Origin of the sequence: Streptomyces sp. NPDC046465, assembly GCF_040646035.1 — a bacterium.
In the GTDB taxonomy this organism is placed as follows: Bacteria; Actinomycetota; Actinomycetes; order Streptomycetales; family Streptomycetaceae; genus Streptomyces.
This window is the reverse complement of record NZ_JBEYZK010000039.1, coordinates 1-41,439: the sequence shown is the minus strand read 5'-3', so window position 1 is coordinate 41,439 and position 41,439 is coordinate 1. Positions and strand designations below refer to the sequence as shown.

The window sequence follows — 41,439 nt, the reverse complement described above, 5'->3', positions numbered from 1 at the left end:
CCGTGCGCGGGCGGCGCCGCCTACTCCCCGGCCCTGACCGACTTCGTGTTCATGGTCCGCGAGACCTCGCAGATGTTCATCACCGGGCCCGACGTCGTCAAGGCCGTCACCGGCGAGGAGATCACCCAGAACGGGCTCGGCGGCGCCGACACCCACGCCTCGGCCTCCGGGGTGTGCCACTTCGCCTACGACGACGAGGAGACCTGCATCGGCGAGGTCCGCTACCTGCTGTCCATGCTGCCCTCCAACAACCGCGAACTGCCCCCGCGCGTCCGCGGCGAGGATTCCACCGACCGGCTGTGCCCGGCCCTGCTGGACGTGGTGCCGGCCGACGGCAACCGCTCGTACAACATCCGCGAGGTGATCGAGGAGATCGTCGACGACGGCGAGTACCTGGAGGTGCACGCCGCCTGGGCGCCCAACCTGGTGTGCGCGCTGGCCCGCCTCGACGGCGCCACGGTGGGCATCCTGGCCAACCAGCCCGCCGCCATGGCCGGGGTGCTGGACATCCGGGCCAGCGAGAAGGGCGCCCGCTTCGTGCAGTTCTGCGACGCGTTCAACATTCCGCTGGTCACCCTCGTGGACGTGCCCGGCTTCCTGCCCGGCGTCGACCAGGAGCACGAGGGCATCATCCGGCGCGGCGCGAAGCTCCTGTACGCGTACTGCAACGCCACCGTGCCGCGGATCTCGGTGGTGCTGCGCAAGGCCTACGGCGGCGCCTACATCGTCATGGACTCCCGTTCCATCGGCGCCGACATCGCCCTGGCCTGGCCCACCAACGAGATCGCCGTGATGGGCGCCGAGGGCGCCGCCAACGTCGTCTTCCGCCGCGAGATCAACGCGGCCGACGATCCCGAGGCGATGCGCGCGCAGAAGATCGAGGAGTACAGGCGCGAGCTCGTCCACCCCTACTACGCCGCCGAACGCGGCCTGGTCGACGACGTCATCGACCCCACCGGCACCCGCGCGGCCCTGATCAGCGCCCTGTCCATGCTCGAGGCCAAGGACGCGGGCCTGCCCCGCCGCAAGCACGGCAACCCGCCGCAGTAGCCGCAGCAGCGGACGCGACACAGGTGAGGACAACACAGGTGAGGACAAGGCAGTGAGGACAAGGCAGTGACATCGATCCTGAACGCCACACCCGGCCCCAGTGACGCACCCGCACCGCTGGTGCGCGTCGAGCGGGGCGATCCCACCCCCGAGGAGCTCGCCGCGCTGATCGCGGTGCTGCAGCTGCGCCTGGCCGCGCAGGAGGAGGAGCGGGCGCAGGCGCGGTGGGCCCCGGCCCGCTGGTACCGGGCCCAGCCCACCGCCTTCGAGCCGCGCGCCTGGCGCAGCAGCGCCTTCCGGCGGGCCGCCTGAGTATTCCCCCTTCCCACCCCCTGGAGCACCGGGGCACCCCCCTGTCCGGCGTTCACGGGCCTCGCGCCCGCCGGAGAAAGGACCGACCATGTCCCTGCTGGAGGACGACGCCACCGTGGCGGCGCTGCGCGATCAGCTGCGACTGCTCAACGACCGCCTGGAGGTGGCCCAGTTGTGTGACCGCTACGTCATGCACCTGGACAAGGACCGCTCCCACGACGCCTGGCTGGACTCGGTGTTCACCGACGACGTGCATCTGACCTTCCCCTTCGGCGAGTTCAGGGGCATCGAGGGGCTGGCGGGGTTCCAGGAGATGGCGCGCACGACGTTCGCCCGCACCCATCACCTGTGCGCCAACCACGTCGTGGAGGTGGAGGGGGACACCGCGCGGGTGCGCTCGCACCTGATGGCCGTGCACGTCACGGACGGGGACGAGCCGGCCGGGCACTTCGACATCGGCGGGCATCTGGAGGCGGAGACGGTGCGCACCGCGCGCGGCTGGCGCATCCGCCGCTTCGTGTTCGACCTGGTGTGGCAGTCCGGGCAGCCGCCGGTGGCCAAGACGGGCAGCTGACAGCGGAGCAAGGGCAGCGGTGGTGCGGCGGGGTGCCGCACCACCGGGGTGCCGGCCGGCCGGCCGGTGCCCGTACGCGGAAGGGTGAGTGAATGTCCACTACGGCACACGGCTACCCCACCCGCGCCCGCCTCCTGGACGCCGCGGAGCACCTGCTGCGCGAGCGGGGGCTGGCCGGGGCCACCACGAAGGCCATCGCCGCCGACGCGCAGTGCTCCGAGGCCGCCCTCTACAAGCACTTCACCGGCAAGGTGGACCTGCTCGGCGCGCTGCTGCGCGAGCGGCTGCCGGCGGCCGGGGCGCTGCTCTCCCAGCCGGTGCGCGAGGAGGACGCCGAGGCGTGCTGTGTGCGCCTGGTGCGCCAACTGGTCTGGTTCTACGAGCAGTCCATGCCGCTGATCGGCGCGCTGTTCGCCGACCACGCGCTGCTGGCCGGGCTGCGCCCGCTGCCCTATGGGACCGCCGCGGCCCCCGACGAGCTCCTCGAGGCGGTGGTGCGCCACCTGCGCGCGCTGCGTGAGCGCGGCGGTATCCGCGCGGAGGCGGACGTGGGGGCGGCGGCCGCGCTGCTGCTGGGGGTCTGCTTCCAGCGCGCCACGCTCACCCACGTGGCCCCGGAGGGCTGGCCGTGGTCCACCGAGGAGTTCACCGCCGCGGTGGGCCGGGCCGTCGCGGCCTCGCTGGCCGTGCGTCCCGGCCCGGCGCGCCAAAGCCGGCACGACACCGACGCCGATCACGCCGCACACGCCGCCCCTTGCAAGGAGTTGGAATGAAACACAGCCCCCTGGCCACCGTCTCGCGCTTCGCGAGCCTGATCTTCCTGGGGATCTTCACCGGGTTCCTCGTCGCCGTCCTGGTCCTGGAGACCTCGCTGCGCGACTACGACGGCACGGTGTACGCGCAGGTGCGCCAGGTCGAGCTGGACGCCCTGGACACCCTGGCCTCCGCCACCCTGATCCCGGCGATCCTCACCACCGTCCTGCTGATCGTCACGCTGCGCCGCTCCCGCGACCGGCAGCTGTGGCTGCCGGTGGCGGCGCTCGCCCTGATGCTGGTGGTCCTGGTGGTGACGCTGACCGTCAACCTGCCCATCAACGGTGACCAGAACGACTGGAACGTGGCGGCGCCGCCCTCGGACTGGGCCGACGTGCGCGACAAGTGGCAGGGCGCGCACGTGGTGCGGGTCGTCGCGGCCCTGGGCGCGTTCGCCCTGCTGATCGTCGCCGCCCTGACCCGCACGGCGGCCTCCGCGCTGCCCCGGCCCACCTCCCACCCCCTCTCCGCCGGCCGCCGGTAACCGGTCACCGGTCACCGGGCCGCAGTCCCTCCGCACCCCTTTTCCCGGGGAGCGGGGGGACTTTTGCGTGCCGTCCCAGCAGTCCCAGCAGTCCCAGCAGTCCCAGTAATCCGAGCAGTCCGGGTAACCGCATCGAAAGGACACCGCAGATGACCGCGTACGTGATAGCCGAAGCCCAGCTGACCGGCGACCCGCAGGAGGTGGCGGCCTACAGCGCGCAGCTGGTCTCCACCCTGGAGCCGCACGGCGGCCGCTACCTGGTGCGCGGGGCGCCCAGCCAGATCCTGGAGGGCGAGAGCCAGGCCTTCACCGGGGTGATCGAGTTCCCCTCCGCCGAGGCCGCCCGGCGCTGGTACGACTCGCCCGCCTACCGGGCGATCGCGCCGTTGCGGGTGCGCAACACCCGGGGCCGGATCCTCGTCTTCGACGGGGTGGCGGCCGAGCCGGATCCGGCCTGAGCCCGCGCTCCGCGCAAACGACGGGGGCGCGAAGACAGGCTCTCAGGCCGAGCGGGTGGGGCGGCGGGCGGCGAGGGCCCCCTGCAGGCGCCGGCGGTGCAGTTCGCCGGTGGCGGCGCGGGGCAGGCCGCCCATGAGTTCCAGGCGGGCGGGCAGGTGCGCGGGCGGCACGCCCTGGCCCAGGAGGTGATCGCGCAGTTCGAGCAGGGTGGGCGGGTCCCCGTCGGGGACCACGGCGGCGCAGGCCAGTTCGCCGTGCTGGGGGTCGGTGCAGGCCACCACGGCGGCCTCGGCGACCCGGGGGTGGGCCAGGAGGCGTTCCTCGATCTCGGTGACGGGGACGAGGAAGACGCCGCCGACCTCCTCGGTGCGAAGCCGCGGCTGGCCGCTCTCGTCCAGGTCCACCGGGTCGCCGGGGCAGGGGCGGCCCTGCGGCCCCCAGGTCGGGCTGAGCCGGCCGCTCTCGCGCCGCCACACCGCCGTCGGGGAGGACGGCCCGCGCGGGGTCCGCCGCTCCAGGCCCCCGGCGGCCGTCGTGGGGCGGGGCCGGGGCTGGGGCCGGGTGCGCAGCGGTGCGCCCAGGAGCTGGTGGACCTGCTGGGACAGGGCGGCGGGGGTGCCAGCGGGATCGGAGGTGAGGGCCAGGGCCAGCTGGGCCCGCGGGCGCGGGCGGCGGTGCTGGGCGGCGGCGAGCTCGGCCCACTGGGCGGGCGTGGCGTAGGCCTGGCGTACCCCGGCGGCGGCCATCAGGTCCAGGGCGGCCTCGGGGTCGAAGAGGTCCTGGAGCACGACGGTGGAGCCGCGGGTGAGCGGGCCGAGCACCGCGTGCAGCAGGGAGGGCAGGGTGGCCAGGGGCAGGGCGGAGAAGCCGGCGCCGGCCTGGTCGGGGGCCGGGGGCAGGCTCGCGTGCAGGGAGTTGGGGGTGTGCAGGGCCATGCTGTGGGCGGCGTGCAGGCCCAGCGAGGTGACGGCCAGGCAGATCCGGTCGGCCGGGTCGGGGGGCAGGGGCAGTCCCGCGGCGGGCCGGTGGCGTTCGTGGGGGGTGCGCAGGAAGTGCTGGGCGAAGTCGACGGCGCCGGGGTCCACCGTGTCGCCGAGCACGGCCCGGTGGCGCAGCCAGGGCAGGCCGGGGGCCAGGCCGGCGAGGATGCGGGCGGGGGCGACGCCCTCCCACCGGTCGGGCACGACGCACAGCCGGGGCTGGGCGGCGCCCAGGACGGCGGCCAGGTCGTGGGCGCCGTAGCCGGGCATGAGGGGGACGGCCACGGCGCCGATGCGCAGGCAGGCCAGGAACAGGGCGCAGGTCTCCCAGCGGTTGGGCAGCTGGAAGGCGACCGGGTCCGCGGGGCGGACGCCCAGGGCGTCCAGGGCGAGGGCGAACCGGTCGGTGCAGGCGGCGAGTTGGCCGTAGGTCAGGCGGGTGACGCGGCTGGGGGCGGGGCGGTGGGCGCGGTGGGAGACGATCGCGGTGCGGTGCGGGTGCCGGGCCGCGCCGCGGTAGAGGTCGTGCAGCACGGTCTCGGTGCGCCACCGGCCCTGCTGCTGGAAGAGGCGGGTGACCTCGGCGGGCGGGCGCAGGGCGCCGAGCTGGGGGGCGAGGGGGGCCGGGGGCTGCGGGGGGCGGCGGGCGCCGGGGGGCGGGGCGTGGGGGGTGCGGTGGGCGGCCGTCATCACTGCCTCCTGCCGACGGCCCAGGCGACCTGGACGCGTGAGTTGCAGCCCAGTTTGCGCATCACGTGGCGGACGTGGTTGACCACGGTCCATTCGGCGATGTCCAGCTGGTGGGCGATCTGGCGGTTGGTCATGCCGTCGGCGACCAGGAGGGCGACCTGCAGCTGGCGCGGGGTCAGGGCGCCGGCCTCGCCGCGCTCTTCGGCGCGGCCGGGTTCGGCGACGGCCAGGGCTTCGGCGGCCATCGCCTCCGGGCGCAGCCGCAGGCCTTCCGCCCAGGCGGTGGCGAAGACCGTGCGGCCCAGCTGGCGGCGGAGTTCGGCGGCGGCGTCCCGCAGCTGGTCGCGGTCCGCGCCGTCGGGGCCCGCCCCGGTGCGGGCGCGCAGGGACTGGGCGGCGGCGAGCAGGCGGGCGGCGCGCTGGGGCTGGCCCGCGGTGCGCAGCAGCAGCAGCGCGAAGGTGTCCAGGACGGCGGGCAGTTCGGTGCGTTCGTCGATCGACTCGTACAGGCCGATGCTCTCGCGCAGCGCGGCGCGGGCGCCGCTCTCGTCGCTCTCGTGCAGGCAGAGCCGGGCGGTGACGCACAGGGTGCGGGCCAGATCGCGGATGGCGCCGTTCTGGCGCTGGATGCGGTCGGCCCGCTCCAGCAGGGCGCGGGCCGGTGCGCTGTCGCCGTCGGCGAGCAGGACTTCGGCCAGGGCGGTGGCGGCCTCGGCGGATCCGGCGGTGTCGCCCTGCACGTTGAGGGTGGTGCGGGCGGCCGAGAGCAGGGACTGTCCCGCGGCGCGGTCGCCGCAGCGGAAGAGGGCGTAGCCGCGGCGGGCGGCGGCCAGGGCGCCGGCGCCGGGGTCGCGCAGCCGCTTGCAGGCCTCGACGGCGCGGCGGTGGCGGTGGGCGGCGCCGTCGTGGTCGCCCAGGGCCGCGGCCAGGAGGCCCGCGCCGGTGCTCAGGCGGGCGCGGGCCCGCAGCCGTTCCTCGTCCTCCTCGCCGTCCTCGCCCCGCAGGGCCCGTTCGGTGGAGTCGAACCAGCGCAGGCCTTCGGTGAGTTCGCCGCGGATGAGCCAGGGGCGGAGGCAGGCGGTGACCAGGGCGGCGCGCTCCAGCAGGGCGGTGGGGCGGGCGCGCTCGGGCCGTGCGCCGCGGTGGGGGCGTGCGCCGGGCGTGCGGTGCGGGCTCTGCGGGGCCGGGGCGTCGGTGAGGTGGTGCAGGGCGGCCAGCACGTTGGCGTGTTCGGCGGCCGCGGCGCGCAGCCAGCGCTGCTGCTCGGAGCCGTGGAAGCGGCCCTCCAGGGTGTGCAGCAGCTTCTGGTAGAAGCGGGCGTGGGCCTGGCGGGCCGCGGTGGCCTGGGCGGGTCCTGCCGCGTCCAGGAGGGCCAGGCCCCAGGCGCGCAGGGGGCGCGACATGGTCAGCCGGCTGTCGGTGCGCGGATTCTCCTGCAGGGTGAGCAGGTTGCGGTCCAGCAGGGCCTCCAGGGCCACGGCGGTCTGGGCCGCGCCCAGCGGCGAGACCTTCTCGGCGGTGGCCAGGGTCAGGCCGCCCTGGAAGAGGGCGAGGCGGGCGAGCAGCGCGCGCTGGTCCTGGCTCAGGCTGCGGCAGCTCCAGTCAGCGATGGCCAGGGTGGAGCGCTGGCGCGGCGGGACGTCGACGGGTCCGGGCAGGTGGCTGTCGCCGCCGCGCCGCAGCCAGGCCCGCAGTTCCTGCGGCGGGTACAGGCGCAGGCGGCGGGCGGCCAGTTCCAGGACGAGCGGGACGCCTTCGAGGAGGTTGCAGATGTCGACGACGGCCTCGACGTTCTCCGCGGTGAGCGCGAAGCGGGGGTTCGCCGCGTGGGCGCGGCAGATGAAGAGCCGCACCGCGGGGTTGTCCTGGACGTCGGCGACGTCGGGGTCCAGGAGCGGTCCCGGGACGGGCAGCGGGGGGACGGGCACGACCCGTTCGCCGTAGAGGCGCAGGACCTCCTGGCCGGTGGCCAGGACGGTGAGCGCGGGGGCGGCGGCGAGGTGGCCGGCGAGGGCGGGGGCCAGGTCGGCGGCGAGGTGTTCGACGCCGTCCAGCAGGAGCAGGGTGCGCCCGCGCGCGCCGCGTACGACCTCATCGATGTGGGTGAGGGCGCTCTCCAGGCCGGGGCCGGCGGGCAGGTCCAGGGGGTGGATGCCGCCGGGGAACAGGTCGGCGACGCTGCGGGCGGCCTCGGCGGCCAGCCGGCTCTTGCCCACGCCGCCGGTCCCGGTCAGGGTGATCAGGCGGGCGGTGGGGTCCTGGAGTCTGCCCTGGACGCCGACCAGGTCCAGTTCCCGGCCCACCAGTTCGGCCGTCGGCTGTGACGTCTGCAGATCCGTCGACATGTTCCCCCTCATGACTGAACGGCACCGCGCCGGGCCACGCTCCGGCCCCCCGCGGCGTGCGCCCGGAAGCTACGGACTGTGACTTAAGGCGCCCTGAAGCCGCCGCCCGCAGGTGGCCCGTGCGGTGCGCGGTTCCCTACGCATCCGGCGGCCCGGCCCCGTGCTCGGGGGCGGGCTCGGGGGCGGGCTCGCCCGCCCGCCGGGACCCGGGGCGCACCGCGGTGCCCGGCGGCTGCCCGCCCGGGTGCCGTGACTGTCCGTGGAGGGGGCGGGCGGCGGTGCGGCACGGGGCGAGGTGGGCGACGATGCCGGTGACCGTGGGGTGGTCCCAGACCAGGGTCGGGTCGACGATCAGGTTCTTCTCCTCCTCCAGATCGCCGCAGAGGCTGAGCGCCCACACCGAGTCCATGCCGTACTGGGCGAGCGGGGTGTCGTGGTCGATGGAGCTCTCCGGGCGGGCCAGATAGATCGCGAGTCGGGCGGTGAGCCACCCGCGCAGTTCGGTGGCGTACGCCGTCTGCCCGGAGATACGGGTCGTCATGGCCAGGCTCCTCGGACGGGCTGCCGGTCGGGGGTTCGGACAGAGTCGGCAGCGCGGCTAAAGCGGCACTTGTGGTGAGCGCGCGGGGGCGGCCGCGGGGGCCGGCGCGTGCCGGTCGCCTACGGGGTGCGCGGTGGCGGGGCGGCTCCGGCGGTCAGCGCTGTCCCACGCGCTGCCGGCCGATCCGGCGGGAGGCGCTGAGCAGCGGCACCGCGTAGGCCCGCATGCGGTCCTGATAGGTGGTCACCGCCTGCTCCAGGCAGGAGTTGCGGGTCAGGGCGGCGGATACCGCCTCGGTCAGCTCGCCCGCGTCGCGCAGTGCGGTGTTCGCGCCCATGGCAAGGACGGGGCTCATCGCGTGGATCGCGTCGCCCAGGAGGGTGAGGCCGGGGGCGGTCCACGCCCCGGCCGGAGCCGCGGTGGCGATACGCAGCGGGAAGAGTGAGGCGGTGTCCCAGTGCTCGAGCGCGCGGTGGAGGCCGGGGTGCCAGTCCGGCCCGATCAGGCCGGCGGCCACCCGGCGCAGGCCCGCCGGGCCGAGCCGGCGCGGCTCGGCGAACGGGGGCAGGCGCGGGTGGCCGGCCGGTGCGCCGACCATGCAGGCGAGGTAGTCGGCGACCGGTGACAGCCGCACCGGCGGCGCGGGCGCCGCCGGGCTCGCCCGGTCCGGCCGGTTCTGGAAGATCACCGGCCCGAGGCCCACATGGGCGTGCCCGGTCCGGTGGCAACGGTGGATATGGCCTCGCGCATCCACGCGGGCAGCGCGGTGTGCGGGGTCCACGGGATCCTGCCGTAGATCAGCCGCAGGCCCGTGTCCTGGACGCGGGCCCGCGGCAGCAGTTGGCGTCGTACGGCCGAGCCGACCCCGTCCGCTCCGATGAGGAGGTCGGCGGTGTCGCGGTGGCCGTCGGCGAAACGCACCGCGGTCCGGCCCCCGGGCTCTCGTCGGTAGGCGGTGAACTCCTTGTCGAAACGCACCGTGTCGGCCGGGCCGGTGAGCAGGATCTCCCGCAGGGTGGCCCGGTTGAACGGGTAGGCCTGGGTCTGCGGCGAGTGGCTCTGCGCCCTGCGGGCGTGCTCGGCGGCGGGGCGCAGCGCCTGGTCCACGACTCTGGGGGGCGGCAACGGGGTGCCGGCCGTGGCCAGGCACAGCCGGAACAGCTCCGCGGGCAGGCACTGCCGCAGGCCGCTCAGCCCCGGCGGGTCCAGCTGGATCCGGTATCCCTGGGGGCGGGCGTCCGCGGCGGGATCCCGCTCGTACACGGCGACGTCGGCGCCCAGTCGGCGCAGGCCGTGCGCGCAGGCCGGCCCGCTCAGCCCCGCCCCGATGATGACTGCACGAAAACTCAAACGGTCCACTGCCTTCGCTACGACAACGAAGGAGCACTGGATCCGCGAGGGATGTCACGCGCCGGGGCGCGTGCTGCCGGGAAACACCATTGCGGGGCAGGTTTTTCGTGCGTCCTGCTTACTTGAGCGGTTGAATATACCGGACCGGCCGGACCGGCCACGAGGCCGTGAACGGGCCGGCCCGCCCCACCCCGGGATGCCCCGGCGGGACCCCTGTCCGCGGCGGGGCCACCCCATCGATACGGGCCGGGCCGGGCCGGGTTGGGCCGGTCCCCGTAGGAGTAGGGGGGTGAGCCTCATGACGTCACGTCCTGCCCCCGCCCCGGCGTCCCTGTGGACCGCGCAGGTGGGGCTCGCGGACGACGGGGAGGGCGGGGCGGGCGGCCTGCGCTCGGTGCTGCGTGCCGCGCTCGGTGACGTGTGCGGGCCGTGTCCGGCGCTGGGGGACGGGGTGCCGGTGGTGCGGGCGGGGGCCCATGTCGTCGATCCGCCGTTCTACGGGGACGGCGACATCGGTCATGCCGCGGTGTGCGCCACCGTCAACGAGCTGGCGGCGGCCGGTGCGGTGCCGCTGGGTCTTTCGGTGTCGGCGGTCGTGGAGGCGGGGCTTGCGCTGGAGCGGGTGCGGCAGGTGGCCGGCTCCGTGCGGGCGGCGGCGCGGGCGGCCGGGGTGGTCGTCGTGGACGTCGACGCGCGGGTGGTGCGGGCGGGCGAGGCCGACCAGATCTATCTGCACACCGCGGGGATCGGCCTGGTCCGCTCCCCCGCGCCCGGGGCGGCGGCCCGGGCGGGCGACCGCCTGGTGGTCAGCGCCCGGCTCGGCGGGTTCGGCGCCCATGTCCTTTCGGTGCGGGACCGGTTGGGCCACGAGAGCGTGGTCTCGGGCGGGTGCGTGCCGCTGAGCGGGCTGCTCGGGCGGGTGCGGGAGGCGATGCCGGCGGGGGCGGTGCGCGCGGTGCGGTCGGTGGGCCGCGGCGGGCTCGCGGCCGTGCTGCGGTCGTACGCGCAGGAGACGGGCCTGGGGCTGCGGGTGCGGGAGGCGGCGCTGCCGGTGCAGTACGAGGCGCGGGTCGCCCTGGACATGCTGGGGGTCGATCCCCTGGACGCGGCGACCGCCGGCTGTGTGTGCGTGGTGGTGGCCGCCGACGCCGTCGACGCGCTGCTGGCCGTGTTGCGCGCCCATCCGTGCGGGCGTGAGGCCGCCGTGGTCGGTGAGGTGGCGGGGCCGGGGGCCGACCCGGTCCTCGTGGTGCCCGCCGACGGCCGGCCCGCGGCGCCGGCCGCCCGGCGGGAGGCGCCCGCCCGGCTGGCCTGAGCGGTGGGGCCGGGGGCGCGCGGCAGCCCGGCGGCCGGGCCGGGCCGGGCCGCGTGTTCCGGCCATCGCGCGCGGGCCGGCGGCCGCCGGTGGACGGCTGGGGTGCGGGCCGTTGACAGGGCGCGATGCCCGGCGGGGGGTGGGCCGCGGCCCGTCCGGGCGGGGCCCTGGGCCCGGCCCCGGGGGGCCGCTCGCGGGCCCGCGCCGGGAGCAGCGTCCACGGGTGTGCCAGGGGGTGCCGGCGCCGCCGTGCGGGCGCCGTGGGCGCGCCGCGGACGGAACGGTGCGGTGGGCCCGGCGCGGGCCGCGGGGCGGGGCGGGGGGCCGCGGTGAAGGCGCTGGTCATGCCGGACGCGGTGCGGTATCCGTTATTCCGCGGCCCGACCGGAACGGCACGCTATCCGGAATGCTTTCCGCCGGACCCGTACGGGAAATCCCGGCAACTGCCCGCTATCGGGGTCCGGGCACCACAAGCGGACGTCAATTGATCACCCCGCCGCGGCGAATATCCGAGAAGAACACGCTATTCCGGCGGGCGGATTACCGGCCCGTCCGGCAAGGCCCCCACCCCGCCACGCATTCGCGCCGGACCCCCGCAGCACGCACTTGAGAACCACTGGATTCTGGCTCGATTCGTTCTGGCGCGGGCCGCGGAAAGGGAAAAGGCGCAGGGCCGCACCCCGGGGCAGCGCCCGCGGGCCCGCGGGCGGGCGCCCGGGCGGGCGCCTCCCGCCGGGGGCGGGAGCCGGAGGGGGCGAATCCGCAAAGAGGCAGGCCACCGGGGATCCCGGTGGCCTGCCCATTCAACTTTCCGTCACATCGGCCCGGGTCATCCCCAGCCGTCGTCCTCGGGCCCGGAGCGGTGCGGCGTCTCCCGCGACGCCGCCACGGTGAGGGCGCCGCCGGACGCACGGCCGGCCCCCGCCGCCGGCGCCCCCAATACGCCGGTGGCAACGAGCGTCCCAACAACCTCTCTCCGCATGCCGGAAATCCTCATCACTATCCCCCAGTCGGTGTTGAGTTGTTCGCCGCCAGTCTGCCCACTCCGGCTAATCTCGGCTAAGAGTCGGCCAGTGGCGTAAAGTTGCATGGCAACTAATTCTCTTTCCGTCGGGGGCGGTTGCAGCGATGTCTGAAAGTTCCCCAACTGACCCATCTGACCCCTGTTTTCATGAATTGGATGAACAGGCCATCGCGGCCTACCGCGCCGCGGTCCGGGCGGGCAAGTACGCACCCCAGGCCATCGCCGCCACCCTCGGGCTGAGCCCGCAGGAGGCGGCGCGCATCGCCCGTACGCTGCTGGACCTGCGGCTGCTGCACCCCGTGCCCGGGGACCGGGACACCCTGGCACCGGCGAGCCCGGACTCCGCGGCCGCGGACCTGGTCGGCCCCGCCGAACAGCGGATCAGGGAGCTGCAGCAGTCGGTCTCCAGCACGCGCAACAGCCTGCTGTCGCTGCTGCCGGTGTACTTCGAAAGCCGTAGAAGCCGCAATCGCATGGAGGCCTTCGACGTCATCACCAACATCAGCGTCCTGGAAGTCATGATCGAGGACTACGGGGCGCGCTGCCAGGCGCAGGCGCTGACCGTCCAGCCCGGCGGCCCCCGCCCCCCGCACCTGCTGCAGGGCGCCCGCCGGCGCACCCTGGAGCGCCTGGCCCGCGGCATCCGCGTCGAGCACCTCTACCAGCACACCGTGCGCAACGACCCCGCCTCCACGGCCTACATACGCGAGGTGACCGCGGCCGGCGCGGAGGTGCGCACCACCGACCAGCTGATCGACCGGATGATCATCTACGACCGGGAGATCGTGTTCCTGCCCGAGCAGGGCGAGCTGGACCGCCGCCCGGGCGCCATCGTCGTCCGCGAGCCGACCCTGGTGGCCTTCCTGTGCAAGCTCTACGACCAGCAGTGGGCCCAGGGCACCGTCTTCGAGCCGGACGCGGAGGACAGCACCGCGATCACCGACGACGTGCAGCGCTCCATCATCAAGCTGATGGCGCAGGGCTACAAGGACGAGATGGTCGCCCGCCGCCTCGGCATGTCCGTGCGCACCTGCCGGCGCCACATCGCCGAGATCATGGAGGACCTGGACGCCACCAGCCGCTTCCAGGCCGGGGTGAACGTCGCCCTGTCGGGGGCGCTGGACGAGGCCGTCGGCCGGGCGCCCCGGGGCGAGGCGCAGCGGGCCGCGGCGGCTCCGGGGGACGGGGAGACTTGATGCCGTACAGCTTGCTGCCAGCTGATCTTCCTGGCTCCGTCCGGCGCCCGGGGGCGAGGCTGTCGCCAGGGCACGGGCACCGCACGGGCCGGCCGGCGCGGCGCCGCGGGGCGCGAAGGGGGTGAGCGCGTGGGCGGCGACGAGGGTCTGCCGGTGGGCGCACCGGCGCCGCAGGGCGGCGGCATGCTGCGCCTGGTGCACCGGCCGCGGTCGTGGGAGCCGGTGGGCCCGGCCGGTCTTTCCGGCGGCGAGGCGGAGTTCGTCCTGACCGGCGAACTGCCGCACCCCCACCCGGGGTCCGGCGAGGGGCCGCGCTTTTACGATCTGCAGGCGAGCGCCGAGATGGTCCGGGAGATCGGCGAGTTCCTCGGCCAGAGCCACTTCGGGGTGCCGGCCAACCGCACCGGCATCTTCTACCGCTTCACCGTCGCCGCCCCCGACATCTCCGCCTGGCGGGCGCAGGGGGCCCGTGCGGCGCTGCTGACCACGCTGTTGCGGGTGCGCCCGGACAAGGTCATCGACGGGGTGCCGCGCGCCCTGGAGTTCCGTACCGAGCTGCGGATCGACGACGTGCCCTGCGGCGCGGGCACCGCCAACGTGGTGTTCCTGCCGCCCGCGGTCCACCGCAACCACCGGGTGCTCAGCCGGGCCGCGGTGCGGGCCGCGCCGGCCGGGGCGGCGGGCCCGCGGCAGGCGGTGGACCCCGCCGAGGTGGGGCGCACCGCGCCGGGCCACGTGCTGGTGCACGGGCCGTCCGGGCCCGCCCACGGCCGGCTTTCGGTGGGGGTGGCCGTCCCGCCCGGCTGGCCCCTGCCGCCGGTCACCGAGCACGGTCATGTGCCCGCGGCCCTGCAGTTGGAGGCGCTGCGCCAGACGGCGCTGCTGACGGTGGGGCGGGTGCACCGGTTCGCCGCCGAGCGCTGCGCCCTGTCCTCGCTGGAGGTGCACTTCCGCGGCTATGTGGAGCCCGGGGCGGCGCTGCGGTGCGCGGCGGTGGCCGGGGGGTGCGGCCGGGACGACGGGGGCCGCCGGCAGGCGCCGGTCACCCTGACGCTGGCGCAGGCGGGGCGGGCCGTCCTGGAGGCGGTCGCCACGGTCACCGAGGACTTCTGAGAGCTGGTCCTTGCCCCCCCCGTCCGTCCGCGGGCCGGGCGGGCTAGCCGGTGCCTGGACCCCCCGGCGGCCGCCCGGGGGGCGGTCCCTGCGGGTCGTCCAGGCGCAGGTCCAGGTCCAGGGTCAGGTGCGCGGGCGGCGGGGGCGGCGCGCTCAGGTCGTGGGTGAACCACTGCTCGCCGCGGGCGGCCGCCGCGGCGCTGGGCGGGCGCCGCGCGCGAAAGCCCAGGCCCGGATAGAGGGCGCGGGCCCGGCCGTTGGCGGCCGTGGCCCGGTAACAGGCGTGCACGGCGGGCAGGCCGCGGCGGGCCGCGGCGGCCAGGAGCGCCGCGACGATGCCTTCCTCGATGCCGCGGGCCAGGACCCGGCGGCTGAGCAGGAACGTCTCGAGGTGGAGTCCGTCGGCCGCCCGGCGGATGACGAGCGCGCCCACCAGGCGGTCGTCGCCGGACCGGTCGCGGACGCGCACGGCGAGCGTCTGGTGGGCGGACCCGGCGGCCAGCTCCGTCAGCCGGCGCCGGCTCAGCCGCCGGCCGGTGAGGTTGAACTGGTCGGTGTGCAGGGAGAGCCGGGCCAGGCGGGCGTAGTCGCGCGCGGGGGCGGTGGCCAGGGTGACGTGCACGGCGAGGTCGTGCGGGGGCTCCTCGTAGGAACATCTGCGCCGTTCGCCCGCGCGGTGCTCGGCGGCACGGCGCTCGGCGGCACGGCGCTCGGCGGCACGGCGCGGGGAGGCGCGCCGCGCGCTCTCACCCGGGCGGCGGGCGGGCTGCTCCCACTCGCTCTTCGCCGGTGACGGTGGCAGTGGCAGTGGCGGTGGCGAAGCGGTGAACCAGCTGTCCTGCAGCAGTCGTTCGGCGTGCAGCGCCGGGTCGCCGCCCAGCGGCAGGACGGTGACGCCGGGCAGGGCGCGCCCCCTCTCGCCGGGGCCGGCCAGGACCAGGTCGCCGACGCCGAGGCCCAGCCGCTCGGCGATCCCCCGCACCCCGGCGGAGCCGTCCTCGCGCGGCGCCGGGTGCGGGCGGGCGGGCAGCCCGTCGCCCGCCGGCGCAGGACCGTCCTGGCCGCTGCCGGTGGTGGTGGCCAGGAGGACGCCCTGGGCGGCCAGTTGGCGCAGCACCGCCTGCAGCTCGGCCCGGGAGGCGGCCTTGCGCGGTCCGTGGCCCGCGCCGCCGCCGGGCCCCCCGCTCCCCGGGGGATCGTCGAGGTCCAGGACCAGGCACTTCTTGGTCAGGCCGCGGCGCGCGCGCAGCAGGTGGCCGGCCTCGCGGGCATAGGCGGCCAGCAGCGCGTCGGTGAAGGGCGCGGCGCGGGCGTCCCGGGCCGCGCCCGTCTCGGCGATGAGCGGGTCCAGGTCCACGGCGGTGACCTGGGGGCAGGCGGCGGCAAGGCGCAGCAGTCCGGCGTTGAAGTCGCGCCAGATCGCCGACAGTTGGGTGCGCCGGGTCTCGTCGAGGAGCTGGTGGGTGTGGCGGCGCAGCAGGGGCAGGGTGTTCAGGACCAGGGTGCCGGGCTCGCGCTCCGCGTGGGCGGCGGCCAGCGCCTGCAGCCGGGCGGCCAGCCGGGTGCAGGCCAGCTCGGCGTCGGTGACGTCCCAGGGTGCAGCCAGCTCGTCGAAGACGGCGCCCGCGTCCAGCAGACACAGCGTCAGATCGGGGCGGGCGTGGGCCAGTTGGCTGCCGGGGTCGCTCAGGTCGCGCCAGTGGGCGCCGCGCTCGCCGGTGACCAGGCGCAGCAGGATGCCGTGCCGGGCGAGTTCGGCGGTGAGCGGGGGGGTGAGCCGGGCCGTGGCGGCGGGTCCGGTGAGCGCGATCGTGGCCAGGGGGGCGGCCGGGTGCCGGGCGAGGACCTCGGCCGGGTCCACGGCCGCCAGGATCCCTCCGCAGGCCAGCAGTTCTTCCAGGCCCCCGGCACGGTCGCGGCCCGCGGCGTCGTCGGCCTCGGCGAGCAACGACGCCACCGCGGGCCAGTCGGCGGCCAGCCGCCCTTCCTGGTGCAGGGCGCGCAGCCGTTGCGCGGGCGAGGGCCGCGGCGGTGTGTTCATGGACCGGTGTCTCCTTCGGTGATCTCCCCGCACCCCGGCCACGGGGGCGCCGTCGGTACGGGGGCCGTGGCGGGCGGGGCGAGGGGGGCGGGCGGCGCCACGGGCGGGGCGAGGGCGACGTACGACACGAGAGAGGCGAGCCGCACCACAGGCAGGACGAGGGCGACGTACGACACGAGAGAGGCGAGCCGCACCACAGGCAGGACGAGGGCGACGTACGACACGAGAGAGGCGAGCCGCACCACAGGCGGGGCGAGGGCGACGTACGACACGAGAGAGGCGAGCCGCACCACAGGCGGGGCGAGGGCGACGTACGACACGAGAGAGGCGAGCCGCACCACGGGCGGGGCCGGGTGTCGGCCGCCGTGCCCGGGTGCGGCGGCCGGTGTTCGCCGAAGGCGTTTCTCCGGCGCGGGTGCGGGGTGCCGAGGGGGGTGCGGTGCTCGTGGCGTGCCGTCTGACCGCGGTGGCCGCGGTACGGCGCCGGGCGCACCTGGACCCGGGCCGAGATGCGCGCCGCACGGGCCGGGTAGCGGGCCGGGGCGCCGTGTTCGCGGCGCGGCGCCGGGCCCGCCAGGACGCAGACCGAGATGCGCGCCGCACGGGCCGGGTAGCGGGCCGGGGCGTGGTGCGCGCGGTGCGGCGCCGCACCGCGGTGCTCGCGGCGCGAAGCCGGGCCCACCGGGCTGCGGGCCGGGGCGTGGTGCGCGCGGCGCGGCGCCCGGCGCCGGGGTCCGCCCCGTGCCGTGCCGCGCCCGCGAGCGGAGGGCCGGCGCGGCGGCTTGGCTGGTCAGCATCGGCTCCCTCGGGGCGCGGTGGGACGACGGCGCCGGCAGGAGGCATACGGTGCCGACGCTCGCACCCTGCCCAGTACGGCTAAAGCGCGGCTTGTGGTGGTTCTGTGTGTGCGCTGTGCCGCCCCGGCCCGCGCGGGGGCCGTCCGGGGCAGGGGGCCGGGCCGGGGCGGGCAGGGGCGGCGGCGTCCGATGTCAGGGGGTGCGGTCCGCCTAGCGTGGGTCCTCGCCGTACGCCCGGGGGCCGGGGGCGCGTGCCGCCGGGCCGGGCGTCCTGCGCGGAGCCGAGGGGCGGGGGCCGGATGCGATTTCGGGTGCTGGGACCACTGGAGGTGCGCGCCGCGGCCGACGGGCCGCAGGTGACGCCGCGCGCGGCCAAGCTCCGCAGCGTGCTGGCGACCCTGCTCGTACGGTCCAACGAGGTGGTCTCGGTGGACACGCTCGTCGATGAGCTGTGGGGCGAGGACCCGCCGCGCACCGCGATGACCACCCTGCAGGTCTACATCTCGCAGCTGCGCAAGCTGCTGCTGCGCGTGGCGCCGGAGTTCGGCCGGCAGGCGCTGCTGACCCGCGCCCCGGGCTATCTGCTGCAGGTGGCGCCCGACCAGCTGGACCTGGTCGTCTTTGAGGAGCTGCACGAGCGCGGGCGCGAGGCGCTGGACCGGGGCGAGCACGCGGCCGCCGCCGAGCTGCAGCGCCGGGCGCTGGCGCTGTGGCGCGGCCCGCTGCTGCCCGACACCGCCCACGGCCAGCTGCTGGCCACCGTGGCCGTGCGCCTGGGCGAGGTGCGCATCGCCGCGCTGGAACAGCGGATGCGGGCGGAGCTGCAGCTGGGCCACCACAAGGAACTGGTGGGGGAACTGCAGGCGCTGGCCGCGGAGTTGCCGCTGCACGAGGAGTTCCACGCGCACCTCATGGTGGCCCTGTACCGGGCCGGGCGGCAGGCGGAGGCACTGCGCGCGTTCAGCTCCCTGCGCCGCACCCTGGTCCAGGAGCTGGCCATCGAGCCCGGGCTGCGGCTGCAGCGCCTGCAGCACCGCATCCTGACCGGCGACCGGAGCCTGCTGCGCCCGGGCGCCCCGGGCCGCTCCGGCACCGCGGCGGGCCCGGACCGGGCCACGGCCGGCGCGGCCGGCCGTTCGCCGGCCGCGGCGGCCGCGGGCGTCGAGCACCTGCCCGCCGCCGATGCCCGCTTCACCGGCCGGGCGGCGGAGCTGGCGCGGATCGCCGCGTGGCTGGGCCGGACCGGCGGCGGCTGCCTGCAGATCACCGGGCCCGCCGGTGCGGGCAAGACCGCGCTGGCCGTCGCCGCCGCCCACCGGGCCGCCGCGGCCTTCCCCGACGGGCGGGTGCTGGTGGGGCTGCGCGGCGGCGACGGGCGGCCGCTGGATCCCACCCAGGTCCTCATCCAGCTCCTGAGCGCCCTGGGCGCGCCCGGCCCCGCGCCCCGCTCGGCCGGGGAAGTGCGCGCGCACCTGCGGGAGCTGACGCAGGGCCGGCGGATGCTGCTGGTCCTGGACGACGCCGCCGACGCCGCCCAGCTGCGGGCGCTGCTGCCGCTCCTTGGCCCGTGCGCGGTCCTGGTCACCGGCCGGCCCGCCCTGGAGGGCCTGGAGGGCCCCGCCCTGGCGCTGGACGCGCTCGCCCCGCAGGACGCCCGCCGGCTGCTGGCCGCCGCCCGCCCTCCCGGCGACGGCCAGGACCCCGGGCGGCCCGCGCGGGCCGGTGACGGGCCCGATGACGGGCCCGACGAGGGGGCCGACGAGGGGGCCGACGAGGGGGCCGGGGCCGGGGCGGACGAACTGGCCGAGCTGTGCGGCCGCTTCCCCGGCCCGCTGCGCGCCCTGGCCGCCCACCTCGCCGCACACCCCCACCGCTCCCCCGCCCAGCTGGCCGCCCTGCTGCGCCCGGAGGCCACCCGCCTGCGGGAACTGCGGGCGCTGGACGAGGCCTGCCACCGGCAGCTGAGCGGGCTCTACGACGCGGCGCCCGAGGCCGACCTGCGCGCGGCCCGCCTGCTGAGCCTGCTGCCCGCCGGGCCCGTCACCGGCGAGGAGGCCGCCACCGCCCTGGGCGTCCGGCCCGAGGCCGCCGCGCACACCCTGAACTCCCTGGTGGCCGCAGGCCTGTTGGGGCCCTGCCCGGACGGGGCCGGCCACCGCTTCCCCGTCCTGGTCCGGCTGCTCGCCGCCGAGCGGCGCACCGCCGAGGGGCCGACCGCGGCCGTGCGCGCGGCGCTGGCCCGCCTGTGCGCCGCCGCCGGCCGGTCCCTGGCCGCGCAGCACACCGGCCGCGGCGCGCACCTGCCCCCGCTGGACTGGTTCGCCCGCCGCCAGGACGCGCTGGTCACCCTGGCCGGCCAGGCCCACGCGGCAGGCCTGTGGGCCCAGACCCTGCAGCTGGCCGACGCCATGACCCCCTTTCTGGAGATCTCGGCCGCCTGGGAGGCCTGGCAGCACACCCACACCCTGGCCCTGGACGCCGCCGGACGCCTCGGCGAGCGCACGGCGACGGTACGGATGCTGCGCTCGCTCGGCGATCTGGCCTGGCAGCGCCACCGCCCGGCGGCCGCCCACGACTTCTACCGGCGCGCCCTGCGGGCCGCGGAGAGCGGCGCGGGCGCCCCCGAACGCGGGCGCGTCCTGGCGGGCCTGGCCGACCTGCACCTGGAGGCGGGCGCCCCGGGCGCCGCCGCCCGCCTGGTCCTGCCCACCCTGCGAGAAGCCCCCGAGGACGTCCGCGGCTGCTACGAGGCCCGCCGCATCCTGGCCCTGCACGCGCTGCGGACCACCGGCAGCGCCGCGGCCCGCCCCCACTTCCAGCAGTGCCTGACGCTCGCGGGCGTCCTGGGCAACCGCCACCTGGAGGCCTACGCCCGGCGCTGGCTGGACCGGCTGCGCGAGGACGGCACCGGCCACCCCGCCTGGGCCGAGATCCGCCCGGGCATCTGGTGCGGGCGCACCGCACCCCGCACCGCTCCGGCGGCCGCCGGAGCGTGAACGGGCGGGCGGTCACGGCGTGTCGTCGTACTCCAGGTCCAGGGGCAGTTCGCTGCGCCGGCTGATGCCCAGCTTGCGGTAGATCTTGGTCAGGTGCTGCTCGACGGTGCTGGTGGTGACGTACAGCCGCGCCGCGATCTCCCGGTTGGTGTGGCCGAACGCGGCGAGCCCGGCCACCCGCTGCTCGGGTCCGGTGAGCTGCCCGGCCCGGAGCGCGCCCGTACCGGCGGGGTGCTTGGCGGGCAGGCCGGTGCGGCCCGGCAGGACGCGCTCGCACAGCGCCTGCGCCCCGCAGTCGGCGGCCAGTTGCCAGGCCCGGTGCGCCAGCATCCCCGCCCGGCTGCCCTCCCCGGTCAGCTGCAGGGCGCCGGCCAGGTCGGCCAGGGCGCGGGCGTGCTCGAGGCGGTCGCCGCAGCGCCGCAGCTCCTCCAGGGCGCGGGCCAGCAGCCGGGGCCGCTCGGCGGCGGGTGCCAGGGCGGCGCGCAGCCGCAGGCCGGTGCCGTGCGGCCGGGCGTCGCGCCCGGTGGGCCGGGCCGCCTGGTCGGCGATCAGGCGTGCGGCGCGGGCGTGCTCGCCCAGGTGCAGCAGGGCGGCGGCGGCGTCGGTGCGCCAGGGGAGGTGGCGCGGGTGGTCCAGGGCCCAGCGCCCGGCCAGCCGGCCGGCGTCCAGGAACTCCGCGAGGGCGGCGGCGGGCTGCTGGGTGGCCAGGTAGTAGTGGCCGCGGGCGCGCAGCACCTCCAGCGCGTGGACGCTGTCGAACAGGGCGTCGGGCACGGGCAGTTCGAGGCGGCGGGCCGCCTCGTCGTAGTGGCCCGCGGCCGTGCAGGCGGTGATCTCGACGGCCACCAGGGCGGGCAGCAGGAGCCCGCCGCGGTCCTCCACGGCGGCGGTGGCCGCGGCGGCCGCCTGGCGGGCGCCGCGCAGGTCGCCCAGGCGCAGCAGGGCCTGGGCGTGCAGCAGGCCCAGGGCGGCGAACCAGCCGGGCGTGCGGTGGCGGTCCGCCTCGGCCTGCAGTTTCTGGCACCACACGACGGCCCGCTCGCCGTGGCCTGCGTGGACGAGGGTGCGGATCTCGCGCAGGACGAGGTCGAAGGTGGCGTGGGTGAGCGGGGTGTCCTTCAGGACGCGTTCGACGGCCGTCTCGTCCTGGCCCGCGGGGGCGGCCGGCCACAGGGCGGCGGTGGCCGCGCGCAGTTCGGCGCGCACCCCCCCGGGCGGGCCCGGGACGGCGGAGGCGGCGGGGGCGGCGGAGGCGGGGGCGGCGGCGGGGGGTGGGGTGAGCAGGCCGCGCAGCGGGTCCTCGCCCCGCTCGCCCGCCGCGCGCCGGCGCGCGGCGTGTTCCAGGGCCGCCCCGGCCTGCTCGATGCGGCCCTGGGTGAGCAGGATCCGGCCCAGCAGGGCGGCCGGTGCGCAGCCCAACTCGCCGCGGGCCAGCGCCCGCAGGGGTTCGGTGAGCAGCTCCTCGGCCTGGGCGGGGTCGGTGCGGCGCACGAGGGCGGCGAGCTGCAGCGTGAGGGGCCAGAGCCGGGGGCCGGGCGGGCTCAGGCGCACCGCCAGGCGCAGGCAGTCGACGGCCAGGGCGCCGTCGTCCTCAAGCAGCGCCTGGCGGGCGGCCTCCGCCAGGACCGGCGGCGCCCAGTGGCCTGCCCCGGGCGGCTCCGGGGCGGGCGCGGGCGCCGGGGGGTGGCCGGGGGGGTGGGCCAGCAGCAGGCGGCGGGCGGTGGCCGCCGCCCCGGCCCCGCCCGCGTGCAGCGCCCGCGCGGCCCGCACGTACAGGGCGGCCAGGTCGCCGGGGGCCGCCGCGGCCAGGACCGAGGCCGCGACGGCCGGATGCCGCAGCCGCCAGCCCGCCACCAGCCCCACGGCGTCCAGGACGTCGCGGGCGTGCGCGGCCGTGCGCGCGGTGATGCCGGCCACCGCGGCGACGCGTTCGGCGCTCGCGTCCTGCCCAAGCACCGCGAGGGCCTCGGCGAGTTGGCGGGCCGGTGCGCCGCTGCGCCGCAGGCAGGCGGTGACCGCCTGCAGGAACGGCCCGTCCGGGGCCGGCCGCGGCCCCGGTCCGGTCCCCGGCGGCGGCTGCTCCTCGCGCAGGGCCCTGCACAGCAGCGGATTGCCGCCGGTGAGGTCGTACAGGCGGGCGGGGGGCAGGTCGCGGGCCGTGCCGTCGTCCGGCCGGGCGGCCCGGGCGGCGGCGCCGGGGCTCAGGCGGCCCACCCGGATCCGGCGGAAGGCCTCGTGGCGCAGGAAGGGGGCGCCGGGTGCGGGCGCGTGCGGCGGGCGCACGCCGAGGACCTGGCCCAGGGCGAGCAGCACCGGCACGTCTGCAAGGCTCCGGCTCAGGTGCGCCAGGTGGCCCAGGGAGTGGGGGTCGCAGTCCTGCAGGTCGTCCACGCACACCACGACGGGCGCCCGCGCGGCCAGGGCGCCCAGCGCCGCGGCCCATTCCTGCGGGGAGCAGGCGGAGGTCACCGGGTGCGGCAGGGCGCCGGCCGGCAGGGCGTGCAGGAGACGGCGCAGGACGCCGCCGGCCGGGGCGTCCAAGGGCGGGGCGTCCAAGGGCGGGGCGTCCAAGGGCGGTGGGGCGGCCGGGCCCGCCTCGCAGTGCAGGACGTACGCGCCGTGGCCGGCGGCGTGCCGGGCCAGGCGGCGCAGCAGCCGGGTGGTGCCGCAGCCGGCCGCGCCCTCGACGAGCACGACCGCCGTATCCCCGGCGGTGCAGCGCTGCCACGCCCCCCGCAGCCGGTCCCACTCCGCCTCACGTTCGAGAAACAGCATCCCGCCTCCCCCACCTGTGGTGTCAGTTTCGGGGGGCCGGGGCGTTCCTGGGCGCCCGGGCGGCGGTCACAAGCTGCGCGGCAGCAACTTCCCGGCCAGCCGCGCACAGGACGTACGGGGCGAGCGGGGCGGGCGGGGCGGGTCAGTCGGGGGCCATGGGCAGGACGGCGGTGGCGCTGAGGCCGCCGGAGGCCGCCGGGGCCAGGCTGAGCCGGCCGCCGGAGGCGGTGAGCAGGGACGCGGCGATGGACAGGCCCAGGCCGGTGCCCATCCGGCCGGCCGCGGTGGCGCCGCGCCAGAAGGGGCTGCGGGCGCGGGCGATCTCCTCGCCCGTCATGCCCGGCCCCTCGTCGGTGACCGCGACGTGCACGCGGCGCTCGGTGACGTGCACGGTGCAGGTGACGGTGGTGCCGGGCGGGCCGGCCTGCAGCGCGTTGTCGAGCAGGACGTCCAGGGTGTGTTCCAGGGCGCCGTGCACCTGCAGGGCGGTGGCGGCGGTGCCGCCCAGGTCCAGGCCCACGCCCCGGGCGTCGGCGAGCACGCTCCACGCCTCCAGGCGGGCGGCGGCCACGTCCAGGGCCTCGACCGGCTCGGGGGCGGGGTCGGGGTGGCGGGCCGCGCCCCAGGCCAGGATCTGGCTCAGCAGGGCGGCCAGGCGCTCCACCTCCCCCAGTACGGCGGGCAGTTCGGCGATGTCGGGCCGCTGGTCCTGCAGCATCTGCAGGCGCAGCCGGATCGAGGCCAGCGGGCCGCGGACCTGGTGGGCGGCGGCCGAGGCGAGGTCGTAGGCGACGGCGGTCACCGGCGGTGCCCCGCACCGCGTGCCGCCGCCCGGGCCGCGGCGGGCGGGATGGGCGGGGCGGGCCAGGGGCCGGGCAGGCGCCCGTGCGGGCCGGGCCGGGCGGGCTGTGGGGCGCAGGCCCCGCGCACTGCGTCGTCGTCGACGGCCCCTACGTTCATCGCGCTCACGCCCCTCAGGAGGAATCCGTACGTGGCACCGACAGGCCTGCGCGGTCCGCGCCCGGGCGTGCTGAGCGCCGCCGTCCCGCCGGCCGCAGGAGCGGGCCGCGGTGCTGCCGGGTGTCTGCGTGGCACCGGGCGGCCTGCCGCGGCCGCTGGTCAAGGCTCCGGCCGGGGGAACCGGGGTGGTGGTGCCCGGGTCGGGTGCTGCTGTCAGCATCGGCGGTTCTCTGCCAGCGCAGGTGCACGGCTGTGTCAGGTGCGGTGCACCGGTGCGGCAACTCTGCGCAGCGCCGCAGGGGCCCGGCGCCCCGGGGAAGGGCCCGGACCCGGGCCCGTAATTGAACGTTCTCTGCGGGCGCTTGAGGATTCTCTGTACGTGCGATGACCGGGAGCTGGCACGGTGTTTCCTACGGTGGCCGACGTCCCGTAACCGTCTTTGAGGTCCGTTTCGCTTGGGAGGCGATCCATGGTCCAGGCGTCGGCCGATGTGCTCAGTGCCCGCCCGTTACCGGGCCGGGAGGCGCTCCTGCCCGCTCTCGTCCCCGAGACGGGCGCCGCCGGAGCGCCCGCCCCCCGCTGGCGCGTCCTGATCGTGGACGCGTGTGCCGAGGACGCCCAGCCGCTGGCCGATGCCCTGCGTCGGCACGGGCACCACGTCGAGCAGGCGCGCGACGGCGGGGCCGCGCTCGAGGCCTGCGGCGCGCTGGACGTCGATGTGGCGCTGCTCGATCTCGACCTGCCCGACGTCGACGGCCTGCAGGTGTGCCGGCGGCTGCGGGCCTCGGGGCGCACCGCGGTCCTCGCGCTGACCGCCCGCGGCGGCGAACTGGACGTGGTCCTTGGCCTGCAGGCCGGCGCCGACGACTACCTGGTCAAGCCCTGCGGGCTGCGCGAGCTGCTGGCCCGGATGGAGGCGGTGATGCGCCGCATGCGGCCCCGCCCGCTCTCCCCCGTCCTGTCGATCGGGGCGCTGCGCATCGACGCGGCGCTGCGGGAGGTGCGCCTGGGCGGGCGCAGCATCGCCGTGACCCGCAAGGAGTTCGACCTGCTGCACCTGCTGGCCACCCAGCCCGAGACGGTCGTCACGCGCGATGAGCTGATGCGGGAGGTGTGGGCGGGCTCCTGGTCCCGGCGCACCGTCGACACCCATGTGAGCAGCCTGCGCGCCAAGCTCGGCTCGCGCGACTGGATCGTCACGGTGCACGGGGTGGGCTTCCGTATCGGCCAGGGCTGAATCGGCCGGGGCTGCATCGGCCAGGGCTGCATCGGCCAGGGCTGCATCGGCCGGGGCTGCATCGGTCAGGGCTGAGGGCCGGTCTCCGCACCCTGGGCTCACCGCTTCTTGCGGGAGTTCATGTACCAGGCGGCGGCGACGGCGAGGACGACGAGCACGATGAGGATCTTCATGGTCTTCAGCTCCCCTCGATCGCCCGGGACATGCCTGCCGCGCCCCCCCGAGACCCGCATGGGGTGTTTTGTCCCCGGCGGCCAGGGCACCCGGGGCTCCGCGTGGGCGGGGCGCCCGGGCACCGGGCTTCCGGTGGTGGGGCGCGCCGCTCGCGCGGAGGGTAGGGACAGGCACCAGAAAGGCGGCGGCAGATGCAGGACACTCCCGGGAAGCAGGGCCCGCAGGACCCCACCACCAAAGGGCCGCGGCCGCCGTTTCCCCAGCAGGAGCAGGAGCCGCCGGGCTGGAGCGGCCCCCTGGACCCGCCGCCCGACCACGGCGAGGACTCCTACCGCGGCTCCGGGCTGCTGCGCGAGCGGGTCGCGGTGCTCACCGGCGGTGATTCCGGCATCGGGCGGGCGGTGGCCATCGCGCTGGCCCGGGAGGGCGCGGACGTCCTGTTCACCCATCTGCCCGCCGAGGCCGGGGAGGCGCGGGAGACCGCCCGCTGGGTGGCGGAGGCCGGGCGCCGGGCGATCCCGGTGCCCTGCGACATCCGGGAGGAGGAGCAGTGCCGCGCGCTCGTGGAGCGGGCGGTGGCCGAGTTCGGGCGGATCGACCTGCTGGTCAACAACGCCGCCTACCAGATGTCCCAGCCCAAGGGCATCCAGGACATCTCCACCGAGCAGTTCGACCGGGTGATGCGCACCAACCTGTACGGCATGTTCTGGCTGTGCAAGATGGCGGTGCCGCACATGCCGCGCGGCGGTTCGATCATCAACACCACGTCGGTGCAGGCCTACAAGCCCAGTCCGCACCTGCTGGACTACGCCATGACCAAGGGCGCCATCGTGACCTTCACCCAGGGGCTGGCGCAGATGCTGGTGGAGAGCGGGATCCGCGTCAACGCGGTCGCGCCGGGCCCGGTGTGGACGCCGCTGATCCCCGCGACGCTGCCGGACACCGCGGAGTTCGGCGCGCAGTCGCCGATGGGCCGGCCCGCGCAGCCCGCGGAGATGGCGCCGTCCTATGTCTTCCTCGCCTCGGAGCACGCCAGTTTCATCACGGCCGGGATCGTGAACGCCACGGGCGGCACCCCGCTGCCCTGAGCGCGCGGCGGGCCGGGCGGCTGCTCACCGGCCGGGCGGCTGCTCACCGGCCGGGCGGCTGCCACTCGATCATGAGGATGGTGGCGTCGTCCCGCAGCCGGTCGGTCTGCGCGTCCAGGATCGAGTGGATGAGCCGGCGCAGGGTCTCCGCCGCCACCTCCCCGGCGCTGGAGGCGCGGGTGACGAAGTCGGCGAACCGCTCCAGGCCGAACTCCGTGCCGTCCGGGAGCCGTGCCTCGGTCATGCCGTCGGTGTAGAGCAGGACGCGGTCGCCGGGTTCCAGGACCGTCTCGTGCACCTGGCGCTCCCCGCTGCGGAAGTCGGCGGAGAAGCCCATGGGCGGGTCGGGTTCGCCTTCCAGCGCGCCCTCGACGAGCCGGTTGCCGCGGATCAGCAGCGGCGGCGGGTGGCCGCAGTTGCTCCAGCGCAGCGCCCCGCTGGTGAGATCGAGGCGGGTGAGCACGCCCGTGCAGAACTGGTCGGGCAGCCACTCCCCCAGCGCCGTGTCCACCTCGTCCATGAGTTCGGGCAGGTCCGCGCCGGTGCGCCGGCCGTTGCGGCAGGCGGCCAGGGCGACCGCCGTGGTGAGGCCGGAGAGCAGGTTGTGGCCCATCGCGTCGACGATGGTGGCGTGCAGGTCCGTCCGGGTGAGGCAGTGGTCGAAGGCGTCGCCGCCGATCTCGTAGGCGGGCTCGAGCACGGCGGTGGAGACCACATGGGCGTTGCCGATGGTGCGCGGCGGCAGGAAGGCCCGCAGCATCTCCGCCGGCAGGCGCATGGGTTCGGCCCGGGTGCGCTGGACGAGGTTGTCCTTGTACGCGCGCTTGGAAGTGATCATCATCGCGAGCAGGGCGGCCAGCGCTCTGCCGCGGCGCAGCAGGGTGGCGTCCAGGAAGGGGGCGTGGACGGCGACCACGCCCAGGCGTTCGGCGCCGTCCAGCAGGGGCAGCCAGGCGGTCATGCCTCCGATGGGGGATTCCTCCACGCGCAGGGAGAGGGTGCGGTAGGCCCAGCCGGCCAGCGAGCCGTCCATGGCCGGCCCCGTGCCCTCCTCATCGCTGAGCGGGACGAGCCGGAGCTGCTGGAGGTCGGCGAGGTAGACGACCGCCTGGGGCACGCCCAGGGCCGTCGCGCACCGGGCGACGGCGGTGGCCAGGTCCAGCACGGCGCTGTCGGGGTCCGCGAGGAACTCCTCGAGTCCGCTGGGCGGCTGCGCTGACGGCACCTCTTCATCCCTTCCGCGGCGGGGCGGGGCGACACGTGCAGTCTCACACCGCCCCGCCGGGTCCGCGCGGGCGCCGGGGGCCCTCCGCCCGGGGGGGGGCGTGCCCGTGTCGCCGATCGGGCGCGGGTGGTCCACGGTGATCAGTACGAGTTGTCCTGCCCTGCGCGGGTACCTGCACCCCAGCCCCGGACACCCGCCGGCACGGGCCGGCAATCTTCCGGGGCCCGGCGGTCGAGAGGAGACATCGATGAGTGAGCAGGTACCGGCGTCCCCCGGCGCGGACGGCAGCACGCCGGTCCCCCGGGACCCGCCCGACCAGCAGGCCGACGGCGGGGCGGACCCCTGGGAGCCGCAGGAGAACACCGGGGGCGACGGCGCCGGGAGCGACGACGTGCCCGACACCGACGAGGCCGGCACCGGCCGGCGCGGCACCGCCGGCGCCGCGCCGGAGGCGGACAGCCCCTCTCCGGCGCCGGCTCCGGAGGAGCCCTCGGGGTGAGGCCGGCGAGCCCGGCCGGCCGGGCCGGTCTTCGGCCCGGCGTGACGACGCGATGGAAAGGAACGACGGTGAGCGGTGCGGGAGAACCCTCGGCGCAGGTCACGGTGGAACTGAGCGGTGCGGCGGACGACGCGGGCGGCGTCTTTACCGTGCTGGGGGCGGCGTTCGCCTCCGACCGGGACGCCGGTGCGGCGCCGCGGCCCGGCCCGGCCGACGGGCCGACCGTCTGGAGCGGCGTCTTCGACACCGCCCGTCCGGCGGGCGGCGGGCCGGGCGCGGCGCCGTCGCTGAGCGGCCCGGTGACCGCCACCGTGCAGGGCGGCTATGTGGCGGTCGACCGGCTGGTCACGGTGCTCTCGGCGGCCTTCACCGTCGCCGAGGAGGGCTCCGCCTCGGGCGACCAGGAAAAGGATGTGACGCTGCGCCTGGAGAGCCGCTGACGTCAAGGGTGCGGGCCCGGCCGGTGCGCCGGGCCCGCGCCCGCGCCCGCGCCCGCGGCGGGGGCGGGGGCGGGGGCGGTTTTCAGGACCGGTGGTCGCCCGGGATGCGCTCCAGCAGGCCGCGCAGGTCGTCGGCGTGCTCCTCCTCCTGGGCCAGGAGTTCCTCGAAGACCCGGCGGGTGGTGGGGTCGCCCTCCCCCAGCCACTGGGCGATCTCGGTGTAGACGGCCACGGCGACGCGTTCGGCGACCAGGTCCTCCTTGATCATCTCGATCAGGTCGGTGCTGGCGTCGTACTCCGCGTGGGAGCGGGAGGTGAGCGTGTCGGGGTTGAAGTCGGGCTCGCCGCCCAGCTGCACGATCCGCTGCGCCAGCTTGTCGGCGTGCTCCTGCTCCTCCTGGGCGTGCTCCAGGAACTCCGCGGCCACCGGCTCGGAGTAGAGGCCGGAGGCGGTGTAGTAGTGCCGCTTGTAGCGCAGCGTGCAGACGATCTCCGTGGCGAGGGCCTCGTTGAGCACGCCCAGGACGCGCTCCAGGTCCGCCCCGTAGGCGTCGGTGACCGGGCCCTTCTCGATCTGCTGGCGGGCCCGCTCGCGGATGGTCTTGATGTCGGTCAGGAACTCGGCCATGACAACTGCTCTCTGCTCGGTGCACGGGACAGCGGGCGGACCGTCCGGCGCCCGCCGACCTTGAACGTACCCATTTCGCCACATTCATCCCATGGGGGTGTTCCGGCGCGCGGCGCGGGCGGGCGGGCCCTGCGGCGGGGCGGGACGTCCGGCACGGGCCCTGGCCGCCCGTCAGTGGCCCATCAGTGGCCCGTCAGTGGCCCATCGCCGCGCCGCCGTCCACCGGCAGGACGGCGCCGGTGATGTACCCGGCCTGGGGCGAGGCGAGGAAGGCGATGGCGGCGGCGGTCTCCTCGGGGGCGGCCAGGCGGCCCAGCGGGATCTGGGCCAGCATGCCCGCGCGCTGCTCGTCGCTGAGGGTCTTGAGCATGTCGGTGTCGGTGAGGCCGGGCATGACGACGTTGAAGGTGATGCCGCGGGAGCCGAGTTCGCGGGCCATGGAGCGGGCGAAGCCGACCCCCCGGCTCCCGCCCGGCGCCGGGCACGTGATGCCGCGGCCGGGGGCGGTCAGGGGGGTGCGGTCAGGGGGTGCGCAGGAAGGCCTGCACGCCGCGGGAGACGCCGTCGTCGCCCAGCAGGTCGTTGTGGGCCAGGCAGCCGGCCGCGTGGTTGGCCGCCCCCGTCAGTGCCACGCTGGTGTCGGGGTTGATGACCTCGTCGCAGTTCGACCACCACGTCGCGTAGGCCACCGGGCCCGGGGTCTCGTCGCCCGCGGCGAGCCGGTCGGCGACGTAGGAGCCCGGGGTCATGTCCCGGCAGGCCTGCGACCACGCGGCGCAGGCCCAGGCGGTCGTGGTGCCGTGGTTGGGCCCGGCCAGGGAGGCCCAGTGGGCGACGGCGGGCGCGCCGCCGCCGTACTTCACGTACCAGCGGGTGACGAGGCTGCCGAAGGAGTGCGCCACCAAATCGACGCGGTCGGCGCCGGTGCGGGCGCGCACCTGCTCGACGTAGGCGGCCAGTTGGCCCGCGAGGACCTCGTTGACGGAGCGGCTGGTGTCGTAGCCCCAGGAGAAGAGCTCGCTCTCGTCGTATCCGGCGGCGGTGAGGTCCTGGCGCAGGGAGCCCCAGACGCCGGGGTCGGCGTTGTAGCCGTGCACGAGGATGACCGGCCGGTGCGCGGCGGCGGCCGGGTCCGGTGCGGCCGCGGCGGGCGCCGCGAGCGCCAGGACGGCGAGCGCGCACAGGCAGGCCGCCGGGCGGGCCGCGCGGCGGGCCGTCCTGCGGGCCCTGGTGAGCATCGGCATGGGGCCTCCTCGGGGCGGACACGGCGGTGCGCCGTCACCCGCGGGTGGCCGGGCGCAGGGGTGATTGTGGGGGCGGGTGCCGCAGATGAGAAGGGGCCGGGGCCGGTGTGGCAGAGCCGGTGTCATGTCCCCGGCCGGGCGGGCGTCGCCTGGCCGGGGTATGACACCGGCTCTCAGCCGGGGCCGGTCAGTGCGGTCGCGCAGCGGGCGCAGTAGCGGGCGTCGCGGTCGGTGGCCAGGCGGCCGCAGTGCGGGCAGACCCGCTCCAGCAGGCAGACCGGTTCGCCGGCGCGGTCGGGGCCGGTGGCCCCGGGGCGGCGGTGGGCGGTGGTCCAGGTCAGTCCCCGCTCCCCCGCGCGCAGGGTGTGCGGGGTGTGCGCGGGCAGCCAGGCCAGGGCGCCCGGGGCGAGGGCCAGCACCGCATCGGGCAGGCGGAGTTCGCCGTCGCCGGCCAGCACGGTGAGCAGCGTCCCGCAGGCGGTCGCGGTGGGCTCGCCGAGGTCCGCGCCGGGGGCCAGGCGCACGACGGAGGCATCCAGGTCGCGCCCGGCGCCGGCCGCCAGCGACCACACGAGGCTGATCTGCCCGGGCCGGCCGGCCAGGGTCTGCTCCGGAGCGGCGAACACGGGGGCGGCGGGCGCCGGGGCGGCGGATTCCGGGGCGGCAGGCACCGGGGCAGCAGGCGCCAGGTCGGCGGACCCCCGGGCAGCGGGCTCCGGGGCAGTACGCGCCGGAGCGGCGGGCACCGGACCGGCAGACTCCGGGGCACCAGACATCGGACCCGCGGACACCGGAGCCGCGAACTCCGGGGCACCAGGCACCAGGTCGGCAGGCCCCCGGGCAGCAGACACCGGGGCAGTACGCACCGGACCGGCAGACTCCGGGGCACCAGACACCGGACCGGCAGACACCGGACCCACGGACACCGGGGCCGCGGGCTCCGGGGCCGCGGGCTCCGGGGCCGCGGGCTCCGGGGCACCAAACACCGGACCGGCAGACACCGGAGCCGCGGACTCCGGGGCAGCGGACACCAGGTCGGCAGGCCCCCGGGCAGCAGACGCCGGGGCAGTACGCGCCGGAGCGGCGGGCGCCGGGGCGGCGGATTCCGGGGCGGCAGGCGCCGGACCGGGGTGGGTCTGGTCGGGGGTGGCCGGGTCGTTCACGGAGGGGGCTCCTCGGCGGGCGCGGGGCGGGGCAAGGGTCCTCGTCCAGTGTGCGCCGGGCCGGGAGGACCGGGGCGGCGGGCCGGGCAGGCCGGGGCGGCGGGCCGGGAGGACCGGGGCTGCGGGGCGGGGCGGGCGGTGGTCGGCGCGGAAGCCGCCAATCCGGTCAAAGGCGCCCGGACCAGGCCCGAGTGAGCCTCAAGCCGCCCCTGCTGGACTGCGGCTGGCACCGCACGGCCAGAGGCTGCCGCGCGCCTCCTCAAGGGGGCGCGGCGGACCGGCGGGTGCCCCGTTCTCATCCCCGTACTTGACTTATTTAGGAGGGCCACCATGGTCACCCGACGCCGTCTGCTCGGCACCGGACTCGCCGCCGCGGGCGTAGGGCTCACCGGGGCGTCATTCACTCCCCTGCTCGCCGTGGACGACGCCAAGGCCAGCCCGTCCACAGCGGCCACCCCCGAGGTGTTCGCCGTTGCCATGCCCAGAATGCCGGTGCTCAGACCCACCTTCCGCACCCTGACCACCGATCACTACGACGTCACCATGCGCCCGGCCCGCAAGGAGATCCTGCCGGGCATCCAGACCGACCTGCTGACCTACGACGGGAACTTCCCCGGCGCGACCATCAAGGCGCGCTCCGGCCGCCAGGTGGTCGTGCGCCAGCACAACGCTCTGGACGTGGCCACCTCGGTCCACCTGCACGGCGCCTCGGTGACCCAGACCAACGACGGTGACCCGATGGACACCCTCGCCCCGGGCGGCGAGCGTCTTTACACCTATCCCAACAAGCAGCCGCACGCCTCGCTCTGGTACCACGACCACGCCCACCACCGGGAGGCGGAGAACGTCTACCGCGGGATGCACGGCAGCTACCTGCTCACCGACAGCATCGAGGACCGGCTGCCGCTGCCCAAGGGCGAGTACGACGTGGAGATCGGCATCCGCGACGCGAACTTCGACGCGGCGGGCCAGCTCGTCTACATCATGGACGACCTGCAGCGCACCACGCTGCTGACCAACGGCGTGCCCTACCCCTACTTCAAGGTCGCCGCCCGCAAGTACCGGCTGCGCTTTGCGAACATGGCCAACCAGCGCTTCCTGGGCCTGCAGCTGGCGGACGGCAGCGACATCATCCAGATCGGCTCGGACGGCGGGCTGCTGCCGCGCCCGCACACCACCAAGTCGTTCGTGCTCACCCCGGGCGAGCGCGCCGACGTCGTCATCGACTTCTCCCGCTACGCGGTGGGCGACACGGTGGTGCTGGAGAACAACGTCATCTTCAACGGCACCGCGGAGCAGGTCGGGCGGGTGATGCGCTTCGACGTGGTGCGCACCGCCGAGGACCCCAGTTCCGTGCCCGAGGTGCTGCGTGCGCTGCCGCCGCTGCCCACGCCCACCAACGAGCGCGCCATCGAGATGCACATGGAGGAGGGCGTCGAGCACCCCAAGGCGTTCCTGGACGGCAAGGTCTACGACGGCTCGCGGGTGGACTCCAGCATCCGCTTCGGCGCCAGTGAGGTCTGGTCGATCACCAACACCAACACCCGGGTGCCGCACAACTTCCACATGCACCTGGTGCAGTTCCGGGTGATCGAGCGCGGCGGGAAGCCGCCGGCGCCCGGGGAGTCGGGGCTCAAGGACACGGTGATGGTCCTGGCGGGCGAGACGGTCAAGGTCCAGGCGACCTTCGACACCTACCGGGGCTCCTACCCCTACCACTGCCACATGCTCGACCACTCGGCCATGGGCATGATGGCCACCATGAAGATCAGCTGATCCCCTCCCGCCGCGGGGCCCCGGGCCGGGGCCCCGCGGCGGGTCCGGCGCCGGGCGCTGGCCGAACTAGCCGAACTGGCCGACCCGGTAGTCCCCGGCGGGCTGTTCGACCAGGACGTTCAGGCGGTTGAAGGCGTTGATGACGGCGATGATGGACAGCAGCGCGGCCAGCTGGTCCTCGTCGTAGTGCTTGGCGGCATCCGCCCAGGCCGCGTCGCTGACGCCGCCCGCCGCGTCGGCGATGCGGGTGCCCTGCTCGGTCAGCTCCAGCGCGGCGCGCTCGGCGTCGGTGAAGACGGTGGCCTCCCGCCAGGCCGCGACCAGGTGGAGGCGGACCGCGTTCTCCCCGGCGTGCGTGGCCTCCTTGGTGTGCATGTCCACGCAGAAGCCGCAGCCGTTGATCTGGCTGGCGCGCAGCCGCACCAGTTCCGCGGTCGCCGCCGGCAGTGACGTGCCCGCGGCCACCTTGCCCGCCGAGGCCAGGTGCTTCAGGAACCTGGCCGAGACCGGGTTGTCGAAGAGGTTCAAGCGAGCGTCCATGTCGGGCTCCTCTGCCGTGCTGGTGGTTACACAGTTCAGACGACATAGCCCGGCAAGATGTGACAGCACCCCATGTGACCTGCCTTGTCCGGCTCCCGGCCGGTGCGGGTCAGCCGGTGGTCCAGGGGCGCAGCTTCTCGGGGTTGCGCACCGCCCACAGGTGCTTGATCCGCTCGCCGGCGAAGTCGAAGGCAAGGACCGAGACGGTGACGCCGTCCTGCTGGACGATCAGACCGGGCTCGCCGTTGACGGTGCGCTCCAGGATGCGCAGGCCGGGCACCTTGCCGGTGATGGTGACCAGGTAGCGGGCGATCTGGTCGCCGCCTCCGGTGGGGGGCGCGGCGTTGACCAGGCCGCCGCCGTCGGCCAGGCCGGTGGCGTCGGGGTCGAGCAGGCCGATCAGGGCGGCGATGTCCTTGGCCTCCCAGGCCTGCTTGAAGTTCCGGACGATGTCGGCGCGCTGGGCGGTGGCGGTGGCCGGGGCCTGCTGGGCGCTGCGGATGCGGCGGCGGGCGGAGGAGGCCAGCTGGCGGCAGGCGGCCGGGCTGCGGCCGACGCTTTCGGCCACTTCGGCGAAGGAGTAGCGAAAGACGTCGTGGAGGATGAACGCGACGCGTTCGGCCGGGGTCATCGAGTCCAGGACGACCAGGAAGGCCATGTTGACCGACTCGTCCAGGGTGATGCGGTCGGCCGGGTCGGCGGCGGTGCCGGTGCGGGCGCCGGCCCACTCGGAGTGGGCGGGCAGCGGCTCGGGGATCCACTCGCCCACGTAGCGTTCGCGCCGGGCGCGGGCGGAGCCCAGCAGGTCCAGGCAGATGCGGCTGGCCACCGTCGTCAGCCAGCCGCCGGGCGAGGTGACGGCCTCGCGCTGGGCGGGGGCCATGGCGTACCAGCGGGCGTAGGCCTCCTGGACGACGTCCTCGGCGTCGGCCAGGGAGCCGAGGAACCGGTACGCGAGGTTGATCAGCTGACGCCGCTCGCTCAGGACCGCGCTCAGGCCCGCCTGCAGCTGGTCGTCTTCCGGCTCGGTCTGCGTCCTCATCGCTCGGGTGCTCCCTTTGCTCCCTTGGCCGAAACTGCTGTCATCGGTACGACGAGACAGCCCCCGCGAATGTGAGGCCGGCCTGCCCGCTTCGTGGCGCTGTGTTCCGGATGGGGCGGGAGGGTGCGTCCCCTTCTGTCGGGATTCCAGCGCTCTCCTAGGCGTATCCCATAGTCATGTGGCATGAGCAAACACAAAGCCATCGTGGAGCGGTACCGCGACGGGGTCCTCAGCGGCGACCACGAGCTGGTCCTGTCCCTGGTGACCGACGACGTCGTGTGGGAGAGCCTGGGCCAGACCCGGGTGCAGGGCAAGGAGGCCCTGCGGGGCATCGTGGAGAACAAGGAGGGCCAGGCCGCCAAGGACGTCGTGCGGCGGCCGGACATCACCGTGGACCGGCTGATCGAGGAGGGGGACACGGTGGTCGCCACCGGCCGCGCCGCCCTCGCCCTGCCCAACGGCGCGAAGGCGGAGTTCCTCTTCTGCGACGTGTTCACCTTCGCCGGGGAGGCGATCAGCCACCTGGAGAGCTACAAGGTCCCCCTGGGCGGGCCGCCGCCGCGCGGCTAGAGCGGCTCGAGCCGGGTGCGCACGGTCCCGGGGCGGTGGCGGGGCCGTGCGCGTGGCCGGAAAGCGCGTCCGCGCGGGCGCAGGGGTTCAGCCGGCCGTCCAGGGGCGCAGCTTCTCGGGGTTGCGCACCGCCCAGATGTGCGTGATCCGGTCGCCGACGAAGTCGAAGGCCAGGACCGAGACGGTGACGCCGTCCTGCTGGGCCACCAGGCCGGGCTGGCCGTTGACGGTGCGCTCCAGGAGGGTGAGGTCCGGGGCCCGGCCTGCGACGTCGGCGAAGACGCGGGCGATCTGCTCGCCGCCGGTGACGGGCTGCAGCTGGGCGCTGACCAGGCCGCCGCCGTCGGCGATGGTGGTGGCGTCGGGGTCGAGCAGGCCGATCAGGGCGTCGATGTCCTTGGCCTCCCAGGCCTGCTTGAAGTCCCGTACCACGTCGGCGCGCTGGGCGGTGGCGGGGGCCGGGGCCTGCTGGGCGTGGGTGCGGCGGCGGGCGGAGGAGGCCAGCTGGCGGCAGGCCGCCGGGCTGCGGCCGACGATCTCGGCGATCTCGGCGAAGGAGTAGTGGAAGACGTCGTGGAGGATGAACGCGACGCGTTCGGCCGGGGTCATCGAGTCCAGGACGACCAGGAAGGCCATGTTGACCGACTCGTCCAGGGTGATGCGGTCGGCCGGGTCGCCGGCGGCGCCGGGGGGCCCGCCGGGCCACTCCATGCGGTCGGGCAGCGGCTCGGGGATCCACTCCCCCACGTAGCGTTCGCGCCGGGCGCGGGCCGAGCCCAGCAGGTCCAGGCAGATGCGGCTGGCGACCCGGGTCAGCCAGCCGCCGGGCGAGGCGACGGCGTCCCGGCGCTGTTCGGACATGGCATACCAGCGGGTGTAGGTCTCCTGGACGACGTCCTCGGCGTCGGCCAGGGAGCCGAGGAACCGGTAGGCGAGGTTGATCAGTTGGCGCCGCTCGCTCAGGACGGCGCTCAGTGCGGGGTCGAGCCGGCTGTCCTGCGGCTCCCGGTGCATGCTCATGGTGTCGCCAACTCCCTTGGCCGCGCCCTGGCTTGAGCAGTTCGATGAGGCATCGCACTGAAGGTGGCGCTCGTCACCTCACATTACAACGGGCTGTGTCGTCGTACTGCTGGAGATCGAATTCCCGCCGGACCCCTCCCCCGGTCGTCCGGATCGGTAATCCCCGCTCTCCCGCCCCGGCTTCGGGCTGTGAAGTCGCTTGTCACCTGTCAGGAGAATTGCCGTGCACCTCACTTCGATCCGCGGGTCACCAGCAGGCGTTCGGACGCGGCCTTTGCGAGCGGCGGCACCGCGGTGCGCGGGCGGGCCGGGCCGGTGGGCCGCCGGCGGCTGAAAAGGCCGCGAAGGCCCCGGTTCGCAGGGGTGCCGGCCGGGCCGCCGAGGCCGGCGGCGCCCCGCGGACCGGGCCGCGGACCGGGTCCGTGTGCCGGCCACCGGTCGCCGTCCCGGGCGTTTTTCTCTTTCTTTACCGACTTTTACCACCGGGTGTCCGGCTCTCCCCGAAGGGAGCGGCCGGATCCCGCGGCACCACCCGATAGACACGCAAAGGAAAAGGAAACAGTTGTGGAACCTGTGAACGTTGCAATCATCTACTACAGCGCCACCGGCAACGTGCACACCCTGGCCCAGGCCGTGGCCGAGGGCGCGGAGAAGTCGGGCGCGAACGTGCGGCTGCGCAGGGTCGCCGAGACCGCCCCGCAGGCGGCGATCAGCGCCAACCCGGCCTGGGTGGCGCACCGGGAGGCCACCGCCGGCCTCGACGAGGCCACCCACGACGACCTGGCCTGGGCCGATGCGGTGCTGTTCGGCACGCCCAGCCGGTTCGGGAATCCCGCCAGCCAGCTGCGGGCGTTCATCGACACCACCGGGCCGCTCTGGTTCGCCGGGAAGATCGCGGGCAAGGTGTTCTCCGCGTTCACCGCCAGCAACACCGCCCACGGCGGGCAGGAGTCGACGATCCTGGCGCTGTCCAACACCTTCTACCACTGGGGCGGCATCATCGTGCCGCCCGGCTACACCGACCCCATCCAGTTCCAGTCCGGCAACCCGTATGGCACCTCGCACGTGGCCGGGGACGGCGCGCCGGGCGAGGTCGCCCTGCAGGCCGCCCGCCACCAGGCCCGGCGCGTGGTGGACACCGCCGCCGCCCTCAAGGCCGGCCGCGCCGCCGTGTGAACGGGCGCGGCGCGGTGCGCGCCGCCGCATGCGGATGAGGGGCCGCCGGCCGGACGGGCCGGCGGCCCCTCATGCCTGACGGGGCGTCAGTGTGCCGTGTTTCGGTGGCGGTTCAGGGCTGGAGGCGGGTGGGCTGCCAGCCGGTGGGGGTGCGGTCGTAGCGCAGGCGTTCGTGGAGGCGGTCGGTGCCGTTGGCCCAGAACTCCACGCTGTCGGGGCGCAGGCGGTAGCCGACGAAGGCTTGGGGGCAGGGCAGCGGGCGCTTGAGGGCGGCCAGTTCGGCGGCCCGGGTGCGCAGTTCCTCGACATGGGCGAGGTCGCGCAGGGGTTCGCTCTGGGCGGCGACGCTGGACATGGGGTGGGTGAAGATCGCGCGGGCCGCCCAGAGGGCTTGGGACTCGGCGCGGGTGAGCTGTTCGACGGGGCCGGCCAGGGTGATCTGCTGGCTGGTCTCGCGCCAGTACAGCACGCCCGAGGCGTACGGGTTGGCGGCCAGTTCGCGGCCCTTCTGGCTGCCGGTGTGGGTGATGAAGAGCAGGCCGGCGGCGGTGATCTGGTTGACGGCCACGATGCGGGAGGAGGGCCGGCCGCGGGGGTCGGCGGTGGCCAGGGCCAGCGCGCGGGGCTCGCGCACGCCCTGCTCGGTCGCCGTCTGGAGCCAGGCGGCCAGCAGCTGCATCGGTTCGGCGGGCGGGGTGCGGAACTGGGGGAAGTCCACGTCCAGGGTGCCCGTCAGCGTCTCCGAGCGCCGCGGCGCGGCGCCGGTGGGCGCGCCCGGCGCGGCCGGTGTCCCGTTGTGCTGGGCCAGGTCAGACATGGTGGTTGCGTCCTTCGCTTCGTGCCGGTGCCGGGGGCGTGCGGGCGGGCGGGGGCCGGGCCGGCGCTCGGGGGAGGGCGCCGGCCCGGTGCGGGGGGGGCGGGTCAGGCCGGGTCGGGGGTGCGGGCCGGGGCGAGGAGTCCGGCCAGGGTGGTGCCCACGATGCGGGGGCCCTCGCGGGTGAGGACGGATTCGGGGTGGAACTGCAGGGAGGCGAAGCCCGGCCCGCGCAGGGCGTGGACCTCTCCGGTGGCCGGGTCCCGGCTGACCTGGACCCGCTCGCCCTCGGGCAGGCCCGGCACGCCGCGGGGGCGGACGTCCTCCGCGTGGCTGAGCAGGGCGAAGGTGTTGTAGTAGCCGACGTGTTCGGGGGCGCCGAACAGGTCGATCTCCTTCTGCACGCCCTGGTTGGGCACGTCCCTGCGGCGCAGCGGCAGGCCGAGCTGGAGGCCCAGGACCTGGTGGCTGAGGCAGACCGCCAAAAACGGCCGCTGTTCGCGCAGCAGGGTGGCCACGGCGGTGTGCAGGTGGCGCATCTTGGGGTGGGCCACCTCCTGGGGGTCGCCGGGGCCCGGCCCCATGACGATGAGGTCGTGGCCCTCGAAGGTGTAGTCCTGGTCGTAGCGGCGCAGGGTGACCTCCAGGCCCAGGGAGCGCAGCTGCTGGTCGATCATCGAGGTGAAGGTGTCCTCGGCGTCGACCACCAGGACCCGGCGGCCGGCCAGTTCGGGTCGGGCGGCGGTGCGGGCCCGGGTGTCGGAGAGCCAGAAGCCGGCGATGGTGTCGTTGCGGCCCTCCAGGGCGCGGCGCACCCGGGGGTGGTCGGCGAAGCGTTCGGTGGTGTCGCCGTTGAGGGCGGCGACCAGGCCGGCGGCCTTGGCGCGGGTCTCGGCGGCCTCGGAGGCCGGGTCGGAGTGGCGCACGATGGTGGCGCCGACGCCGATGGCCAGGCGGCCCTGGTGGGTGATGTCGGCGGTGCGGATGAGGATCGCGGAGTCCATCGCCCGCTCGCCGTGCTCGTCGCGGCCGATCAGGGCGGCGGCGCCGCTGTAGTAGCCGCGGCCGCCGGGTTCGTACTGGTGGATGATGCGGCAGGCGCTCTCCAGGGGGCTGCCGGTGACGGTGGGGGCGAACATCGTCTCGCGCAGGATGTCGCGCACGTCGCGGTCGGTGCGGCCCTCGATGAAGTACTCGGTGTGGGCGACGCGGGCCATTTCCTTGAGGTAGGGGCCCACCACCTGGCCGCCGCCGTCGCAGATGCGGGCCATCATCTTGAGTTCCTCGTCGAGCACCATGTACAGCTCGTCGGTCTCCTTGCGGTCGCCGAGGAACTCCAGGACGCCCTCCAGCGTGGAGCCGGCCGGCGGGTAGCGGTAGGTGCCGCTGATGGGGTTCATCACGGCGGTGCCGCGCTGCAGGCTGACGTGGCGTTCGGGGGAGGCGCCGACCAGGACGCGGCTGCCGGTGTGGATCAGGAAGGTCCAGTGGGCGCCGCTCTCGCGTTCCAGGAGGCGGCGGAAGAGGGCCGGGGCGCTGGCGGGGCCGTAGTCGGTGATGTCGGCGACGAAGGTGCGCTTGATGACGAAGTTGGCGCCCTCCCCCGTGCCGATCATCTCCTTGGCGATGCGGCGTACGACGTCTTGGTAGGCGGCGTCGTCCACGTCGAAGTCGCCGCCGGAGAGCGGGGTCGGCACGTCGGGGATGCGGGCCAGCGCTTCGGCCAGGGGCAGTTGCTGCTGGCCGGTGACGGTCATCGCCACCAGCGGGGTGCCGTCGTCGGCGCAGGCGAAGCCCCGCTCGCTCAGCTGCCGGTAGGGCATGACGACCAGGACCTCGTGGCGGGCGCCGGCGTTCGCAGGGCCCGGGTCGGGCAGCGGGATGTCGGCGAGGGTGGCGGGCAGGGACACCGCGCCGGTCAGGACCTCCACCGCGTCCGGCCCGGTCGTGGTGGGCCGGTGCAGCAGCGCGAAGGCCGGGGCCTGCCCGCTCAGGGCCTGGTGCAGGAGGTCGCCCGCCGGGTGGGGGGCGGGACGCGGCGGCATCGGTGTCATGTGAACAGCCCCTTGACGGTGGTGACCTGGGCGCAGCGCTCGGCGGCGTAGGTGAGGGCCGAGCGGTGGTAGTCCTGGGAGAAGTCGGCCGTGGCGTCGGCGACGAAGAACGGCTGGATGTCGTGGGTGAAGGCGTCGACGGCGGTGGCCAGCACCCCGACGTGGGCGTAGATGCCGCACAGGATGAGCTGGTCGCGGCCCGCGGCGCGCATCCGCTGGAGCAGGTCGGTCTTGAAGAAGGCGCTGTAGCGCCACTTGGTGAGCAGCCAGTCCTGCTCGGTGGGGGCGAGCGCGTCGACGACCTGGCGGTCCTCGGGGGCGGGGCGCATGCCCGGGCCCCAGAAGTCCTTGAGCAGCCCGCGCTGTGCGTCGCTCATGCCGCCGGGCTGGGCGGTGTAGGCGACCGGGATGCCGAGGCCGGCGCACCGGTCGCGCAGCTGGGCCGCGTTGTCGACGAGGTCCTGGCGCAGGCCGGCGGGGAAGGGCTTGAGGAAGTACCGCTGCATGTCATGGACAAGGAGGACCGCCCGGTCGGCGTCGGCGGTCCAGGACACGGCGGCCGCGGGCAGGTCGCCCTCGGCGGGCAGGGGGTAGGGGCTGATGGGGGGTATGCCGGTCATGGTTCCAGTCCTCGGCTTGGTGCGTGGCTGCGGGTGTGCGGGCGGGACATGGGGGGCGCTCAGGCGGGCCAGGCGGAGACGGTGGTCAGGGCCTGGGCGGGGTTGAGGCGGGGGTCGCAGCACGAGGTGTAGCGCTCGCCCACGGTGTGCAGGCCGGCTTCGGTGGCGGCGCATTCGGTGACGTCGTCGGGGGTGGTCTCCAGGTGCAGTCCGCCGGCCACGCCGCCGGCGGCGCGGACGGCCTCGACGAAGCCGGTGATCTCGCGGGAGACGGTGTCCACCAGGCGGGTCTTGTAGCCGCCGGGGGCGGTGAC

General features: G+C 75.9%; 38 protein-coding genes and 1 pseudogene. 17 read left to right on the top strand and 22 right to left on the bottom strand.

All coding sequences use genetic code 11. The features are described 5' to 3' along the window. The 6 genes from ABZ953_RS37095 to ABZ953_RS37070 all read left to right on the top strand — a co-directional run. A partial coding sequence (locus ABZ953_RS37095) for a carboxyl transferase domain-containing protein (RefSeq protein ID WP_361733529.1) occupies positions 1 to 1,050 on the top strand: 1,050 nt, incomplete at its 5' end. Positions 1,051 to 1,116: 66 nt separating this feature from the next. Then, on the top strand, positions 1,117 to 1,362 hold the full coding sequence (locus ABZ953_RS37090; RefSeq protein WP_361733527.1) for an acyl-CoA carboxylase subunit epsilon: 246 nt from the start codon (positions 1,117 to 1,119) through the stop codon (positions 1,360 to 1,362). An 88-nt stretch (positions 1,363 to 1,450) separates the two neighbouring features. Beyond that, the gene (locus ABZ953_RS37085; protein WP_361733525.1) at positions 1,451 to 1,936 is read left to right on the top strand and encodes a nuclear transport factor 2 family protein; all 486 of its coding nucleotides are present in this window, start codon (positions 1,451 to 1,453) and stop codon (positions 1,934 to 1,936) included. A 92-nt stretch (positions 1,937 to 2,028) separates the two neighbouring features. Further along, entirely contained in the window at positions 2,029 to 2,709 is a 681-nt protein-coding gene (locus ABZ953_RS37080) for a TetR/AcrR family transcriptional regulator (RefSeq protein WP_361733523.1), read from the top strand. Then, positions 2,706 to 3,233 carry an anthrone oxygenase family protein gene (locus ABZ953_RS37075; RefSeq protein ID WP_361733521.1) on the top strand — a complete coding sequence of 176 codons (528 nt, stop codon included), beginning with the start codon at positions 2,706 to 2,708 and terminating at the stop codon, positions 3,231 to 3,233. The genes ABZ953_RS37080 and ABZ953_RS37075 overlap by 4 nt, the downstream gene beginning before the upstream one ends. Before the next feature lie 149 nt (positions 3,234 to 3,382). Beyond that, positions 3,383 to 3,691 (top strand): DUF1330 domain-containing protein, encoded by a 309-nt coding sequence (locus ABZ953_RS37070; protein ID WP_361733519.1) that lies wholly within the window; start codon positions 3,383 to 3,385, stop codon positions 3,689 to 3,691. Between the two features lie 42 nt (positions 3,692 to 3,733). On the opposite strand, the gene ABZ953_RS37065 is transcribed toward ABZ953_RS37070, so the two are convergent. From ABZ953_RS37065 to ABZ953_RS37045, 5 genes are all read right to left on the bottom strand, one after another. After that, a complete protein-coding gene (locus ABZ953_RS37065; RefSeq protein WP_361733517.1) occupies positions 3,734 to 5,362 on the bottom strand; it encodes an AMP-binding protein in 1,629 nt (542 codons plus the stop codon). Further along, positions 5,362 to 7,707 carry a LuxR C-terminal-related transcriptional regulator gene (locus ABZ953_RS37060; RefSeq protein ID WP_361733515.1) on the bottom strand — a complete coding sequence of 782 codons (2,346 nt, stop codon included), beginning with the start codon at positions 7,705 to 7,707 and terminating at the stop codon, positions 5,362 to 5,364. Before ABZ953_RS37060 ends, ABZ953_RS37065 begins: the two co-directional genes overlap by 1 nt. A 136-nt stretch (positions 7,708 to 7,843) precedes the next feature. After that, complete coding sequence (locus ABZ953_RS37055; protein ID WP_361733514.1) at positions 7,844 to 8,248, bottom strand: phosphopantetheine-binding protein; 405 nt, start codon at positions 8,246 to 8,248, stop codon at positions 7,844 to 7,846. A gap of 154 nt (positions 8,249 to 8,402) precedes the next feature. Then, entirely contained in the window at positions 8,403 to 8,936 is a 534-nt protein-coding gene (locus tag ABZ953_RS37050) for an FAD-dependent monooxygenase (RefSeq protein ID WP_361733512.1), read from the bottom strand. Next, a complete protein-coding gene (locus ABZ953_RS37045) occupies positions 8,933 to 9,598 on the bottom strand; it encodes an NAD(P)-binding protein (RefSeq protein ID WP_361733510.1) in 666 nt (221 codons plus the stop codon). The genes ABZ953_RS37050 and ABZ953_RS37045 overlap by 4 nt, the downstream gene beginning before the upstream one ends. A 298-nt stretch (positions 9,599 to 9,896) precedes the next feature. On the opposite strand from ABZ953_RS37045, the gene ABZ953_RS37040 reads away from it, so the two are divergent. From ABZ953_RS37040 to ABZ953_RS37030, 3 genes are all read left to right on the top strand, one after another. After that, positions 9,897 to 10,913, top strand: coding sequence for an AIR synthase-related protein (locus ABZ953_RS37040; protein WP_361733508.1), 1,017 nt, complete (start codon positions 9,897 to 9,899; stop codon positions 10,911 to 10,913). Positions 10,914 to 12,089: 1,176 nt separating this feature from the next. Next, complete coding sequence (locus tag ABZ953_RS37035; RefSeq protein ID WP_361733506.1) at positions 12,090 to 13,133, top strand: helix-turn-helix transcriptional regulator; 1,044 nt, start codon at positions 12,090 to 12,092, stop codon at positions 13,131 to 13,133. Positions 13,134 to 13,262: 129 nt separating this feature from the next. Continuing rightward, entirely contained in the window at positions 13,263 to 14,246 is a 984-nt protein-coding gene (locus ABZ953_RS37030) for an AfsA-related hotdog domain-containing protein (RefSeq protein WP_361733504.1), read from the top strand. A 43-nt stretch (positions 14,247 to 14,289) separates the two neighbouring features. Here ABZ953_RS37030 and ABZ953_RS37025 read toward each other — a convergent pair whose 3' ends face one another. Both ABZ953_RS37025 and ABZ953_RS37020 read right to left on the bottom strand, forming a co-directional pair. Then, positions 14,290 to 16,287: a methoxymalonyl-ACP biosynthesis protein FkbH gene (locus ABZ953_RS37025; RefSeq protein WP_361733502.1), complete on the bottom strand. Its 1,998-nt coding sequence runs from the start codon at positions 16,285 to 16,287 to the stop codon at positions 14,290 to 14,292. After that, positions 16,284 to 16,625, bottom strand: coding sequence for a hypothetical protein (locus ABZ953_RS37020; protein WP_361733501.1), 342 nt, complete (start codon positions 16,623 to 16,625; stop codon positions 16,284 to 16,286). Before ABZ953_RS37020 ends, ABZ953_RS37025 begins: the two co-directional genes overlap by 4 nt. A 758-nt stretch (positions 16,626 to 17,383) precedes the next feature. Here ABZ953_RS37020 and ABZ953_RS37015 point away from each other — a divergent pair. Continuing rightward, the gene (locus ABZ953_RS37015) at positions 17,384 to 20,080 is read left to right on the top strand and encodes an AfsR/SARP family transcriptional regulator (protein ID WP_361733499.1); all 2,697 of its coding nucleotides are present in this window, start codon (positions 17,384 to 17,386) and stop codon (positions 20,078 to 20,080) included. A 12-nt stretch (positions 20,081 to 20,092) separates the two neighbouring features. On the opposite strand, the gene ABZ953_RS37010 is transcribed toward ABZ953_RS37015, so the two are convergent. Further along, positions 20,093 to 22,855, bottom strand: coding sequence for an AAA family ATPase (locus ABZ953_RS37010; protein ID WP_361733497.1), 2,763 nt, complete (start codon positions 22,853 to 22,855; stop codon positions 20,093 to 20,095). 142 nt (positions 22,856 to 22,997) lie between these two features. Further along, positions 22,998 to 23,657, bottom strand: coding sequence for a HAMP domain-containing sensor histidine kinase (locus ABZ953_RS37005; protein ID WP_361733495.1), 660 nt, complete (start codon positions 23,655 to 23,657; stop codon positions 22,998 to 23,000). 627 nt (positions 23,658 to 24,284) lie between these two features. Here ABZ953_RS37005 and ABZ953_RS37000 point away from each other — a divergent pair. Beyond that, complete coding sequence (locus ABZ953_RS37000; protein WP_361733493.1) at positions 24,285 to 25,052, top strand: response regulator transcription factor; 768 nt, start codon at positions 24,285 to 24,287, stop codon at positions 25,050 to 25,052. A 98-nt stretch (positions 25,053 to 25,150) separates the two neighbouring features. Here ABZ953_RS37000 and ABZ953_RS36995 read toward each other — a convergent pair whose 3' ends face one another. Continuing rightward, complete coding sequence (locus tag ABZ953_RS36995) at positions 25,151 to 25,285, bottom strand: hypothetical protein (RefSeq protein WP_361733491.1); 135 nt, start codon at positions 25,283 to 25,285, stop codon at positions 25,151 to 25,153. 132 nt (positions 25,286 to 25,417) lie between these two features. Between ABZ953_RS36995 and ABZ953_RS36990 the strand changes: the two genes are divergently transcribed. After that, entirely contained in the window at positions 25,418 to 26,314 is an 897-nt protein-coding gene (locus tag ABZ953_RS36990) for an SDR family oxidoreductase (RefSeq protein WP_361733489.1), read from the top strand. A 43-nt stretch (positions 26,315 to 26,357) separates the two neighbouring features. Here the strand turns inward: ABZ953_RS36990 and ABZ953_RS36985 are convergent, their stop codons facing one another. Next, on the bottom strand, positions 26,358 to 27,539 hold the full coding sequence (locus ABZ953_RS36985) for a PP2C family protein-serine/threonine phosphatase (protein ID WP_361733487.1): 1,182 nt from the start codon (positions 27,537 to 27,539) through the stop codon (positions 26,358 to 26,360). A gap of 247 nt (positions 27,540 to 27,786) precedes the next feature. On the opposite strand from ABZ953_RS36985, the gene ABZ953_RS36980 reads away from it, so the two are divergent. Both ABZ953_RS36980 and ABZ953_RS36975 read left to right on the top strand, forming a co-directional pair. Next, the gene (locus ABZ953_RS36980; protein ID WP_361733485.1) at positions 27,787 to 28,038 is read left to right on the top strand and encodes a hypothetical protein; all 252 of its coding nucleotides are present in this window, start codon (positions 27,787 to 27,789) and stop codon (positions 28,036 to 28,038) included. Positions 28,039 to 28,106: 68 nt separating this feature from the next. Next, positions 28,107 to 28,478, top strand: coding sequence for a hypothetical protein (locus tag ABZ953_RS36975; protein ID WP_361733483.1), 372 nt, complete (start codon positions 28,107 to 28,109; stop codon positions 28,476 to 28,478). A gap of 82 nt (positions 28,479 to 28,560) precedes the next feature. Here the strand turns inward: ABZ953_RS36975 and ABZ953_RS36970 are convergent, their stop codons facing one another. The 4 genes and pseudogenes from ABZ953_RS36970 to ABZ953_RS36955 form a co-directional block, all read right to left on the bottom strand. Next, positions 28,561 to 29,106, bottom strand: a complete 546-nt coding sequence (locus ABZ953_RS36970; RefSeq protein WP_361733482.1) for a ferritin-like domain-containing protein — start codon at positions 29,104 to 29,106, stop codon at positions 28,561 to 28,563. Positions 29,107 to 29,299: 193 nt separating this feature from the next. After that, positions 29,300 to 29,563: pseudogene (locus ABZ953_RS36965) on the bottom strand (SDR family oxidoreductase); the annotation flags it as partial. A 64-nt stretch (positions 29,564 to 29,627) separates the two neighbouring features. Continuing rightward, positions 29,628 to 30,350 carry a triacylglycerol lipase gene (locus ABZ953_RS36960; RefSeq protein ID WP_361733480.1) on the bottom strand — a complete coding sequence of 241 codons (723 nt, stop codon included), beginning with the start codon at positions 30,348 to 30,350 and terminating at the stop codon, positions 29,628 to 29,630. A gap of 173 nt (positions 30,351 to 30,523) precedes the next feature. Continuing rightward, positions 30,524 to 31,021, bottom strand: coding sequence for a hypothetical protein (locus ABZ953_RS36955; RefSeq protein WP_361733478.1), 498 nt, complete (start codon positions 31,019 to 31,021; stop codon positions 30,524 to 30,526). A gap of 822 nt (positions 31,022 to 31,843) precedes the next feature. Here ABZ953_RS36955 and ABZ953_RS36950 point away from each other — a divergent pair. Next, on the top strand, positions 31,844 to 33,289 hold the full coding sequence (locus ABZ953_RS36950) for a multicopper oxidase domain-containing protein (RefSeq protein WP_361733476.1): 1,446 nt from the start codon (positions 31,844 to 31,846) through the stop codon (positions 33,287 to 33,289). Between the two features lie 66 nt (positions 33,290 to 33,355). On the opposite strand, the gene ABZ953_RS36945 is transcribed toward ABZ953_RS36950, so the two are convergent. Both ABZ953_RS36945 and sigJ (ABZ953_RS36940) read right to left on the bottom strand, forming a co-directional pair. Beyond that, on the bottom strand, positions 33,356 to 33,829 hold the full coding sequence (locus ABZ953_RS36945; protein WP_361733475.1) for a carboxymuconolactone decarboxylase family protein: 474 nt from the start codon (positions 33,827 to 33,829) through the stop codon (positions 33,356 to 33,358). A 109-nt stretch (positions 33,830 to 33,938) separates the two neighbouring features. Next, complete coding sequence (gene sigJ, locus ABZ953_RS36940; protein WP_361733473.1) at positions 33,939 to 34,871, bottom strand: RNA polymerase sigma factor SigJ; 933 nt, start codon at positions 34,869 to 34,871, stop codon at positions 33,939 to 33,941. A 183-nt stretch (positions 34,872 to 35,054) separates the two neighbouring features. On the opposite strand from sigJ (ABZ953_RS36940), the gene ABZ953_RS36935 reads away from it, so the two are divergent. Then, positions 35,055 to 35,441: a nuclear transport factor 2 family protein gene (locus tag ABZ953_RS36935; protein WP_361733471.1), complete on the top strand. Its 387-nt coding sequence runs from the start codon at positions 35,055 to 35,057 to the stop codon at positions 35,439 to 35,441. 87 nt (positions 35,442 to 35,528) lie between these two features. On the opposite strand, the gene sigJ (ABZ953_RS36930) is transcribed toward ABZ953_RS36935, so the two are convergent. Then, positions 35,529 to 36,461 carry an RNA polymerase sigma factor SigJ gene (gene sigJ / locus ABZ953_RS36930; protein WP_361733469.1) on the bottom strand — a complete coding sequence of 311 codons (933 nt, stop codon included), beginning with the start codon at positions 36,459 to 36,461 and terminating at the stop codon, positions 35,529 to 35,531. A 564-nt stretch (positions 36,462 to 37,025) separates the two neighbouring features. Between sigJ (ABZ953_RS36930) and wrbA the strand changes: the two genes are divergently transcribed. Next, positions 37,026 to 37,637, top strand: a complete 612-nt coding sequence (wrbA, locus tag ABZ953_RS36925; protein ID WP_361733467.1) for an NAD(P)H:quinone oxidoreductase — start codon at positions 37,026 to 37,028, stop codon at positions 37,635 to 37,637. A 112-nt stretch (positions 37,638 to 37,749) separates the two neighbouring features. Here wrbA and phzG read toward each other — a convergent pair whose 3' ends face one another. The 4 genes from phzG to ABZ953_RS36905 form a co-directional block, all read right to left on the bottom strand. Beyond that, positions 37,750 to 38,454 carry a phenazine biosynthesis FMN-dependent oxidase PhzG gene (gene phzG / locus ABZ953_RS36920; protein WP_361733465.1) on the bottom strand — a complete coding sequence of 235 codons (705 nt, stop codon included), beginning with the start codon at positions 38,452 to 38,454 and terminating at the stop codon, positions 37,750 to 37,752. A 104-nt stretch (positions 38,455 to 38,558) separates the two neighbouring features. Continuing rightward, positions 38,559 to 40,505 (bottom strand): anthranilate synthase family protein, encoded by a 1,947-nt coding sequence (locus ABZ953_RS36915; RefSeq protein WP_361733464.1) that lies wholly within the window; start codon positions 40,503 to 40,505, stop codon positions 38,559 to 38,561. Then, the gene (locus tag ABZ953_RS36910) at positions 40,502 to 41,125 is read right to left on the bottom strand and encodes an isochorismatase family protein (protein ID WP_361733462.1); all 624 of its coding nucleotides are present in this window, start codon (positions 41,123 to 41,125) and stop codon (positions 40,502 to 40,504) included. Before ABZ953_RS36910 ends, ABZ953_RS36915 begins: the two co-directional genes overlap by 4 nt. A gap of 59 nt (positions 41,126 to 41,184) precedes the next feature. Next, positions 41,185 to 41,439 (bottom strand): 3-deoxy-7-phosphoheptulonate synthase (locus ABZ953_RS36905; protein WP_361733461.1); only part of this gene is annotated, 255 nt, incomplete at its 5' end.

What these genes read in the sequence shown, in the direction of transcription:
- sigJ (WP_361733473.1), bottom strand. Translation starts at nt 34,871, where the DNA reads ATGAGGACGCAGACCGAGCCGGAAGACGACCAGCTGCAGGCGGGCCTG.
- ABZ953_RS37075 (WP_361733521.1), top strand. Translation starts at nt 2,706, where the DNA reads ATGAAACACAGCCCCCTGGCCACCGTCTCGCGCTTCGCGAGCCTGATC.
- sigJ (WP_361733469.1), bottom strand. Translation starts at nt 36,461, where the DNA reads ATGAGCATGCACCGGGAGCCGCAGGACAGCCGGCTCGACCCCGCACTG.
- phzG (WP_361733465.1), bottom strand. Translation starts at nt 38,454, where the DNA reads ATGTCTGACCTGGCCCAGCACAACGGGACACCGGCCGCGCCGGGCGCG.
- ABZ953_RS37060 (WP_361733515.1), bottom strand. Translation starts at nt 7,707, where the DNA reads ATGTCGACGGATCTGCAGACGTCACAGCCGACGGCCGAACTGGTGGGC.
- ABZ953_RS37015 (WP_361733499.1), top strand. Translation starts at nt 17,384, where the DNA reads ATGCGATTTCGGGTGCTGGGACCACTGGAGGTGCGCGCCGCGGCCGAC.
- ABZ953_RS36995 (WP_361733491.1), bottom strand. Translation starts at nt 25,285, where the DNA reads ATGCGGGTCTCGGGGGGGCGCGGCAGGCATGTCCCGGGCGATCGAGGG.
- ABZ953_RS37055 (WP_361733514.1), bottom strand. Translation starts at nt 8,248, where the DNA reads ATGACGACCCGTATCTCCGGGCAGACGGCGTACGCCACCGAACTGCGC.
- ABZ953_RS37000 (WP_361733493.1), top strand. Translation starts at nt 24,285, where the DNA reads ATGGTCCAGGCGTCGGCCGATGTGCTCAGTGCCCGCCCGTTACCGGGC.
- ABZ953_RS37085 (WP_361733525.1), top strand. Translation starts at nt 1,451, where the DNA reads ATGTCCCTGCTGGAGGACGACGCCACCGTGGCGGCGCTGCGCGATCAG.
- ABZ953_RS36960 (WP_361733480.1), bottom strand. Translation starts at nt 30,350, where the DNA reads ATGCCGATGCTCACCAGGGCCCGCAGGACGGCCCGCCGCGCGGCCCGC.
- ABZ953_RS37065 (WP_361733517.1), bottom strand. Translation starts at nt 5,362, where the DNA reads ATGACGGCCGCCCACCGCACCCCCCACGCCCCGCCCCCCGGCGCCCGC.
- ABZ953_RS36915 (WP_361733464.1), bottom strand. Translation starts at nt 40,505, where the DNA reads ATGACACCGATGCCGCCGCGTCCCGCCCCCCACCCGGCGGGCGACCTC.
- ABZ953_RS36910 (WP_361733462.1), bottom strand. Translation starts at nt 41,125, where the DNA reads ATGACCGGCATACCCCCCATCAGCCCCTACCCCCTGCCCGCCGAGGGC.
- ABZ953_RS37040 (WP_361733508.1), top strand. Translation starts at nt 9,897, where the DNA reads ATGACGTCACGTCCTGCCCCCGCCCCGGCGTCCCTGTGGACCGCGCAG.
- ABZ953_RS37070 (WP_361733519.1), top strand. Translation starts at nt 3,383, where the DNA reads ATGACCGCGTACGTGATAGCCGAAGCCCAGCTGACCGGCGACCCGCAG.
- ABZ953_RS37025 (WP_361733502.1), bottom strand. Translation starts at nt 16,287, where the DNA reads ATGAACACACCGCCGCGGCCCTCGCCCGCGCAACGGCTGCGCGCCCTG.
- ABZ953_RS37010 (WP_361733497.1), bottom strand. Translation starts at nt 22,855, where the DNA reads ATGCTGTTTCTCGAACGTGAGGCGGAGTGGGACCGGCTGCGGGGGGCG.
- ABZ953_RS36980 (WP_361733485.1), top strand. Translation starts at nt 27,787, where the DNA reads ATGAGTGAGCAGGTACCGGCGTCCCCCGGCGCGGACGGCAGCACGCCG.
- ABZ953_RS36935 (WP_361733471.1), top strand. Translation starts at nt 35,055, where the DNA reads ATGAGCAAACACAAAGCCATCGTGGAGCGGTACCGCGACGGGGTCCTC.
- ABZ953_RS37080 (WP_361733523.1), top strand. Translation starts at nt 2,029, where the DNA reads ATGTCCACTACGGCACACGGCTACCCCACCCGCGCCCGCCTCCTGGAC.
- ABZ953_RS36950 (WP_361733476.1), top strand. Translation starts at nt 31,844, where the DNA reads ATGGTCACCCGACGCCGTCTGCTCGGCACCGGACTCGCCGCCGCGGGC.
- ABZ953_RS36970 (WP_361733482.1), bottom strand. Translation starts at nt 29,106, where the DNA reads ATGGCCGAGTTCCTGACCGACATCAAGACCATCCGCGAGCGGGCCCGC.
- ABZ953_RS36945 (WP_361733475.1), bottom strand. Translation starts at nt 33,829, where the DNA reads ATGGACGCTCGCTTGAACCTCTTCGACAACCCGGTCTCGGCCAGGTTC.
- ABZ953_RS36990 (WP_361733489.1), top strand. Translation starts at nt 25,418, where the DNA reads ATGCAGGACACTCCCGGGAAGCAGGGCCCGCAGGACCCCACCACCAAA.